This is a genomic window from Amycolatopsis sp. NPDC102389, from assembly GCF_044765885.1.
GTDB lineage: Bacteria > Actinomycetota > Actinomycetes > Mycobacteriales > Pseudonocardiaceae > Amycolatopsis.
The window spans coordinates 104,423-162,093 of sequence record NZ_JBIWKX010000005.1; the positions used below are offsets into that span (position 1 = coordinate 104,423).

Here is a 57,671-nt window from a genome sequence, read left to right on the forward strand (position 1 = left end):
GTTGTTTTGGGGTTGTTTTGTTTGTTGGTTTCTAAAAACACCCCCCCCCCCCCCCCCCACCCCCGCGCGAAGATGCGCAAAGTTCCCGAACCGGACGCTTTCAGCTCGAAACGTGTCCCATGTGGACACTCGCAGCCCGATCGACCCTCGTCGGTCGGCGCGGACCCGGCCACAAAGGGTTCGCGGCACGCCATATTTGACTTACCCCTCAAATAGATCTGGACCTTGAGTTCCGTCCTTGAGGGACTCTGGGTCCCTCAAGGAGTCCTTCACGGCACCTCGCTTTCGCCTCGCCACTGTAGGTACCTGAACGTAAATGGCATCATCACCCTTCAGTGGCATTTGTTCAGATTGATTGTCGCTTAAAATTACGAACACATGTTCGGCTGGATTGCGGTATTATTGAGGGGTGTCCGAGACCTTCCTTCCCGAGTTGCCGCAGGAGTTGTGGCGCGCTGGCAAGCTGGAGCTTGCGCAGGGTGTGCAGCAGTCGTTGCAGGTGATCAGGATGGCGACTGCTGCTTTGGGGCAGTTTCTGGCGGAGATCGAGTGTCGGGGCTCGAAAGACTTGTACGGGTATGGCCGGACGGCTGCCTGGTTCGCCGATATAGCGGGGTTGTCGGCCGGTGAGGCGGGTGCGGTGGTGAAGCGGGCCCTTGCCCTGAATCCGACGCGTGCGTTGGACGGCACCGAAGTGCCGCCTGTTGCTCCCGCGACCGCTGCGGTGGCGGCGGAGGGGTTGGTCGGGGATGAGCGGATCGATCAGATCCTGGAGATCTTGAAGAGACTTCCGGCCGACACCTCTGCCGAGGATTGGGAGAGTGCGGAGAAGATCCTCGCGAACCTGGCCCCAAATGCCGGTCCCCGTCAGCTCGCTGACGCTGAGATGAGCCTGCTGGGCTGGCTGGACCCGGACGGCAAGGAGCCCAAGGATCCCGAGCCGAAGGAGCCGCGCCGGGAGATCACGCTGGAGCGCCGTAAGGACGGGTTCTGGAAACTCACCGGCCTGCTCGATGATGAGACCGGTGCCCGCACCGCGGCCGTCCTCGATGCGTACGCCCAGCCTCGTCCGGTGGACGAGTTCGGGCAGGCGGATCTGCGGATGAAGTGCGAGCGCATGGGGGACGCGTGGGTCGACGTTCTCGATCTGGCGATCGCGTGCCCGGATCAGCCGGGGACCAGCGGCTACCGCACCCTCGTGCACGTCACGATCGGGCTTGAGGAGCTGAAATCTGGTCTCGGGACAGCGTGTCTTGACTTCGTGGGGACGATGACCGCCCGGGAAGCGCGGCTCGCGGCTTGCGATTGCCTGATGTTGCCGGTCGTGATGAGCGCCGCCGGGGAACCCCTCGACGTGGGGCGGATCAGACGGTTCGTCACCCCCGGCCAGCGGCGGGCGTTGAACATCCGCGACGGGGGCTGCGCGTTCCCCGGGTGTCATCGGAAGCCGAAGAATTGCCACGCCCATCACATTCATCACTGGGTGGATGGCGGGCCCACGGATCTGCGGAATCTGGTGCTGCTGTGCGCTTTTCATCACCGGCTGATTCATCACGGCGATTGGGAAGTGCGGATGGCGGCCGATGGGTTACCGGAGTTCATTCCACCTCAATACCGGGATCCGCTGCGACAACCCCGGCGCAACACCCTGCATCACGTCTGAACCCCGAGGAGCCCGCCAGCCACGCCGGCGACGGGCTCCTCGGCATGCCCGCGGACGGCTACCGGAAATCGCCGCTTGGACCGAGGTCATGCAAGGGAGCCGGATGCCGCTCTGGACGGTACGGGCAGTGGCGTGGTCGCGGGCCGACTCGATACTGGCGTGATCAACGTTTTCGGATCCACACGGCCTCCTCGACGTCGCTACGACTGGCCAGACCGCTACGGCCGTCCAGCCTTCCTCGATGGCACGGGCCGACATGATCGAACGTCAACCCGACCGCGTCGGCGACTACATCGAGGCCCGTTTCCGCCTCTGACCGGACTACGAAACCGAGATCACCGACCGCCGGCAAAACTGAGCAATCCCTGACCGCTGAACCCCAATCGACGGCATGGGAAGAGCCGCCACCCGACCGTACGTTCGGCGCCATGCCTGAAATCGAACCCTTCACCATCCACGTGCCCGATCGTGAACTGGCCGACCTTCACGCTCGTCTGGCCCGGGTACGCCTTCCCGAACCCGAGACGGTCCCAGACGCGACCCAGGGAATCGAGTTGAACCGGCTGACGGCGTTGCTTGAGGCGTGGCGGGAACACGACTGGCGGGCAAGGGAAATCCGATGGAACACGATTCCCCACTACCGGGCCCGGCTCGATCCTCGAGTTCGAGAAGGTGATCAGGCCGCTTACCGATCCGGTGTCCCACGGGGGTTCCGCGAGCGACGCCTTCCATGTGGTCGTGCCTTCGTTGCCGGGCTTCGGTTTCAGCGAACGGCCTCGTGAGAGAGGCTGGCATCCGGGACGGACCGCGCAGGCGTGGGCCGGGCTGATGACCGTGCTCGGCCACGAGCGTTTCGGGGCCCACGGAGGTGACTGGGGTGCCGTCGTCAGCACGGAACTGGCGCGCCTCGTTCCCGAACGCGTCGCGGGTCTGCATTTGACGATGCCCTCGGCGTCGCCGCTGCCGGAGGACCGGACTGCGCCGAGCGCGGACGAACAGCGCATGCTCGGCCGTCGCGACCTGCACCTGGCCGACGGATACGGCTTCGGGATGCTCATGAGCACGCGCCCGCAGACCCTCGGTTACTCGCTGCTCGATTCCCCGGCGGGGCTCGCCGCCTGGCTCGGCGAGAAGTTCGCCGCCTACGCCGACGATCGGCCGGAAGCCGGCGGCGGGGTGAGTGTGGCGGACCAGGTCGACGACATCGCGCTGTACTGGCTGACCGGTACCGGTGCTTCGAGCGCTCGCTGGTATTGGGAAGCGATGCGATGGGTGCCGCGCAGCGCGGAGGAGGAGAACGCCCGGCCGGTGACCGTGCCCACCGCTGTCTCGCTGTTCCCCGCCGATCCCTGGCCCACCGCGCGACGCTGGGCGGAGCGGCGCTACCGCGACCTGCGCCGGTGGAACGAACTGGACCGCGGCGGCCACTTCCCGGGACTGGAGCAGCCGGATCTGCTGGTCTCCGAGATCAGGGACGCGTTCCGGGGTCTCCGACAAAACGGTTAAAAGCATCAGACCTTCGGAGGGATACGACGAGAACGGGTGCTCCTATCGTCGGATGGCGAACCGGAACCCCCTGTGAGGAGCTCCTGATGAAGATCGTGCGCACGATCGGACTGGCCGTGGTGACGGCCTCCGCGTTGGTGCTGTCGATGACCGCGGCCTCCGCGCACGATCCGGAGACGGCGGAGGGACAGGCGGCGGCCCGGACCTTCATGGCCGACCACGTCCCGGCCGAACGGCACGCCGTCACCGGCACCGCGGCGGGTGTTCCCTGCGTCAACGGCAAGGCCGACAAGTACCCGTGCAAGAACGTCGACCTGCTCAGCGTGCTTCCGTTGTCCGGCCTCGGCGGCGGGAACGGCAACGACATCTGGGGCTGGACCGATCCTTCGTCCGGCAAGGAATACGCCATCGTCGGGCGGACCAACGGCACGGCGTTCGTCGACCTGAGCGTCCCGACCTCGCCGAAGTTCCTCGGCAACCTGCCCTCCAACGGCGGCAGCAGCTCGTGGCGGGACATGAAGGTGTACAAGGACCACGCGTTCATCGTGGCCGACTTCATCACCGGGCACGGGATGCAGGTGTTCGACCTGACCAGGCTGCGCACGGTCACCACACCGCAGACCTTCACCGCCGACGCGCTGTACAAGGGATTCGGTCCCGCGCACAACATCGCGATCAACGAGGAGACCGGTTTCGCCTACGCGATCGGCTCCAACACGTGCAGCGGCGGACCGCATGTCGTCGACATCCGGAACCCGAAGGCCCCGGCCAAGGCGGGCTGTGTCTCGCAGGACGGCTACACCCACGACACGCAGTGCGTCGTCTACCGCGGACCGGACACGGCCTACAGCGGCAAGGAAATCTGCTTCAACGCCAACGAGGACACGCTGACCATCGTCGACGTCACCGACAAGGCCAGGCCGGTCCAGATCTCGCGCAAGGGCTACTCGGGCGCGCAGTATTCGCACCAGGGCTGGCTGACCGGCGACCAGCGCTACTTCCTGCTCGACGACGAGCTGGACGAGTCGCGCGGCACCGACAAGCGCACCAAGACCTACGTCTGGGACCTGGCCAAACTGTCCGCTCCCGTGCACACCGGCGTCTACAGTTCGCCCGCCACCGCGATCGACCACAACCAGTACATCAAGGGCCAGTACTCGTACCAGGCGAACTACCAGGCCGGCCTGCGGATCCTGGACGTCAGCGGGGTCGCTTCGGCGAAGTTGTCCGAGGTCGGCTACTTCGACATCTACCCGTCGGGCGACTCGGCGAACTTCAACGGGGCGTGGAGCAACTACCCGTACTTCTCCAGCGGCATCGTCATCGTCAACGGCATCGAACAGGGCCTGGTCGTGGTGAAGCCGAACCTCGGCGGCAAGTGACCGGGGGCTGGGCGTGCGCAAACCCCGGCTCACGGATTGGTTGTTCCTCGCGCTGGCCTTGGTGATCGGCACGGCCGCGGTGTTCGTCGCCCTCAAACCGACACCCGGCTCCGCGCATTCGGCTCACCAGCAGCCCGTCGTGACGGCGGATCTGCTGCCGGCCGCGCACAGCGACGGGCTGTCGGAGGCGGAAAGCGGCTACCGGTTCGAGCGGGTCACCACACCCGCCGTCCGCGGCGCCGAGGTGCCGGTCGCGTTCCGGATCCTCGGCCCCGACGGACGGCCGGTGACCCGGTTCCTGGACAACCAGACCAAACAGATGCACTTCTTCGCCGTGCGCGACGACATGAACGTCTTCCAGCACGTGCATCCGAGGCTGGACGGCGACATCTGGCACACGAACCTCGCACTGACCGACGGTGGCGCCTATCGGATGTTCGCCGAGTTCGTCCCACTCGACACCAAGGATCCGAAGCATCCGGTGGTGCTCGGTGTCCCGTTCACCGTGCCCGGTGACACGACCTTCGTGCCGGTGCCCGCTCCGGCGGGCGACACCGTGACGGCCACGGGATACCGGGTGGCGCGCGTGGACGGCGCGGCCCGGATCCCGTCGATGCGGGCGCAGGTCCTCCGGTTCGCCCTCCGCGGCCCGGACGGCGCGCCCGTCACCGCGGTCGACCCGCATCTGGGTGCCAACGGCCACCTGACCGGATTCCACACCATGCTGCTGTCGGCCACGCATCTGCATCCGGCGCAGCCGCTCGGCGCGGCGCTGGTCGACGGTGAGCTGACCTTCCACGCCTTGTTCTCCGAACGCGGGGAGTACCGGCTGTTCCTGGAGTTCTCACACGGCGGGCGGGTGCACACGGCCGCCATCACGGTCGCGGTGGGCTGACCGGGACGACCTCCGCGATCTTCGGTGCCGCGCCTCCCGGCGACCAGAGGAGCCGGACCTTGTCGGTGACGGCACCCTCGGCGGGCAGTTCCGTGTAGCCGCCCGACATCCTGCCGATCGTGTGCCAGCCACCCGAGGCGTCCGCGAGCTGGACGTCCGCGCCCGCACCGGCGTCCGCCGCCAGGACGACGACCTTGGCCAGTGGCTTCGGCGTGACGGCCGCGACGACGAGCGCGTCGCCGTCCGTCGGCGCCGATGCCGCCGTGTACAGCGAATCGGCGTTGTTGTCCGCCGCCGCGGCCAGGTTCGATCCCATCGGAGTGCCGGTGACGGTGTACTTAGGACTGTCCGGTGTGGACACGGCGAATTCCCGGACCACGACCCAGAAGGTCTGAGCGCCGGTCGTGCGCAAGCGGACGAATCTGGCTTCGGCGCCGTCGGGGAGATCGGCCGAGATCACCGGCTCGGTGACGGTCTTCACCGTCGTCCATTGGGTACCGTCGGCGGAGTATTCGAGGACACCGTTGTGGACATAGTCGTCCGGGCTGGTCGGCTTTCCCATCAGTATGTCCACATGGGACACCCGCTGCGCGGTACCGAGGTCGACCCCGATGGTGGCGCCGATCCGCGGCGCCCAGTCGCTCCAGTAGTAGGTCTCGGGGTCGCCGTCGACCATCCGGGCGGGGACGTTGTCGGTGTAGGTTCCCAGCGACGTCGTCGGCCGCGGCCGGATCCCCGGCAGGCCGAACCAGCGGTCGGCCGTGGCCAGCGCGCTGTCGAGGAACGGCACACAGACCGCCGTGCAGGTGCTCGGATTACGCGGTCCCCGCGAGGTCGGGACGCGGATCGCCTGCGCCTGCTTGAGCGCGGCGACGAGTTCGCCGCGTTCGGCCCAGGCCTTCGCGCCGTCGCCGTCGAGCTGGGCGAGCAGCATCCGCACCGCGTGCTTGCCCGCTTGACCGTAGAGCCCGACCTGGTCGAGCCAGGGTCCGACCTCGGCGAGGAACTTCGGGTTCGACGCCATGCCGCGTCGCAGATCTTCGGGATCGGACGCCATCGAGGTCAGGTAGCGATCCAGTTTCGCGGCCGCGTCCCACGGGTCCTTCTTCTCCAGCGCGGTCCAGAAGGCGGCCAGCAGTGGCCGCAGCACCGGTGAATCCAGATCCGGCTTCCCGGTTTCGAGACGGACGAGCAGACTCGAATAGTTGTTCTCCGCGAACACCTTCAGCGCGGGCGCGGTGGGCCCGCCGAGGTCCGCGATGGCGGCGAGCCAGGACTTGTCGGGGTCGTACCGGTCCGGGTTCCACAGGAAGTCACCGGAGGTGAACTCGGCGATCTTGGACGCCTCTGCCTGCACCATCGGGTTCGCGGTGATGCCGGACAGGTACTTCGCGACCCCGGGTTCACGGCCGATGTACGGGCCGAGCAGCAGACGTTCGGTGATGTAGTCGTTGACCGGGTAGTTGTCCCAGATCAGGATGTCGTGCCCGAACACCTCTTTCGCCTGCCGCGCCTGCTTCTCGGTGATCTGCCCGGCGATCACGCCGACGCCGGTCCACTCGACGATCACGGCCTTGTCGAGCTGGGTGCGCAGCGCGGTCTTGTACGGGGAGTCGGCGAGGTCGTAGTACTCGGTCGGGACGGTCTGCAGCCGCTCGACACCGGGATGCGGCGCGATGAAGTCCTGCTGAACACGGTTGAGCAGGAACGACTGCGCCGCGCCCGCGGCCGCGCCACCGGTGCCGAACTTCGCGGCGTCGGCGTCGCAGTTCCAGCGGGTGTAGGAGATGTCGTCGAGCGGGATCGCGAACGAGCGGACCCCGATGTCCCACAGCGACTGGAACTTCGTGACCAGCGCGGCCTTGTCGGCGTCGGAGGAGTAGCACACGGAAAGGCCGGGGGAGAGGGCGTAGGTGAACTCGACGTGGTTCGCGGCGGCGCGGCTCACCAGTTGCGAGAGCAGCGCGAGCTGTTCGGGCGGGTACTGGTCGCGCCAGCGGGCGCGCAGGAACGGGTCGTCCTTGGGGGAGTAGACGTACATGTTCTGCTTGGTGCGGCCGTAGAAGTCCAGCTGTGCCAGCCGATCGGCGTGTGACCACGGCGCGCCGTAGAAGCCTTCGATCACGCCGCGCAGCGGTGCCGCCGGCCAGTCGCGGATACCGAACGCGCGGCTCTTGCCGGACGCGAACAGCTGCCGGAACGACTGCGCGGCGTAGAACGTCCCCGCGGTGTCCACACCGGACAGTGCGAGCACTCCGCGGTTGGCGGCGAGGACGTATCCGCCGGGGGACAGGCCTTCGGGGCCGTCGATGCGGAGGGCGGCGAGCGCGAGGGCGGTCGCCCTGCTTTCGGTGGGCCCGCCGACGAAGACGACCAGGCCGCCGTTGCCGCGTTCCCGGTCGACGGCGGCCTGATCGTTGTCGCTGATTTTGACGATCGTGCTCGCGCCCGCCGAGCGGAGGACCTGGTCCACGACGGCGAGCGCGGACGGATCGGTGCCCGCGCCGACGACTTCGACGACGGTGCGCGGGATGGTCACCTGCCCCGATCGCGGCGTCACCTGCTGCGGTGTCGGCCAAACCTGCGCCAGGGGTGGAGCGGGGGCCGCGCTCGCCGGCGCGGGGACGGCCACCGCCACCGCGGTCACGAGCAGCGTCACCGGAATGAGTCGGAATACCCATCGGAAGGACATCGGTGGCCCCCAAATCGTCGATCAACGACGTTCTGTGAGCAAGCAAACACCCGATGCGATGACCTGGGCTAGGTCGGTCTGGGTGATTTTCCGACTGGACGGCCGGCTACTCGGCCAAGGCGGCAGCGGTCAGAGTGAGATGCTGGGTCAGTGCTTCGGCCGCCGCGTCGGCCTCGCGCGCGAGTGCCGTTTCCTCCAGTAGGCGATGCTCGGCGAGATGATCGCGGCCGGGAGCGCGGTGCGCCGCCCAGCGGCGGGCCAGTTCGCTCGCGGTCCACATCCGGTCGAAGGTCTCCAGCAGGACGGGGTTCCCGCAGCCGTCCAGCAAGGTCCGATGGAAGACGCGGTGGGCTTCGGACCACGCGTCGCTGATGTATTCGCCTTCTTCGGGAACGAACGGCGGCGTCCGGCTGAGCCGGTGATGGGCGGCGCGGACGCGGGCTTCCCAATCGAGGTCACCGCGCTCGACGGAGAGCCGCAGCACGTGCGGTTCGATGGTCCGGCGGGCTTCGGTGATCTCCTGCCAGCGGCGGTCGGAGAAGGCGGGGACGGCGAAGCCGCGGTTGGGGAGCCTGTCGGCTAGGCCGTCACCGACCACGCGGACGAGCGCCTCCCGGACGACCGCCAGGCTCACGCCGTGTTCCCTGGCGAGGTCTTGCGGTTTGAGCGCGGCGCCGGGGGCGTGGTCGCCGCGCATGATCGCGTCCCGCAGGCGTGTGTACACCTGCTCGGAGAGCATCTGCTTGTCCGATGAGGCCATCGGCGAAGTATAGACGAACCGGCTGATAATCGATTATTCGTGTTATGGTCGATTTATGAACGATCCCTTCGCGAGACTCCCCGAGGTGGCTTCCTTCACCGTCACCAGTACTTCCGTCGCCGACGGTGCCGCCTGGTCGCCTGATCAGTGGGCCGGAAAGGACGTCTCGCCGCAGCTGAGCTGGAGCGGCGCCCCGCGTGGCACCAAGAGTTACGCCGTCACCGTCTACGATCCCGACGCGCCGACCGGTTCCGGTTTCTGGCACTGGGAGGTCGCCGACATCCCCGCCGCCGTCACGGAGCTGCCCGAAGGCGCCGGAGACGACACCGGCTCCGCGCTGCCCGAAGGCGCCTTCCAGGTGCCCAACGACGCCCGCCTCGCCCGCTTTCTCGGTGCGGCGCCGCCCGCCGGGCACGGCGTGCACCGCTACTTCGTCGTGGTGCACGCCCTCGATGTCGAGTCGCTCGGCGTCCCGGCCGACTGCACGCCCGCCTTTCTAGGCTTCACCATGGCCCCGCACGTTCTCGCTCGCGCGGTCCTGACCGCCACGGCGGAAACCCCTGGCCCCGAACGCATCGAGGTCTCCCGGCTCATCCCCGCGTCCGCCGACGCGATCTTCGCGGTCTTGAGCGATCCGAAGGGGCATGTCGACATCGACGCGTCGGGGATGCTCCTCGACGCGGAAGGGGACCCGGTCGAGCAGGCGGGCGACCGGTTCGTGGTCCACATGGACCGGGAAGCGCTCGGGGACGTGCCCTTGGGCAAATACGACGTCGAGGTCGTCATCACCACGCTCACTCCGGGCGAGGAGATCGCTTGGACCGTCGAAGGCCGGATCCGGCCGCATGCCCGGCACATCTACGGCTATCGGCTGGAGCCTGCCGACGGCGGCACGCTGGTCACGTCGTACTACGACTGGTCGGAGGTGGGCGAGGAGTGGAAGGACCGCATCACCTTCCCCGTGGTCCCCGAGTCCGCGCTCAAGGCCACGCTCGGGATTCTCGAGCGGACGGTGCGGCGTCGAAGCGTTTCGCCCACGCTCGGACACTGAACACGACAGAATGTCCCGGTGCGGAAAATCCTCGTAGCGGTCGCCCTCGTCCTGCTCGGTGTCACTGGTTGCCAGGGCGGGGTTTCCGGCCAAGCCGAGCCCGAAGGCGACAGTTTCGCGATCAAGGACGGGGCGCGGCTGCGATTCCGTCCGGTCCTGGCGGAGCTGCCGCCGGGCCAGGCGACGGGCGCGGCGACCGACCGGCAGAGCACGGATCCCGCCGGACAGCAGGCCGCCGCGGCGGCGCTGGACTGCTCGGCGGGATCGGATCCGCTCGACGGCCGCGACGACCCGGCGCTCCCTTTGGTCAGCTGTGACCGTGTGCAGGGTACGAAATACCTGCTCGGCCCGGCCTTCCTCACCGGGGCCGACCTCAGCCGGGCGAGCGCCCAGCTCGATACGCGGTCGGGAGGCCCGCTCATCGGGCTCAGTTTCACCGACGCGGGCGCGCGGACGTGGGCCGACTGGACCGCGGCGAACGTCGGCAAGCAGGTCGCGATGGTGTTGAAGAGCCGGGTGCTGACCGCGCCGATGATCCAGTCGGCCATCACCGGCGGGCAAACCCAGATCACCGGCAAGTTCACCATGGACGACGCCCGTCAGCTGGCGCGCGACATCGCCGGCGCCTGAACCCGCCACCTCCCCGACCGGCGCGGAATACGATCACCGCACCCGACGTTTGAGCGTTCAACTACTTGAGGAGTTGGACATGGGTTACGAGATCCTGGGCACCCGGCAAGCGCCGACCTTCGGCCTGGACACGTTCGGCGACGTCGAGAACGCCGCGGACGGCCAGCCGGTGAGCCAGGCCGAAGCCATTCGCCAGGTCGTGGCCGAGGGCGTCCTCGCCGACCAGGTGGGCGTGGACTACTTCGGTGTCGGCGAACATCACCGCGCGGAGATGGCGGTGTCCTCGCCGGACGTCGTGCTGGCCGCGATCGCGGGACAGACCGAACGGCTCCGGCTGGGCACGGCGGTCACGGTACTCAGCTCGGACGACCCGGTGCGGGTGTACGAGCGGTTCGCCACGCTGGACGCGGTTTCCCGGGGACGCGCGGAGGTCACGCTCGGCCGGGGTTCGTTCACCGAGTCGTTCCCGCTGTTCGGCTACTCGCTGGAAGACTACGAAGTGCTGTTCGCGGAGAAGCTCGACCTGTTCACGCATCTGCAAGGCGAGAAACCGGTCGACTGGTCCGGGACCGTCCGCCCGGCCCTCGAAGGCGCGCAGGCCTTCCCGGTCACCGAATCGGGCAGCCTGCCCGCCTGGGTCGGGGTCGGCGGCACCCCGCAGTCGGTCGTCCGCGCGGCGGCGTACGGCTTGCCGCTGGTGATGGCGGTGATCGGCGGGTCGCCGGAGCGGTTCACCCCGCTCGCCGACCTGTACCGGCGCGCGCTGAAGGAGGCGGGCCACCAAGAGCTGCCGATCTCGATGCACAGCCCGGGCCACGTCGCGGAGACCGACGAGCTGGCCGTCGCCCAGCACTTTTCGCATCACCAGGCCGCTTTCGCCAAGATCGGCGCCGAACGAGGCTGGGGCCCGATGTCCCGCGCCGACTACGACGTCATGGCGGGCCCGCGCGGCGCGCTGTTCGTCGGCTCGCCGGAGACCGTCGCGCGGAAGATCGCCTGGGCGGTGCAAACCCTGGGCCTGTCGCGATTCCAGCTCAAGTACAGCGTCGGCGCGCTTCCGCACGAGCAGCGTCTGAACTCCATCCGCCTTTACGGCGAGCAGGTCATCCCGCGCGTGAAGGAACTGCTCGGCTAGCCTCGAAGCCGTGGTGTTCGATTCCGAGCGATTCGACCTTCAGCCCTACACCGGTTTCGACATGTCCCGCTATGTCCGGCGGACCTATTGCAGCTGGGAGGATTCCGGCTGGGAGTCGCTGCTCGTCCAGCGGTTCGAGCACGTTCCCGTCGCGGAGGACCTGCGGCTGCCCGCCGTCGCGGATCTGCATCTGGTCCTGCCGCTGGCGGGGCGGGCGCTGATGGAGACCTGCGGCGAAGGCCGGTGGAGCCGGCACGAGTGGGCGCCGGGACGGCTCGAACTCGCTGTTCCCGGCAGGCCGCTGCTGCGCCGTTATCGCGGGGACGAGTCGATGCGCAGCCTGCAGGTGCACATCCCGGGCACCACGGTGGAGTCGGTCGCCGCGCGGCTGGGCGGCCGCGCGGTGGACCACGAGGCGATGGTGGCGTCCGTGGCCGGGGGAGATCCGCTGCTCGACGAGCTCGTCCGGGCGGTCGGGAACGCGCGCGAGAATGACGACCTCTACGCCGAATCCGCGGCCGCCTTCCTCACCGTGCACCTGCTCACCCGCCACGCGCGGAAGCCGGGCCCACCGAGCGCGGGCCGGGAGGACGAGCGTGTCCGCGCGGCCATCGCGATGATGCGTGACCGGCTGGCCGATCCGCTCAGCGTCGCCGAAATCGCCGGCGAAGTACATCTGAGCGTCTACCACTTCATCCGGGTCTTCAAGGAGAAGACCGGCCGGACACCACACCGTTTCCTCGGCGGGCTCCGGATCGAGGAGGCGCGAAGGCTGTTGCGGGGCACCGATCTCCCGATCGCCCGGATCGCGGGACGATGCGGATTCGCCACTCCCGGCGCCTTGTCGGCCGCTTTCCTGAAACACACCGGATCGCGCCCCTCGGAGTACCGCAATTCCTGATCACCGCGCCGCAACCCGGCACATGGTGACTCCGCCCGCCCGTTCCTAGGGTGAGTCGGGTGAGTAGTTCTGGAATGCAGTCGTACGACGTCACCGCGGAATCGACGGCGCCGCCCGCCGCGGTGTGGGCACTGTTGGTGGACGCCCGCAGCTGGCCGGTCTGGTCGCGGGTGGGTTCCTTGGAAGTCGCCGCGTCACAAGGACTTTCCGTCGACGGCCAAGACGAGGTCGGCGCGGTCCGGGCGTTCCGTACCGGCAAGACGGTCACCAAGGAACGGATCACCGCCCTCGATCCCGGACGCCGGTTCGCCTACGAGGGGGTGGACGTGCCGGTGATGGTCGACTACCAGGCCGCCGTCGACCTGTGCGAAACACCCGGCGGTGGCACCCGGATCCGTTGGCACGGAACGTATCGCGTGGGCAAGGGGAGCGCGTTGATCTTCCGGTGGTACCTCCGCCGCTTCATGCGGGACATGGCGACCGGGCTCGCCGGTCACGCCGGCGGCCCGGTCCGGAGGCCATGACGGGGAATCAGTGCCGGGCGGCGCCTTCGCGATGGAAGCCCGCGATCATCGCTTCGGTGCTGGGCGGGTTGAAGGGCTGCCCGAGGGTGCGCATGAGCGAGTTCACGCTGGGGCGGTACATCCCGGTCTTGCAGTAGCGGGATCCTTCGAAGACGCCGACCGTGCCGCCGTCGGGGGAGGGCTTGCCGAGCCAGGTGTACCACTTGGCCCGGCGGTCCTTCATCTGCTGGGCCGTGAGAGCGGAAGCGTTGGGCTCACGGGGTTCCCGGGTGTCGCACGTGCCGTAGTCGTACTCGTCGGCGAGCCCGCCGATGGAATGCCCGAGCTCGTGGGCGACGATCTGGCTGGCCTGGATGTTGCCGCCGGACGAGGTCGCGACCCCGCCGCCCGCGCCGCCGTACTTCGTGGTGTTCGCCAGCATGATCACCTGATCGACGTCCGGCGCGGCCGCGGCGTACTGGTTCGCCTTGGTTTCGTTGACGCACAACAGCCGTTCGATGCCGCCGCACCAGAAGTACGAGCCGAGCGCGGTGGTGCGCCGCACGCCCTGGGTCGGGTCGTTGGTGATGCCGGACTGCGGGGACACGACGTCGACCTGCCAGAGGTTGAACTGCTTGCGGTAGCTCTTGTACGGCTCGATGGCGAACAGCGCCGCGATACTGGAGCGGACATGCTGCGAGTACGTGCCCAGCTGCGTGGAGGTGTAGCCGTCGCCGACGAAGACCAGGTCGAAGGTGGTCTCGCTGGGGCCGTTGGTCTCGATCGGGGTCACCGCGGCGGTGGTGATCCGCTGCGGCGCGGCCGCCCGGTCCGAAGCGGGCCGGGTGACGTCCACCCGGGTGATGGTTCCTCCGGGTTCGAAGGCCTCCATCGACGTCGTGAATCGGGGAGCCGCCGACGCCGTCGCGGGAACGAACCCGGTGACGAGGGTGGCGGTGAGCGCGACCATGAGACAGGCACGTCGCATGCGTACTCCTTGCAGGGGAAGGGAGGAGAGGAGTACGAAAAACGATCCCGACTTTCGACGGCTTCCGGCACATCCCAAGTGGCCATAAGGTCCGCGTGATGGACGTCGAGTTGCGTCACCTGCGAGTGGTGTGCGCCGTCGCCGACGCGGGCAGCATCACGCGCGCGGCGATCGGGCTCGGCAGCACCCAGCCCGCGCTGACCGCCGCCGTACAACGGATCGAGCGCGCGTTCGGGGGAACCTTGTTCGTCCGAGGGCGGGACGGGGTCTTCCCGACGGCGTTCGGTGAATGCGTACTCGTCCGCGCCCGCGCCGTCCTCGCCGCGGCGGACACGATGCACCGGGACGCGGTGCGTTTCCTGTCAGACGGCGAGAAACGTCCTGTCGCGCTGGGTGGGATCGGCGGTTCCATGGTCGTCGAGCTGGCGGACCGGCTCGGCGATTCCGGCCGGGGACAAGCGGTTTCGGTGACCACCGAGTTCTCGCCCTTGAGGCTGCTGGATCTCGTGGCCGGCGGGCAACTCGACGCCGCGGTCGTCGCCGACTATCCCGGCCACCTCCTGCCGTCGGCCCCGGGGGTGGCGTCGCGGCCGTTGGCCACGCAACCGGTGTTCGTGGCGATCGCCGCCGGCCATCCGGCCGCCCGCCGCGGCGAGATCGACCTCGCCGACCTCGCCGGGGAACGGTGGGTGCTCGGACCACCCGACGGCGCCGGGTGGCCGGAGTGCTTCGAGGAAGCCTGTGCCCGTGCGGGATTCCGGCCGCAGGTCGCGCACCGGAGCACGGAATTGCGCCCCCTGCAACGCCTGATCGCGGCGGGCCGGGCGATTTCCCCGTGCCAGGTCACCTTTCCCTCGTCGCCCGGGATCGCGATCCTGCCGCTCGCGGGGGACCCGCTGTGGATGCGGTATCTGATCGCCTGGAGCGCGGAAGGTGCCTTCGGTGGGGACTCGGAAGCCTTGATCGCGGCGGCCGAGGCGGCCTACCGGTCCGACACCGAAACCAGCCTTCCCTACCGCCACTGGCTCGCCCGTCGCGCTGGGCCGATCGAGGGCAGGCGTGCCATCGGGTGACACCTGGTCGGGGAATTCCCCTTGTCGGGCAGGGGGTCTTAGCCTCGGACACCTCATCGACGAAGGGTAAGAAATTGCGTCTGCGCGCCCTGCTGGCCGCTGCTGTCCTGACCATCACCACCGCTCCGGCCGCGCTCGCCGCGCCGGACGTCGCCCACGGCACCGATGTCCCACCGGGGCGGTTCGGGTTCGTCGCGAAGATCGCGATGACGAAGATCCCACGCCCCGACGGTTCGACCTACAGCAGCTACTGCACGGGCGCGCTGATCGCGCCGGGCTGGGTCGTCACCACCGGGCACTGCTTCCACGACGCGCACCGCAAGCGGGTCGCGGGCAAGGTGCCGTATCCGACGACGGTGACGTTGGGCCTGGTCGACGAGGCGATCGAATCAGGCGTGGCCCGTAAGGCGACCGAAGTGCTGCAGGCGAAGGAAAACGACGTCGCCCTCATCAAGCTGGACACCCCGGTGACGACGGTGACCCCACTGACGGTGAACCGGGTGCTCCCGAAGGTCGGCCAGCAGCTGACCCTGGCGGGCTGGGGCAGCCTGACCGCCAAGAATCCCGCTCCGGCCACCCGGATGCAGCAAGGCACCGTGCAGGTGGCGACGGTGGCCCCGACGACGGTCGGAGTCCGCGGCGCCGCGCCGTCGATCACGACCAGTGCCTGCACCTACGACTCGGGCGCGCCGTACTTCGTCCCCGGAGGCGACAGCGGTGCCTTGGTCTCGCTGGAGGCCGCCGGGCCGGACTGCCCGCACGCCGGGGTCGAGACGACCTCCCGCGCGGACGTCATCGCGGACTGGATCGCCACCCATACGGGCTAACGGACCGTTTCGGCCGATGGTGCATCGGGTAGTGGCGTGAGCAGGAGGTAGTGCGATGACGAGTCCTCGAACGACCGCTCCTCCGGCGCCGCCGGACCCCATGCCACCGGATCCCGGGGTCCCCGATCCCGGGATCCCCGAGCCGGTGCCGGACCCGGGCAGGCCGGAGCCGGTCCCGGACCCCGGGGTGCCCGAACGGGTCCCCGATCCGGGACCGGACCGCCCCGTGCCGGAACCCGAGAGCCCGCCCGAATCCCAGCCGGGACCGGCCGGTCTCAGAGGGTGAACGCGAGCCAGAGCGCGAGCCAGGCGCAGGCCGCGATCGCGACGACGACCGCGAACACCCGCAGGCCGGTGGTGGCGATCCGGAGCGACGCGGTGCCGGTGTGGTGTCGGTGATTCCCCATGATGACGCCCTCCTTCCAAGATCACCTTCCGCTGTCCGCGCGCTCGCCGCAGCGGGGATGATCGTTCCGGGTGACCCCATCCGGGTGAGGGCTACCCGCATTCAGAGGACTGAACGCGGGGTCGTCAGAGCCAGTTGTTGTGCGTCGCGAAGACTCCCAGCTGGAACCGGCTGGAGACGCCCGCGCGGTCCATCAGGGCTTCGAGGTAGCGGAACAGGGTGCGTCTGCTGACGCCGAGTTCGGCGGCGATCTCGTCGTCTTTGCGCCCGGCGGCGAGCAGGATCAGCAACTCCCGCTCGACCGGCCGGATCGGTTGTCCGGACGTCCGTCCCCGCCGGTCGATCGGGAGCGCCGCCGCCCAGGACGTTTCGAACAGCCCTTCCAGTGCGGAGAAAAGACTGCAGGGGCGCACGATGACGATCGACTGGTTGCGGTCGGCCTCGCGGATGGTCAGCGCGATGGTGGCCGCGCGGTCGTCGAAAAGCGTCAGTTTCACCGGGAGTTCGGGCAGCAGGCGGGCCTGCTCACCGGCTCGCAGGCACGGCAGGATGTTGGCGGCCAGGTAGCCGGGATCGCCGAACGACGCTCCACTGTAGACACAGCGGTAGCCGATCCCGCGCCGCAGCTGCTCCTCCTCCAGGAGATTCCGGCGCCCGCCGGTGAAGTAGGGCGGGGAATCGAGACGGCGCACCTGATGCCGCACCGTGGTCGCGAGATGCTGCAGCCGGGGGATGATGGCGTCGCCGGTGACCACTTCGAGCAGGTCCTGCGCGTTCGGCATCTCCGAATGGGCGCGCCGGAAGGCGCGGTACGCGGTCTGGACCGCGAGCCGCGCGTCGTGCAGTTCCGCCTGTCTTCGCGTGGTCAGCGCGGTGAGTGCCTCACTCGGGTTCGCCGGGAGGTACTCGTCTCCGTCCACTCCGGACGACACCGCGAGGCCGGCGTCGGTCAGTTCTTTCAGCGCCAGCAGGACGGCCTCCGGTGCGTCCTCCCGCCAGGCCAGGTCCTCGGCGGTGACGGGCGCGCTTTCGAGCATCCGCCGGTAGATCCGGGCGGCGATCTCGCCGAGGCCCAGCCTGCTCAGCTGCGAGCCGAGGCCGTCCGGAGGAGTCGTCGATGCCACTTCCCACCTGCCTCTCAGCGGCCTAGACGCCCGAGGTGTTCCGGATCCAGGTGCGGTTCGCCGAGATGCCGGTGTGCGTCGAGCTGTCCACCTTGTTGCCGGCGATGTGCACGCCGACCTGCTTGCCGCCGACGAAGACCGGCCCGCCCGAGTCGCCGCCGTTGGTCAGCCCGTTGCCCCGGCGGGCCTTGATCAGTCCACTCCCGACACTGGTCACCGTCATCCGGGCGACCTTGAGATAGCGCTGCAGATCGCCGTCTTCGTTGTAGCCCCAGCCATAAACGTATTCGGTGTCGCCGACCGCGACGGAGTTACCGAGGGAGGCGTACGTCGTGCTCACCGAGCGGTCCAGTTTCAACAGTGCGATGTCGGCACCGCTGGACGGCGTGTAGATGCCGGCCACCACGGCGTACGTTCCGGCCCGATGGTCGACGTCGCCCACCCGGACGGAGTATTCGGCGCCGGGTTCGTCGATGCAGTGCTGGGCGGTCAGCACCCAGCGGGCGCTGATGATCGAACCGGAGCACCACTGCTCGCCGTTCTGTTCGATCATGGCCGCCCACGGGCCGGACTGGGCGTATTCGCCGTCGATGATGGGGGCCGCGACGGCGGCGGGCGCGACCGTCGTGAGCCCGGCCGCGCACAGCAGGGCGGTGAGGAGACCTCGGATGCGCATGGATGCCTTCCAATGCAGGGGAAATGGGAGATCGACGGGTCGCCCGTCTACAGCCACGGCGGATCGCCGGGGATCTCCCGGCCGGATCCGATACCGGTTTTCCCATGCTAGGCAAGCGGATACGGCGGTTGATAGCGACTAAAGACGGGAGAAGGCCGCGCCGTGCGGCACGAGACCCGGGCTTTCGGCACTCGAGTGCCGATGGCACCGATATGCCACGGACTAACGACGGCGGCGTTTCCCGGACGGCCGCGGATCGAGCAGTTCCTCGGCGAGGAGGATGGCCCGGTCCGACAACGTGGCGGACAACCGCTCCACCGACTCGCCGATCCGGCCCGCTTCCCGGCGCACGCCCTCGCCCACGGGCTCGCTGTGCCGGTCGGCGAGTCCCGCGAGCCTGCTCCCCGAGACCAGGATCAGATCGGCGAGCCGTTCGCCCAGTTCGGTGAGCCGGTTCGCCGTCCGGCCGGCGCGGCGCGCCACGAGGTCTTCGGTCTCCCGTCGCAGCTCCCGGACCGCGGACCTCGACTCGGTCGTCGTCCCGGTGAGCGCGGACCTCAGGGTTTTCGTCACGTCCATCAGGGATCGACCTCCACGCGGCTAGCCTACGTTGAGTGTACAACTGTGCACCGTATTCGTGGAATGCATGGATGCGCCTTCCGTTGCCGCAAGGAAAAGCAGTCAAGTCTGTCCGCATTCGGAGAACGCGCGTACGTCGGCAGCGAAGCAAGTTGAGGGCCAGTCCGAGGGAAGTCGCAAAATTTCTTAAACATGTCGGCTTCTTGCATTTTGTCACCGGGTTGTTGCATGCTCGTACGGCTCTGGCTCCCTCCCCGCCGTCTCAAAGAAGAGAAGACGCCATGACACGTATGCGCCTGTCCCGGATCGTCGCCGGTCTCCTGGTCACGGGGCTTTCCGTCGCCGGACTCTCCTTCGCCTCCGCCGCGAGCGGGCCACCCCCGGACCCCGCGGCCCCACCTGGTCCGGCGGCTCTCGCCGAGGTGCCGTTGACCCGCACGGTGTCGGCGAGCAGCGCGTTGCCCGGCTATCCCGTCGCGAACGCCGTCGACGGAAACCAGGAGAGTTACTGGGAATCCGCCAACAACGCGTTCCCGCAATGGATCCAGGCCGACCTCGGGACCGCCAAATCCCTGTCGCGGGTCGTGCTGAAACTGCCTTCGGGCTGGGAATCCCGCACCCAGACGCTGGCCGTGCGCGGCAGCACCGACGGCACGGCCTTCACCGACCTCGCCGCGCCGACCGGCTACGCGTTCGCGCCCGGCACGAACACCGTCACGATTCCTATGACCGCGTCGGCCCGCTACGTGCGGCTGCAGGTCACCGCGAACACGCGGTGGCCCGCCGCGCAGCTGGCCGAGTTCGAGCTGTACGGGCCGGACACCGGCGACACCGAGGCACCGAGCGCGCCCGCGAACCTCGTGCTGACCGAGCCCGCCACCGGACAGATCCGGCTGACCTGGTCGGCCTCGGCGGACAACGTCGGTGTCTCGGGCTACACCGTCTACCGTGACGGCACCCCGGTCACGACGATCACCGGCACCACGTTCACCGAATCCCGGCCCACGGGGACCCGCGTCGAGTACTTCGTGCGTGCCAAGGACGCGGCGGGCAACGAATCCGGCGACAGTAACCACGTCGTTCGCTCCGGCACGAGCGCGGGCGCGAACCTGGCGGCGGGCAAACCGATCGAGGCCACTTCGGCGGTCCACTCGTTCGTACCCGCCAACGCCAACGACAACAACACGGCCACCTACTGGGAGTCCGCCGCGGGTTATCCGAACTCGCTGACGGTGAAGCTCGGGGTCGACGCGGAGGTCGACTCGGTCGTGGTGAAGCTCAACCCGGACGCGATCTGGGGCGCGCGGACGCAGAACTTCGAGATCCTCGGCCGCGCGCAGGGCGCCACCGCGTTCACCTCTCTTTCAGCGCGTGCCGACCATCGGTTCGACCCGGCCACCAACCAGAACTCGGTGGTCGTCCCGGTCAGCGGACGCGCTTCGGACGTACGCCTGCAGTTCTTCGCGAACTCCGGCGCCCCCGGCGGTCAGGTCGCGGAATTCCAGGTGATCGGCACTCCCGCGCCGAACCCGGACCTCGTCGTCACCGGCACGACCTGGACACCGTCGAGTCCGACGGAGACCAACAAGCTCGCCGTATCGGCGACGGTGAAGAACACCGGCACCGCGAACGCGGCCGCCACCACCGTGAACGTCAGCCTCGGCGGCACCGTCGTCGGTGAGGCGGCGGTCGGGGCACTCGCCGCCGGCGCGTCCACGACGGTGACCGTCGACGCGGGAACGCGTCCGCAGGGCACGTACGCCGTGTCGGCCACCGTGGATCCGGCGGGGAAGGTGGCCGAGCAGAACGAAACCGACAACACCTACACCTCGCCGACCCCGTTGGTCGTCGCGCAGGCGCCGGGGCCGGACCTCGAGGTCACCGGCATCACGTCGACCCCGCCCAATCCGGCGGCCGGTTCGGCGGTGTCCTTCACCGTCGCGGTGCACAACCGCGGCACGAGTGGCGCGGACGCTTCGGTGACGCGGCTGGCCGTCGGCGGCACCACGCTGACCGGCACCACCGGCCCGATCGAAGCGGGTGCCACCGCGAACGTCGCGATCTCGGGCACTTGGACCGCCGCCGACGGCGGCGCGACCCTGACCGCGACGGCCGACGCGACCGGCACGGTCACGGAGACCAACGAGTCCAACAACAGCCTGTCGAGGGCGATGGTCGTGGGCCGCGGCGCGGCCGTCCCGTACGTCGAGTACGAGGCGGAAGCCGCGCGGTACCAAGGACAACTGCTGGAAGCGGACCCGCTGCGCACCTTCGGCCACACGAACTTCGCGACCGAATCCTCCGGTCGCAAATCCGTGCGGCTGGCGGATCAGGGGCAGTACGTGGAGTTCACGTCGGCGAACCAGGCGAACTCGATCGTCGTGCGCAACTCCATCCCCGACGCCCCCGGCGGTGGCGGGCAGGACGCGACCCTCAGCCTCTACGTCGACGGGACGTTCGCGCAGAAGCTGACGTTGTCGTCGAAGCACAGCTGGCTCTACGGCAGCACCGACGACCCCGAAGGCCTGACCAATACCCCGCAGGCCAACGCGCGGCGCCTGTTCGACGAGTCGCACGCGCTGCTGTCCCGGTCGTACCCGCCGGGCACGAAGTTCAAGCTGCAGCGGGACAGTGGTGACAACGCGGCGTTCTACGTCGTCGATCTCATCGATCTGGAGCAGGTCGCCCCGGCGTCGGAGAAGCCCGCGAACTGCGTGTCGATCACGGAGTACGGCGCCGTGCCGAACGACGGGAACGACGACTCCGCGGCGATCCAGCGCGCGGTGACCGACGACCAGAACGGTGCGATCGGCTGTGTCTGGATCCCGGCGGGGCAGTGGCGCCAGGAGAAGAAGATCCTGACCGACGACCCGAACGTGCCCAACGGCGGCGGCCAGTACAACCAGGTCGGCATCTCCAACGTGACGATCCGGGGCGCCGGCATGTGGCATTCGCAGCTGTACTCGCTGATCGAGCCGCAGAACGCGGGCGGCATCAACCATCCGCACGAGGGCAACTTCGGGTTCGACATCGACAAGAACACGCAGATCTCCGACATCGCCATCTTCGGTTCCGGCCGGATCCGCGGCGGGGACGGCGGCGCGGAGGGCGGCGTCGGTCTCAACGGCCGGTTCGGCACCGGCACGAAGATCACGAACGTGTGGATCGAGCACGCCAACGTCGGCGTGTGGGTCGGCCGGGACTACAGCAACGTCCCGGCGCTCTGGGGCCCGGGTGACGGCCTCGAGTTCAGCGGTATGCGGATCCGGAACACCTATGCCGACGGCATCAACTTCACCAACGGCACGCGGAACTCGAAGGTGGTCGACTCGTCGTTCCGCACCACCGGTGACGACTCGCTCGCGGTGTGGGCGAACCAGTACGTGAAGGACCCTTCACAGGACATCGCGCACGACAACGTGTTCGCCAACAACACGATCCAGCTTCCGTGGCGTGCCAACGGGATCGCCGTCTACGGCGGCTACGGCAACAAGATCGAGAACAACATCGTCCACGACACGATGAACTACCCGGGCATCATGCTGGCGACGGATCACGATCCGCTGCCGTTCTCCGGGGAGACGCTCATCGCGAACAACGCCCTGTACCGCTGCGGCGGCGTGTTCTGGGGCGAGCAGCAGGAGTTCGGCGCGATCACGTTCTTCGCGCAGGGCAAGGACATCCCCGGGGTCGTCCTGCGGGACACGGAAATCCACGACTCGACCTACGACGGTGTCCAGTTCAAGACCGGCGGCGGCGTGGTGACCGCGGCGCTGACGAACGTCAAGATCGACAAGTCGAACAACGGTGCGGGCATCCTCGCGATGAGCGGCGCCCGTGGCAGCGCGACCTTGACGAACGTGACGATCACCGGCTCCGCGAAAGGCGACGTCGTCCGTGAGCCGGGGTCGCAGTTCGTGATCAACGGCGGGCCGGTGCCGGCGGTGGTCTCGTCGGGCCGCCGCGGCACACGGTAGGCGGAATCCGTGCCGGGGCCGGAGTGGGCGACCACTCCGGCCCCTTTCACGTCCGGGGGCTCAACCCCGCCACCGCCAGCCGGAACAGCCGGTCCGCCTGGGCGGCCGGATCCGGATGGTGCTCGGTGGCCAGGACGATGCCGACGATCAGCGTGATCAGCTCCGCGACGGTGACGTCCGGCGGCACCGCGCCGTCTCGCACGGCCCGCCGCAGGAGCGGTTCCCCGGCTTCCTCGATGGCGGTGGAACAGGAGTTCTCGGTCGCGGGGCCGTCGTATGAGAGCGCGGCCGCCAGGCCACGGGCGGAGACGCAGTAGACGACGACCTCGTCGAGCCAGGTCAGGAGCGCCTTCCGGCTGTCGTCTTCGCCGGTCAAGGCGACGGCGCGGGCGCACAGCGCCGCGATCCGGTTCGCCGAGACCGCCTCCAGCAGCGCCCGGCGGGTGGGGAAGTGGCGGCGCACGGTCGCGGAACCGACGTTGGCGGTGCGGGCGATCTGCTCCAGTGAGGCCCCGGAGCCATGGGTCGCGACTTCTTCCTCGGCCACCGCGAGGATGCGCGCATAGTTCCGCCGTGCGTCGGCGCGCCGACCGTCGGACATGGTTTCACCTCGGTGTTTGCGTAAGTGGCGGGGCCCGCCATATTGTAGCGGACGATAAGTGGCGGGCCCCGCCACTTAGTTGCGCGAAGGAGCGAACATGTCCGCAGCACCCGTTTTGGTCACCGGCGCCACCGGCAGGCAAGGTGGCGCGACCGCCCGTGCCCTGATCAAGGCCGGCGTTCCCGTCCGCGCGCTGGTCCGCGACCCGGCCAGGGCGAAGGCCGTCGAAGCGCTCGGTGCCGAGCTCGTCGTCGGCGATCTTCACGACGTCGACTCCGTGATCCGTGCGGCCAAGGGGGCCCGCGCCGTTTTCTCGGTGCAGATGCCTGGAGTGAACGAGGACGGATTCGACTTCGCGGGCGAGGTGACTCAAGGCGTCAACCTCATCGAGGGCGCGAAGGCGGCAGGTGTGCCGCAGTTCGTGCACACTTCCGTTTCGGGAGCAGGCAAGCACGTCGAGGCGGACGGATGGGCCGAGGGCCGCTGGACCTCGATGGAGCCCACGCTGGGGGCCAAAGCGGCGATCCAGGACCACCTCCGCGAGGCGGGCTTTCCACAGTGGACACTGCTCAAGCCGGGCTTCTTCATGGAGAACTTCCTGCCCGACATGAAGTTCCTGTTCCCATGCGGGGTGGAGGGCGGCCTGGTGAGCGTCATCAAGCCGTCGACGTCCTTGTCGCTGGCCGCCGTCGACGACATCGGCACCGCCGCCGCCGCGGCCATTGCCGAACCTGAGCGGTTCACCGGCATCGAACTCGAGCTCGCGAGCGACTTCCTGACGATGACCGAGATCGCCGAGATCCTGTCCGATGTGCTGGGTACGAGGCTGGCGGCCCCGGACATGACCGTCGAGCAGGCGGTCGCCGCCGGGATGCCGCCGATGGGCGCCTCGCACGAGTGGCTGAACGTGATCGGCCAGCCGGGGCGTCCGGAGTACGCGCGGGACCTGAGCCTCCCGCTCACCGGCTTCGCCGACTGGGCGCGGAAATACCTTGCGTAATGCGGAGGTGGCCTCTCTCGCGAGCCGAGCGAGGGACGTTTGACAAAGCGGAACACTGCTCCGTATGTTTGTGGAACAGTGTTCCGCTTAATGCGGGCCGTCTCACGAGGGAAGAGTCACCATGAGCACGCCAGTAATCTCGATCGCCCCGGTGGAGCTGCCGTCCCCGGATCGTGCCGTTGACCTGCGTCTGCGGATCTCGGCTCCGACGACCGGAAGCGAGCTGCCGATCATCCTGCTGTCGCACGGCCAGGGCTATTCGAATCATCTCTCCTCCCTGAACGGCTATGCCCCGCTCGTGAACTACTGGGCGGCGCACGGATTCGTCGTTCTCCAGCCCACCCATCTGAGTTCCAGGACGCTGGATCTGGGGTCCGGTCACCCTGAAGCGCCGCTGTACCAACGATCCCGGGCCGAGGACATGATCAGCGTTCTCGACCGGCTCGACGAGGTCGAGGCCGCGGTGCCGGGTCTGCGTGGACGACTGGATCGCGACAAGGTCGCCGTGGCCGGGCATTCGATGGGCGGGCACACCGCGAGCCTGCTGCTGGGCGCGCGATACACCGATCCGCTCAGCGGTGAGGAAGTGAACCTCGCCGAGCCCCGGATCTCGGCCGGCGTCCTGCTCGCCGCGCCCGGCCGCGGCGGCGACGCGGTCACCGAGTTCGTGGCGGAGAACTATCCCTTCTTCGTGAGTACCGATTTCTCCGCGATGACGACGCCCGCGCTCGTGGTCGCCGGCGACAAGGACTCCTCGACGCACCTGACGGTCCGGGGCCCGGAATGGCACACCGATCCGTACTTCCTCTCGCCGGGGCGCAAGACCTTGCTCACCCTGTTCGACGCGGAACACGGTCTGGGTGGGATTTCCGGCTACGACGTCGCCGAGACCACGGACGAGAACCCGGAACGAGTGGCCGCGCTGCAGCGGCTCACGGCGGCCTATCTCCGCAGCGAGCTCTACCCGGGCGATTCCGCCTGGCAGGAGGCGGCCGACGCGCTGGCCGCCGAGTCCGCTCCGCTCGGACGGATCGAAGCGAAGTAGCTCTGGTGTCAGGGCACCGGGATCTCCGCCCACACCGTTTTGCATCCCGCTCCGGCGTCCACACCCCACTGAGCGCTGATCGCGTCGACCAGGGCCAGGCCTCGTCCGCGCGGGCTCGCCGGATCCCGGTTCTTCACGCGGCGGGGCTGCAGGTGGGGGCGGAAGTCGTCCACTTCGACGCGGACGACGTGCCGGCCGGAGGGGACGGAAACCCTCAGCTCGGCGACGCCGTCCGCGTGTTCGTGCGCGTTGGTCACCAGTTCCGTGGTCAGCAGCTCGGTGTCCGCGATCGTGGCGCGGCCGACCTCGCTCAGCTGCTCTCGCAACCAGGCCCGGATCTCTCCCAGCGGTGGGGCGATCCCGGTGCGGAATTCGTAAGCCTGTCGTGTTCTCGTGATACCCACGCGTTCTCCTTAGCGGGTTTCCCAGCTGGCCAAGAGCATGGGCGTGCTTAAGGGAGTACCCCGGGAGCGCGGGATTCACACAGGAGAACTCCCGGCGATCGCGGTGACCCTGATCTCGGCCCGGATCCCGCTGACGGCCGGTACACCCTCGCCGTGCTCACCGACGACGGCTACGAAGTGGTCATCGCGGCCGCGCCCACGCACGTCCGTTCGGTGCGGGAGCTCGTCCTCGACCCCTTGACCGCGGAGGATCAGCGGGCGCTGGCCCGGATCGCCGCCAAGCTGCGGACGCGGCCCGTCGATCTCGCCTGAGTACTTCGAGGCAGGCGATTGTGCGCGCGAAGGTACCTTGTGTCCGCGTCGCGGACTCTGGTCATCTGGCAGGGTTCATTTCGCGCGAAGAGGGGGAACTCTCGTGTTCAGGAAAACAGCCGCCGTCCTTTCGGCGCTTTCGATGGCGCTCCTGGGGCTCGCGGGAACGGCGCACGCCGGGATCGTGCAATGGTCCGACGGTTACGAATCGAACCCCTATGGAGTATGGGAGCTGGGAATCCAGGGCGGTGACGGGCATTCCTGGTTCGACATCGGCATGGGAGTGGCGCGGACCGGCAACAACAACGGCTGGCTCTTCGCCGACAACGGCTGGTCGGCGATGAGGACCGCGAAGTCGCTCGGAAGTTTCCCGTCGAATCGATCGAATTGCGCCGCCGCGATCTACGCGGACCCGGTCGGCGGGGGAGCGAACATCGGCCTCGAGATCTGGGACCCCAATGGCTGGCGGAAAATCTCCCACACGGTGAAGTGGATCGACGACGGCGCGGGCTACCAGCTCATCACACTGCCCAATCTCAATCTGAACGGCGTGGGTACCGTCTATCTCCAGCCGATCTACGGAAACAATGGCGGACCGGCGAAGTACGTCCGCTTGGACGACGCGATCATCCAGTGCGTTTACTGACCGGTCGGCCCGATGTCTCGCCACGGTATCGATCGGCGGGCGACGTTACGACATTCGGTGACTGTTCGCCGATGCGCACCGGCTGAATTCGGGTTTCCGGCCGGTGGGGTGATCACGGAAAACGTCGAAATCTTCGATCCCTCTCACGCTGAAGAGTGAGAGGGATCGAAGTCCCTTCGGCTGGACGGCGCAATGCGGACCTGGTCCGCGTAGCCCCGATTCGCGGAAACAGCCCGTTGGGTGCCTTGACACAGGGCGCTCTGGGTGAAGCCCCGCCCTCGCGCTAACGAAAGGCGAAATATTCCGTCTTTCTCAGGCAGCCCACAGAATTCCGGCTCCGGCCGGGTCTCGAAAGGGAAGTCCATGTCTCGAAGACCACTGTTCGTCGTCCTGACCGCCGTCACGGCGATGCTCGCGTCCACCGCGGTTGCCGCCGCGGCTCCGCCGGGAGTGGACCCGGCGACGGTCGACCTCACCCTGAACGCGGGGCAGAGCACGACCGTGACCAAGAACGTGACGACCTCGGCCGTCCCGCCGAATCCCGATCTCGTCCTGCTCGCGGACACCACGGGCAGCATGGGCGGGCCGATCGGGAACGTGCGGTCGAACGCCGGCGCCATCACCGGTGACGTGCTCGCCGCACAGCCGACCGCGCAGTTCGGTGTCGCCGAGTACAAGGACTTCACCGACTCGGTGCCGTTCAAGGTCAATCAAGGCATCACCGGTGACACGGCCGCCGTCCAAGCGGGGATCAACCAGTGGTCGGCCACGGGTGGCGGGGACACGCCGGAGGCCAACCTGAACGCGCTTTACCAGCTCGCCACCGGCGCGGTCGCGTTCCGGCCGGACGGCACCCGCATCATCGCGTGGTTCGGCGACGCGCCGTCGCACGATCCGAGCGGCGGGCACACGCTGGCCCAGACCATCGCGGCGTTGCAGGCGGCGAAGATCCGCGTGGTCGCCGTCAACGTCGGCGCGCTCGACGCCACGGGGCAGGCTTCCGCCATCACCTCGGCCACGGGCGGCGTGCTGCTGAACAACGTCCCGGCAGGCCAGGTCTCCCAGGCCATTTTGGACGGCATCAAGTCCATCGAGGTCACGGTGACCCCGAAGGTGACCAGCTGCGACCCGCAGCTTACGGTCACCAACGACCCGGGCAGTGTCAAGGTGACCAGCGGTGAGATCGCCTCGTTCACCGAGACGATCAAGGCGGCGGCCGACGCCGCGCCCGGCACCTACCAGTGCGTCGTCGACTACCAGGTCGACGGGGTTTCGCGGGGGTACATCGAGACCACGACCGTGCGCGTGCTCGGCTTGAGCATCGACGACGTGACGGTCGGCGAGGGCTCAGGGGGCGCGCAAGTGCCGGCGACGTTCACGGTGTCGCTGCTCGGCGGCCCCAGCCCGAATCCGGTGACGGTCCAGTACACGACCGCCAACGGCACCGCGACCGCGCCCGCCGACTACGCGGCGGCGAGCGGGACGGTCACGTTCGCCCCTGGGCAGACGGCCAAACCGGTGACCGTCCTGGTCAATCCGGACACCGTCGACGAGCCGAACGAGACCTTCACCGTGAACCTGTCGGCCCCGTCGGGTGCCGGTCTCCTCGACGCGACCGGTGTCGGCACGATCGTCGACGACGACCGTGACGGCGTCTTCTCGTGCACGGGCACCGCGGCGAACGTCCTCGGGGTGACCGCGGCGCGGGCCAACCCGGCGAACCTGCCGTGTGCCGACGACAGCAGCACCGTCGCCGCCGCGACGCTCAACGCCGGCCTGATCAAGGTCGACACCAAGGTGCTCACCGCGTCGACGGATCTCACGCCGGACGACCAGTCGGCGGCTCCGGCCGCGGGCGATCGCGCGCTGGCGTCGGCCAAGATCGACAAGACGGTGATCAGCACGCTCGGGCTGACCGTCGAGCTCGGCGTGATCCAGTCGCAGGCCACCGCGACCTGCCAGCCGACGCCTGGCGGGCTCGCTCCGATGCTGGCCGGCAGTTCGAACGTCGCCTCACTGAAGATCAACGGTGAGTCGATCACGGTGGGCTCGGCGCCGCTGACCATCCCGCTGGTCATCGGTTCGCTGAAGCTGAACGGCCAGACCGTGGCGAACGGCGTCGTGAAGCAGCAGGCCGTCGCGCTGGACACCGCGCTCGCGAAGATCGTGCTCGCGGAGTCCCAGGCCGACGTGCACGGAACCTCGGCGCATCCGGCGGGCAACCCCTGCCGTCGCTGAGCCACTGAGTCCCGCCGGGACGGACGGATTCCCGTCCGTCCCGGCGGGATGGTTCAGGGGAGGGCCTTCACCGCGGCCGCGGTGGCCTCGGCGAGGAGCTTGTTGTCGATCTTCGCGTCCTTGTCCGGCCGGTCGGTGAGCACCGAGACGACGATCGGCGCCCGGTTCGGCGGCCACACGACCCCTATGTCGTTGCGCGTGCCGTAAGCCGCCGTGCCGGTCTTGTCGGCGACCGGCCAGCCGGGCACCCCGGCGCGGATGTTCTGGTCGCCGGTGGTGCTGGCGCGCATCATGTCGACGAGGATCTTGCGCTTGTCCTCGGGGAGGGCGTCGCCGAGCGCGAAGGCGCGCAGGCTCACGGCGAGGGCACGGGGCGTGCTGGTGTCCCTGCTGTCACCGGGCGTCGTGTCGTTCAGTTCGGGTTCGATCCGGTCGGCGTGGCTTGTGGTGTCGCCGACCCCGCGGAACACCGCGTTGAGTCCTTCGGGGCCGCCGAGCTCGCGGAAGAGCAGGTTCCCGCCGGTGTTGTCGCTGTACCGGAGGGTCGCGTCCATGACGGCGCGCAGCGGCAGGCCCGTCGCCACATGCTTCTCCGTGACCGGCGAATTGGTGACCAGATCCTTCTGCCCGTAGGTCACCGTGCGGTCCAGTTCGGCGACCGGCGTCCGCTGCAGGACACCGCCGGCGCTGAACACCTTGTGCGTCGAGGCGTAGGCGAACCGTTCGTCGGCGCGGAAAGCGACCTCGCGGCCGGTCGCGGTGTCCACCGCGTACACCCCGAGCCGGGCACCGAAGGCGCGTTCGAGCTGTTCGAAGTCCGCGCGTCCGGTCGACGCGATCGAGGTGGTGGCCGCGGGCGGCTGTGCCGGAGCGGGCGTGGAACACGCGGCGAGTGACACGACCGAGAACGCCAGCAAAGCGGCCCACCGGCGAGAAGTGACGGACACGATGATTCCTTTCAAGATCGTTCGATGTCCGCAGTCTGTCCAGCGCTGGTCATGCTGTCCAAGACACGAATGACGTCTTTCATGCCAAATCCGCATAGTATGTGGTCGTGGACCTGATCGGGAGTTGCCGGGCGTTCGTGAGCGTGAGCGAGGCCGGGACCTTCACCGCCGGAGCCGCGCTCGCGCGAATCCCGCAACCGGTGGCGAGCCGCCGGATCGCCGCGCTGGAACGGCATTTCGGCGAGCGGCTGTTCGACCGCTCCACCCGGCGCGCCACGCTCACCCCGTTCGGACGGGACATGTTGCCGTCGGCGAAACGGCTGGTGGCCTTGGCCGACACCATGGAGCACGACGCGCGGCGTGCCAGGCTGCGGCCGATGCGGCTGGCGATGCCGGAAACCTGCACCGTCCGCGCGCTGGCCGAACTCGACGCGGCGGCGCGGGCGCTGGACGTCTTCCTGGAGTTCCGGCAGGCCCCGCCGCGGGAACGGGCGGAACTCGTGCGCACGCAGGAGGTCCGCGCGGCGCTCACCGCCGTCCCCGGTGAAGAGGGCACCTGGAAGGTGTCGCTCGGGCTGGCGGGCGGAGGCAGGTCGCGAGCGGGCGTCCTCCATCTGGAAACGCTGCGGGTGGGCCGGTCCGGCCGGTCGCCTCGCCGGGTCTGGATCCAGCCCGAGGACGACGTCCCGCATCTGCGCGATCGCCTCTTCCGGATCCGTGATTCGGTGGGGCTGCGGCCCGCGCAGGTGTCCGTCGCCGATTCGCTCACCGCGGCCGCCGCGGCCGTGTTCGGTTCTGATGATCTGCTGCTGTGCTCGGCGGCCCAGGCCACCGAGCTCGGTCTGACCTGGCGGCGAGTCGGCGAGATCGAGCTCGTGCGCGGTTTCGAGATCACGGCAGGGCCCGGCGAGGACGCGCAGCGGCTCCGGGCACGATTGTGGCCGGACATCGCCCGGTGTCTCGGCGCGGAGGAGACGACGTGAACACGGAAACGCTGCTCATGCGGCTGCGCGCCGAATTGGCCTACGGCGGCCTGCGGGGTTCGTTCCTCGTGCGTGATCTGCGGACCGGATACGAGATCGGCATCGACCCCGACCTCGAGTTCCCGAGCGCCTCGCTGGTGAAGATCCCGCTCGCCGCGGCGACCCTGGAGCGGATCCGCCGGGGCGAACTGGACGGCTCGGCGCCGGTCGACGTCGAGCCGGGGCGGGCCACCGCGCCGGGGCCGACCGGGCTGACGCGGTTCCGGCATCCGGCCAGGGTGGCGATCGACGACCTCCTCTACCTGACCATGGCCATCAGCGACGAGACCGCCGCGGACACGCTCTTCGCGCTGACACCTCCCGCCGAGGTCACCAGGATGACGCGCGAATGGGGCATCACCGGGATCACCGCGCGGCATCCGGCCGCGGATCTCAGCGACACTCCCGCCGAACGCTTCGACCCCGCCGACGTCCACCTCGCGCACGCGCTCGCGATCAACGCGGGCACCGCCGGGCAAGGGCATCCCGTTCCGCAGCTGGACGTGACACGCGCGAGCTCCGGTTCGGCTCGCGCGTTCGTGAACCTGCTCGAAGCGCTGTGGAAGCCGTCCAAAGTGGACGAACAGGTGGCAGCACGGGTGCGCGAGCTCATGGGACTCAACCTGCTGCGTCAACGGCTGAGCCCCGATTTCGTCTCCGACGCCACGAAATGGTCGTCGAAGACGGGCACCGTGCTGAACCTGCGGCACGAGGTCGGGGTGGTCGAACACGCCGACGGCGGGATGTTCGCGATCGCCGCGCTGACCGGATCCCGGGTGCCCGCGGCGATCCAGCCGGAGGCCGAAGTGCTGATGGCCCGCGTGGCGCGGGCGCTGCGGGATCACCTGCGCGAAGGGTGACGTCACGTTCTTCACCGCTGCCCGGTTCTTAGGGGAAAGGACCGGCGAAGTGGAGGATCGGTATGAAGGTCGTCATCGTGTGCGTTTCGGTGTCCCATGGCAACACGGAGAGGGTCGCCGAGGTCATGGCGGACGTGCTCGGCGCCCGCGTCGTCAGCCCCGAGGAAGTCGGGCCGGCCGACCTCGATTCCTGTGACCTCGTGGGATTCGGTTCGGGGATCTTCGGCATGGACTTCCATCCGCGCCTGCGCCGGTTCATCGAGGAGTTGCCGTCGAAGCGGCGGCGGAAGGCGTTCGTGTTCAGCACGAGCGGGCTGCCCGAACCGCGGTTCCGGCGCTACATCCGCCGTCTGGCGCGGCTCCTCGGGCAGAAGGGATTCGACGTGGTGGACACCTTCTCGTGCCGGGGTTTCGACACTTGGCTCCCGTTCAAACTCGTCGGTGGCATCAGCAAGAACCGGCCCGGCACGGCGGATCTCGACGCGGCGCGACGGTTCGCCGAAGGCTTGCTCGGCTGATCGCGCGCGGTGTCGAGATCCTGCCATGTCGGGTATCCGCCAGCTCGCGGCCGTGTAGGAAAGCTGATCACCCGTCTTTACTTCACGTACGGACGTCGGGGGCTCCTGTCGAAAGGGATCATGGTGATCAGTAGTACGAGAAAGACGCGGAGAGGCACGGTGGCCGTGGTCGCCGGTGCGTTCCTGGCCTCGGGCCTGGTGCTGGCTCCCGCCGCGGGGGCGGCACCCGCGGTCAAGGCCGAGCCGGACACCGCGGCGCTCGCCGGCGCGCTGACCAAGCAGGCCGTGGCCTGGGGCGAGTGTTCGTTCCCGTCCGTCGCACCGGCGACGGAAGCCGAACTGAAGAAGGTCAAGGGCCTGGCCTGCGCCACCGTCCAGGTGCCGCGTGACTGGCACAACCCGCAGGACGGCAACACCATCGGCGTCCGCGTCTCCAAGACCGCGACCGCCTACCCCGGCACCGGCAGGCAGGGCATCGCGCTGGTCAACCCCGGCGGACCCGGCGGCGAAGGGCTCCCGTGGGGCGCCGCGATGGCGATGCGCAGCCCCGTGCTGGCCTCGCAGTACGACTTCGTCGGTTTCGACCCGCGCGGTGTCGGCCAGAGCACCCCGCTGACCTGCAGCTACACCGTTCCGGACAGCACGGATCAGAACGTGATCAGCCGGGCGAAGGTCGAGGGCTGCCTGAAGAACCCGCTGACGAAGTTCATCACCACCGAGCAGACCGCGTACGACATGGACTTCATCCGGGTACTGCTCGGGGAGAAGAAGACTAGCTACATCGGCTACTCGTACGGCACGTGGCTCGGCACCTGGTACGCCACCACGTTCCCGGGCAAGGCGCACCGGTTCCTGCTCGACTCCTCCACCGACGCGAGCCGCTCGACCCTGGAGAAGACCTGGGACCTGCAGCCGCGCAGCCGTGACCGCCAGTTCCAGGAGGCGCTGCTGCCGTACGTCGCGCGCAACGACGCGAAGTACAAGGCGGGCACCGACCCGCTCGAGATCCGCCGCAACTGGGAGAAGGCGGGCGGCACGCGGGAGTTCGCGGGCATGCTCTACGCCGCGTGGTTCATCATCCCGGCGATGTACGACACCACCCAGTACCCGTCGGCGGCCTCCATGGTGGCCGCGCTGGCGAAGGGGCCCGCGCCCACCGGGACCGACGCGGAGAAGCTGGAGCAGGTCGTCGCGAAGGCGCTCGCCACTCCCGGCCTGACCGACGCGAACAAGGCGTTCCTGGCCAAGGGCAAGAAGAACGCGCTCGAGGCCATCGCGAAGAAGGACTCGGTCGAGCGCAAGGCGTCCTACCAGGGCGGTGCCGAGGTCGAGACCTGGGACGCCGCGTTCGAGGCGATCCGTTGCCAGGACGGTCAGTGGAACCAGAACCTGCACTACTGGACCTACTGGCAGGCCGACCTGACCGTGAACGCGCCGTTCATCGCGCCGATCATGGCCCTCTCCGGCGCGCCGCTGTGCGCGTTCTGGCCGACCACCAACGCCAAGCCGGCGCCGGACGCCAAGACGTTCCCGAAGCTGCTGATCGCGCAGACCGAGCTCGACGCGGCCACGCCGTACGAGGGTGCGCTCGCCACCGCGAACGGCCTGCCGGGCGCCAAGATGATCAGTGTCGACAACGAAGGCAGCCACGGGATCTTCCCGTACAACACCGACTGCGTCGACGACCCGATCGTCGCCTACTTCCAGACCGGCCTCACGCCGAAGAAGAAGTTCACCGGCTGTCAGGGCCTGCCCTTGCCCGGTGAGGACAAGACGGTCGAGGTCGGCGGCAACCTCGGGCACGACGGGAAGATCAAGATCAAGATGATCACGCCCCAGGTGCGCAAGGCGAACGAGATCGTCCGTGAGCTGCTCGAAGGCACCGCCACGCCGGAAGCGGACGAGAAGGGCCTGCCGGCCAACGCCTGATCCCCGGCAGCGTCGAACGAAGGCCCTCGCGAGCCGATCCGGCTCGCGAGGGCCTCTTCGGCATGATCCGTGACGATTTCGTTATCGGTCCAGCCGCACGATCCGGCCGCTTTCCCCCTCAAGACCAGTGAGCGGACACCGTGGTTCCGCATCGCGTGACATCGATGTCACGCAGACCGATCCTGGGGTGGGGGAGGAGTAGCGTCATGCTCGCCGAGTCGCGAGGCCTGTCGATGGAGGCCGAGCAGCTGTACCGGGCCCTGCTGGAAGGGCGCCCGGGTGCACCCGGTGCCGAACTGGCGGAGCTGGAGCGGTTCGGCCTGATCCGCGCCGGCGCGTCCGGGATCGAGGTGTGCCCGCCGCGTGCGGCGCTGTCGGCGTTCGCGGCGCAGCACGAGGCCGCGGCCGTCCGCGCGCGGGAAGCGGCCGAGGTACTCGGCGCCGCCTACGCCCTGCGGACCGGCCGGGACGCGGACTTCGTCGAGGTGCTGCGCAGCCGGGACGAGGTGATCGCCACCTTCGAGGCCATGCAGACGCAGGCGGGCGTGGACATCGTCGCGCTGGACCCGGGGTCGTACATGAGCCCGAAGGCCGAAGTGAGCACGGTCCAGCCGGGTTCGATGGCGCGCGGCATCGCGTACCGCGTCGTCTACGACTCGTCCGTGCTGCGGACCGACGACGGATTCGCCCAGGTGCAGTCGAGTATCGCGCTCGGGGAGCAGGCCAGGGTATTCCCCAGGCTGCCGCTGAAGCTGGTGATCGCCGACAGCAACCGCGCGCTGATCGCCGTCCCGAACTCCGACGCCGGTGACGTGCTCGCCCTGCTGATCCATCCGTCGATGCTGCTGAGCGCGCTGATCGAGCTGTTCGAATCGTTCTGGCGGATGGGCGTACCGGTGCGGGCGGGTGGTCCGGACGACGCGGAAGCGACGCAGGAACCGACCGTCGCCACACGCCGCCTGCTCGCGTTGTTGAGCGGAGGCCTGACCGACGAGGCGATCGCGCGCGAGCTCGGTATCAGCGAGCGCACGGTCCTCCGGCGGATCAGCCGCCTGCAGCAATTGCTGGGCGCGCAGACCCGGTTCCAGCTGGGAGCGCAGGCTTCGCGGCAGGGATGGCTTTAGTCCTAGCGCGGTTGGAACCGACCGCGTCTCAGATATGTACTTGCCGGTGCGCGGATGGCGGTTTCGCGTGTCTGGATGGACGACACACGTGATCAGATGGACGACTCACGGCAGAACTCGGCCAAGCGCTCCGGCTCCTGAATCCTCGAAGTTCGTCCCGAAGTGACAAGCGGGGTGCCCCCTTTCTCACTTCCCGGTGAGCACGTCCGCATCGCCGCCGGCGTTCCATCATCCTTTCATTGACACCGTTCCCGCGACATCCATACAGTTCCGGGCAGATAAAGAACGGTCTCCGGAATGGAATCCGCTTTCGGCAACGGCGCCGTTCCGAATTCACCCGCTCCTGCTCACGTCGTCAAACGAGGGGCCATGGAAACCATTTCGGAAACGGTCGTCGCCGCCCGCGGCACGGACGACGCACCCGGTGGGGAGTCGTTCGCGACCCTCCTGAGGTACTGGGCGTGGCGGCTCGGCGACGAGGTCGCGGTGACCTATCTCGACCATCGCGCCGGAGCGGACGGCCGGGCGATCACCCTGTCCTGGCGCGAACTCGACGATCGGGTCGATCTCCTCGCCACCCGGCTGACCTCCTTCACCGGCCCGGGGGACAGGGCCGCGATCCTGGCACCGCAGTCCGTCGACTACGTCGTCGCGTTCCTCGGCGCGATCCGTGCCGGGCTGGTCGCGGTCCCGCTGTTCTCCCCGGACCTCCCCGGGCACGCGGGCAGGCTGGCCGCCGTGCTCGCCGACTGCGCGCCGAGGGTCGTGCTCACGACCACCGACGGGCTCGACGCCACCGCCGGTTTCCTCGACACGACGGCTGTCGAGCGCCCCGCCGTGCTCGCCGTCGACACCACTGCTCCGGTCGCGGCCGGTGACCGCTCCTGGCCGCGACCGGAACCGGACGGACTGGCGTACCTCCAGTACACGTCCGGTTCCACGAGAACACCGGCGGGCGTGATGCTGACCCATCGCAACGCGCTCACCAACGCCCGTCAGGCGTGCGACGCCTACGCGATCGAAACCGGGACGACGTCCACCGTCAGCTGGCTGCCGCTCTTCCACGACATGGGCCTGATCCTCGGGATCGGCGCGCCGATGGCGGCGGGCGCGGCGTCGGTCCTGATGGATCCGCTCGCCTTCCTCGAACGTCCGTCACGCTGGCTGCGCGCGCTCTCGGCCAGCCCCGGCGCGATCAGCGCGGCACCCAATTTCGCATACGCCTACAGCGCTTCCCGCGTCACCGAGGCCGAGAAGAGCTACCTCGAACTGAGCCGGGTCGTGTCGCTGATCAACGGCAGCGAGCCGGTCCTCCCGTCGACCATCGCGAAGTTCCACGGCGCTTTCGAAGAGTGCGGGCTGCGCCCGGAAGTGCACCGGTCGTCCTACGGGCTGGCCGAGGCCACCGTGCTCGTGTCCGTCACCGAGGCGGGCAAGGCGCCGCGAGAGGTCGCCTTCGACCGCGAACAGCTCGCCGCCGGGCTGGCGGCGCCCGCGCTCCCCGGGGCGGTGTCGACCACGCTCGTCTCGTGCGGATTCCCGGCGGGGCAACGGGTCCGCATCGCCGATCCGATCACCGGCGCGCTGGTCGAACCGGGCAGGGTGGGGGAGATCCAGGTCAACGGCCCGAACGTCGGAGTGGGGTACTGGGGGCGGCCCGCCGCGTCCGACGGTGTCTTCGGCCTGCCGCCGATCGACCCGGAGTCCGGCGCGGGCTGGCTCGCGACCGGGGATCTCGGCGTGCGGTACGACGGCGAGCTGTTCATGACCGGCAGGCTCAAGGATCTCGTCATCGTCGACGGCCGCAACCACTATCCGCAGGACATCGAACAGACCGTGGAGACCCACCCCGCGGTCCGGCCGCATTCCGCCGCGGTTTTCGCGATCGAACACGCAGACGGCGAAGCGGCGATCGTGCTGGCGGAGCGCGCCAAGGGGGCCGAGGCCGACCTCGCCGCGGCGACCGCCGGGATCCGGAGGGCGGTCTCGGCCGCGCACGGTCTGCGGCCGCACGACATCGTCTTCCTCGCCCCGGGAGAGGTTCCGCGCACCTCCAGCGGCAAGATCAGCCGGGCCCGGTGCCGGAAGTCCTATCTGGACGGTTCGCTGACCGCCCGGCGGCTCGGGTGACCGCGGAGATCCGCGCCTGGCTCATCGCGCGGGTGGCCGAACGGACCGGGTCGCCCGCAGACCAGGTCGACCCCGACCGGCCGCTGCACGAGAGCGGGCTTTCCTCGCGGGAGTCCATGGAACTGGCGGCGGAGCTCGGCCGGTACCTCGGCCGCCCGCTGCCGCCGACGCTGGTGTGGCAGTACCCGACGATCACCGCTCTCGCCACCCGTCTGTCCACAGTGGAGGACGCCGCGGTGGTGAGTAGCGAGGATCGCGAAGAGGAACCGATCGCGATCATCGGTGTCGGCTGCCGTCTGCCGGGAGGCGCGGACTCCCCGGAGCGGTACTGGCGGCTCCTGGACGCCGGACGCGACGGCATCCGCGACGTCCCGGAAGACCGCTGGGAGACCCCCGCCCGTGGCGGTTTCCTCGGCGACATCGCCGGTTTCGACGCCGAGTTCTTCGGCATCACACCCGGCGAGGCCGAAACGATGGACCCCCAGCAGCGGATCTTGCTCGAAGTCGCGTGGGCGGCGCTGGAGCACGCCGGGATCCCGCCGTCCACGCTGCGCGGAAGCCGGACCGGGGTGTTCGTCGGGCTCTCGGCCGGCGAGTACGGCCACCTGACGATGGCTGATCCCGCGGCCGCCGACGTCTGGTCCGCCACCGGCGCCGCGACGAGCATCGCCGCGAACCGGTTGTCGTACCTGTTCGACCTGCGCGGGCCGAGCCTCACTCTCGACACCGCGTGCTCGTCTTCGCTGGTCGCGGTGCACCAGGCGGTGCAGAGCCTCCGCCACGGCGAATGCGGGACGGCGCTCGTCGCCGGGGTGAACCTGCTGATCTCACCCGCGGTCACCGTGTCCTTCGAGCGGGCCGGGGTGCTGGCCCCGGACGGGCACTGCAAACCGTTCGACGCGGCCGCCGACGGCATCGCGCGCGGCGAGGGCTGCGGGGTGATCGTGCTGAGACCGCTGAAGGCCGCTCGCCGCGCGGGCGACCGGGTGCTCGCGGTGATCCGCGGCAGCGCGGTCAATTCCGACGGCCGGTCGAACGGCCTCGTCGCACCCAGTCCCGGCGCGCAGGCGGACCTGTTGCGGGACGCGTACGCGGCGGCGGGCGTCGAACCGTCCTCTGTGGACTACGTCGAGGCGCACGGGACCGGGACCGAGGTGGGCGACCCGATCGAGGCCGGCGCGCTCGGCGAGGTGCTCGGAGCCGGCCGCGAACCCGGCCGTCCGCTGCTGATCGGCTCGGTGAAGGGGAACCTGGGCCATCTGGAAGGCGCGGCGGGGATGGCCGGGCTGATCAAGGTCGTCCTCGCGATGGTCCACCGGCGGTTGCCGCCGACCCCGCATCATCACGAACCCAGCCCGCTTATCGATTTCGCCGGACTCCGCCTTCGCGTGGTGGAAACGGGGACGGACTGGCCGCGCTACTCCGACGTCGTGCGGGCCGGGGTCTCCGCGTTCGGTTTCGGTGGTACCAACGCCCACGTCGTCCTCGAAGAGTGGCCCGCCGCGTCGTTCGCCGCTCGGGGAAAGGAAACGGTGAGCTCGCGGGTGTTCGCGCTGTCCGCTCGCTCGACCGAGGTGCTCCGGGCGCGGGCCGCCGATCTGGCGGACTGGCTCGAAGACCCCGCCCACCGTTCGGTCTCGCTGGACACTGTCGCCGCGACACTGGCGCGGAGCCGGGATCACCTCCGGATCCGTGGTGCGGTCATCGCGGAGGGACGTGACCGGGTGGCCGCCGCCCTGCGGGAAATGGCCGCGGGACGCGAGAGCAGCGACGTCGTCCTCGGCGAAGCCGCGCCCGTGTCCGATGTCGTGTTCGTCTTCTCCGGCTACGGCTCCCAGTGGCCCGGGATGGGCCGCGTCCTGCTGTCCACCGAGCCCGCGTTCCGGGCCGAGGTGGAGGCGCTCGATCCGGTGTTCCGCGCAGAAGCGGGCTTCTCCCTGCGCGCGGTGTTCGCCGGTGAGTACGACCTGCCGGACCTCGGCGCGACGCAACTCGCGTTGTTCGGCATGCAGCTCGCGCTCGCCGCGCTCTGGCGTGCGCACGGTGTCGTCCCGGCGGCGGTGCTCGGGCATTCGATGGGCGAGGTCGCGGCCGCTGTCGTCGCGGGCGCGCTGGACGTCGCCGACGGTCTGCGCGTGATGGCCACCCGCGCCCGGCTGCTGGCCGAGGTCGACGCGTCCGGCGACGGCGCGATGGCGGTGGCCGAGCTGTCCCCGGCCGAACTCGCCGACCTCGAAGCGGACTTCCCCGGTATCACGGTCGCCGTCTACGCCTCGCCGGTCCAGTGCACGGTCAGCGGCGGAGCCGAACAGGTCGAGGCGCTGGTTTCGCACGTGGAGAGCCTCGGCAGGCTGGCGAAGCGGCTGCCGGTCGGGGGAGCGGGGCATTCGGAAGCCGTCGACGCCGTCCTCGGCCGCTTCCGTGCCGAGCTCGACGGGCTTTCCCCTAGGCCGGTGGAGATTCCCTGCTACAGCAGCGTTCTCGACGATCCACAGTGGATGCCGGTATTCGACGTCGAGTACTGGGCGGCGAATCTGCGCCGTCCGGTGCGGTTCAGCCAGGCACTGGCGGCGGCGTCCGCCGACGGGTACGGCGTGTTCGTCGAGATCGCGCCGCATCCGGTCGCGCTGGCCGCGATCGAACAGAGCACCGGAGCGCTCGCGTTGCCGTCGGCGAGCCGCAAGGCCGACGAGCGACTGGCGTTCCTGACCACACTCGCCCGGCTCCACACCCTCGGATTGCCCGTCGTGCTCGACGACGGCGGCCCCCGTCCGCTTCCGGTCGAGCTGCCCGCCCCCCGCTGGCGGCACCGGCGGTTCTGGCCGCGGCGTCCGGCGAACCGGGCCACGGGCGAGCATCCGTTGCTGGGTGTCCACATCGAACAACCGACCGGCGGGCACCTGTGGCGGGCCGACGTCGGGACCGAGACGGTGCCGTGGCTGGCCGATCACGCGGCGATGGGCGTTCCGCTGTTCCCCGCCACCGGTTTCCTGGAACTCGCGCTCGCGGCGGCGAAAGCGGCCCTGCGGCCCGGCGGGCAACTGCGCGTCGGCGGTCTCGAACTGCACCGGGTCCTGCCGCTCGCCTCGCACACCGAGGTGACGACCAGCCTGAGCATCGGACCGTCCGAAGTGGACATCTACGCGCGGTCGGCGGGCGGCGGCTGGGTGCGGCACGCGACCGCCCGCGTCCGCGACGGGAACACCGCGGTGGTGCCGTTCGGCGCGGTCGCCGCCGACGCGCGGCCGGTCGACCTCTACCAGGTGCTGGCGGGGATGGGGCAGAGCTACGGTCCCGCTTTCCGTGGCTTGCGCGAAGTCCTGGCGGCGCCCGGCCGGGCCTCGGCGTCGATCACCCTGCCCGCCGACGATCCGGCGTACGTCCTGCATCCGGTGATCGCCGACGCCTGCCTGCACGCGCTGGCCGCGGCCGCCGGGGACATGCTGCGTGAAGCCGATGGTGTCTTTCTGCCGCTGACCTTGGGCGAGGTCGTCGTCGCCGGTGATCCACGCCGCGGTGTCCGGGTCGACGCCGTGCTCGACTCGCTCGATCCGGCCGGCGACGGCCTGGTCGGCGGTGTCCAGCTGGTCGACGCCGACGACGTCGTCCTGGTGGAGTTCCGCGAGGTCTACTGCCGCCGGTTCCAGCGTTCGGCGCTGCCGGTGCCGATGGCGGACCTGCTGTTCGAGACGGTCTGGCGGGAGGCCGAGCTGCCGTCGGCCGCGCCAGGCCCGCGCCGCTGGGTCGTCCTGGACGAGGACGCGCCGTGGCTGACGGCGTTGCGTGACCGGCTCACCGAAGCCGGGGACGAACTGGTGACCGTTCCGCTCGGGGATCGGGCGGAGCTGGCACGGGTTCTGGGAATCCGCGAGGTGACGGGAGTCCTGGCCTGCGTCGGGACGGGTGGGCCCGACCCGATGCGGGACGCACGGATGGTCGCGACGCTGTCCGGCGTCGTCGCCGAACTGGTCGAAGACGCGCCGCGGTTGTGGCTCGTCAGCGCGGGGGCGTCGGCCGTCGAACCCGGCGAGCGCGGAGACCCCGGCCAAGCCTGGCTGCGCGGACTGGTGCGGGTCCTCGCCTTCGAACATCCCGAACTGCGGGCGAGCCAGCTCGACTTCGACGCCGAGCCGGATCCGGCCCAGCTTTGGGTCGGCAGGCTGGTGGAGGAGATCCGCGCGGACGCGCCGGACGACGAGATCGCCTGGCGCGAGGGTGTCCGGTACACCCGGGTGCTGGCGCGGCCGGAACTCGGCGGACCCGGCCGCGAAACCGTTGTGCGCGATGGCGCTTACGTCATCACCGGTGGGCTCGGCGGCCTCGGCCTGGTCGCGGCGGAGTGGCTGGCGGGACGCGGCGCGACCAGGCTCGTCCTCTCCGGTCGGCGCGGTGCGAATCCCGCTGTCGAACCGCTGCTGGTGGACCTGCGCGAGCGGGGCGTCGACGTCCGCGTGGTGACGGGGGACATCGCGGAGCCGGGGACGGCCGAAGCGCTGGTCGCGGCCGCGACCGACGGCGGTCTGCCGATGCGTGGCGTGCTGCACGCGGCCGGTGTGCTGTCCGACGGTGCCGCCGCCGGTCTCGACCACGACGCCGTCGAGGCCGTCTGGCGCGCGAAAGCGCTGGGGGCGTGGCGTTTGCACGAAGCGACGGCCGGACACGAACTCGACTGGTGGCTGACGTACTCGTCGGCGGCCGCGTTGTTCGGATCGCCGGGTCAGGCCGCCTACGCCACCGCGAACGCGTGGGTGGACGCGCTCGTCGCGTGGCGCCGGGCCGCCGGATTGCCGGCGGCGACCATCGGCTGGGGAGCCTGGGGCGAAGCCGGCGGGGCCGTCGGCAGCAGCAACCCCGTGCTCGAACCGCTCGGCACGGAAGAGGCGCTGGCGGCGATGGACGCCGTGTTGCGCCGTGGTCGCGCGTCGACCGGGATCGCCCGTGTCGACGCCGGGACGGTACTGGCCCTGTTCCCGCGGCTGGCCGGGCGACCGTTCTTCGAAATGCTGGTACCGAAGGACGAGCCGGACGCCGGAGCGTCCACTTGGGACGGACTGGACGCGCTGCGGGCCGTCCTGCCGGACGCCGCCCGCGAGATGCTGGCCGACTACCTGGCCGGGCTCGTCGCCGGGATGCTCGGCCTCGCCGCGGACGAGATCGACCGGAACGCGCCGCTCACCCGGCTCGGCCTGGACTCCCTCACCGCCATGCGCGCCAGGGGAGTCGTGGAGCGCGATTTCGGTCTGCCGCTGCCGATCCCGCTGCTGTTGCGCGGCGCGAGCCTCGGCGAACTCGCCGACCATCTAGCCGAACAGGCCGGGTTCGGCGACGCGGGCTCACGGCCCGCCGAGCCGAGTACGGCCGTCGGGCCCCGCGATCCGGCCGAACGCTGGATCGCCCGGCATTGGCAGGCCGAACTCGGCGGTACGGAACCCGGTGTCCACGACGACTTCTTCGCCCTCGGTGGCGACGCCGAAGCGGCCGAGCGGCTGCGCGTCGTTTTCGCCGGGCAGCTCGGCGCTGTCCCCGAAGGGCTGTTCGCCACGCCGACGATCGCCGCGATGGCCGATCTGCTGCGTGACGCGATCGAGGGACGCGGAGGCTGCCCTGTCCGGCCGCTGCGCGAGGGCGGCACGGATCCGGTGTTCCTGTTCCATCCGGCGGGCGGCCCGACGAGCGTCTACGAGGGACTCGTCCGGCTGCTGCCCGACGGCAGGCCCGTCTACGGGCTCGAACGAATCGACGACGAGGACACGGTCGAAGACAAGGCCGAGTGCTATCTCGAGCTGATCCGGGAGATTCAGCCGCGGGGTCCGTACCGGCTGGGTGGCTGGTCGTTCGGTGGCTGCCTCGCCTACGAGACCGCGCGGCGGCTGACGGCGGCGGGGGAGCGGGTCGACCTCGTGTTCATGATCGACAGCATCCTGCCGCTGCCCGCGCCGGGGAAGGCGGCGCACGAGATCCTGCTGGACCGGTTCGACCGCTTCGCCGAGCACGTCGAGCGGACCTACGGCGTCCCGCTGGACATCCCGCGTGAGGACCTCGTCCGGCTCGGCGACGACGAACAGATCCGGCTGGTGATCAGCGAGCTGGCCGCGCAGGTGCCCGGGATGGGGCACGGCGTGCTGCGGCACCAATACGAGTCCTATGTGGACGCACGAGTGGCCGAACGGTACGAGCCGGAACCCTATGCCGGGCCGGTGTTGCTGGTACGCGCGCAGGAACCGCATCCGTTGACCACCACCCTCGATCCGCGGTATCTGCGCACCGACGAAGCGCTCGGCTGGGACGCCTTCTGCGCGGATCTCGAGGTCGTGCGCGTGCCGGGCGACCACCTGTCGATGATCGACCCGCCGCACGTCGAGGTGGTCGCCGAGGCGCTCGCGACCCGGCTCGGGGCGCCCAAGGCGGCGCGACCATGAGTGACACGACGGCGTTCCGGATCGCCGATCTCGCCGCCCGCCAGGAAGATCTCCGGACCGCCGAGAAACGGGCGATCGACCGTCAGCACGCCAAGGGCAAGCTGACCGCGCGGGAACGCGTCGAGTTGTTGCTGGACCCGGGTTCCTTCGTCGAACTCGACCAGTTCGCCCGGCACCGGTGCACCGAATTCGGGATGGACGCGAACCGGCCGTATGGCGACGGCGTGGTGACCGGGCACGGAACCGTCGACGGCAGGCAGATCTGCGTCTTCTCCCAGGATTTCACCGTGTTCGGCGGCAGTATGGGCGAGGTCTTCGGCGAGAAGGTCCTCAAGGTGATGGACCTGGCGATGACGCTGGGCTGTCCCGTGGTCGGCATCAACGACTCCGGCGGCGCCCGGATCCAGGAAGGCGTCGTCTCGCTGGCCTACTACGCCGAGCTCGGCAGGCGCAACGCGCTGGCGTCCGGCGTCATCCCGCAGATCTCGCTGATCATGGGGCCCTGTGCGGGCGGGGCGGTCTACTCACCGGCGATCACCGACTTCACCGTGATGGTCGACGAGACCGCGCACATGTTCGTCACCGGCCCGGACGTCGTGCACGCCGTCAGCGGGGAACGGGTCACCGCCCAGCGGCTCGGCGGCGCCGCGGTGAACAGCGAGATCTCCGGGAACGCCCACCACCGGGCCGCCGACGAGCACGACGCCATCGACTGGGTGCAGACCTTGCTCGGGTACCTGCCGTCCAACAACCTCGACGCCGCACCGGAATACGCCGACGAGACCGATCCCGGACCGACCGCCGCCGATTTCGAACTCGACCGGGTGGTGCCCGACTCGCTGAACCAGGCCTACGACATGACCGAGGTGATCTCGCGGCTCGTCGACGACGGCGAGTTCACCGAGATCCACAGCGCCTTCGCACCGAACATGATCTGTGCGTTCGGCCGGATGCGGGGCCGCACGGTCGGCGTCGTGGCGAACCAGCCGCGTCATCAAGCGGGCGTGATCGACATCGACGCCTCGGAGAAGGCCGCGCGGTTCGTGCGGTTCTGCGACGCCTTCACCATCCCGATCCTCACGCTCGCCGACGTTCCCGGCTACCTGCCCGGCGAGGCGCAGGAACGGCAGGGAATCATCCGCCGCGGCGCCAAACTGATCTACGCCTACGCCGAGGCGACCGTGCCGAAGGTGACCGTGGTGATCCGCAAAGCCTATGGCGGCGGCTACGCGGTGATGGGGTCGAAACATCTCGGCGCCGACGTCAACCTGGCGTGGCCTACCGCCGAGATCGCGGTGATGGGCGCCGAGGGCGCGGTGCGGGTGCTGCACCGGCAGGAACTGGCCGCGCTGCCGGCGGAACAGCGGTCCGCCGAACAAAGGCGGCTCACCGAGGCATACCGCGAACGGCATTCGAACCCTTATGTGGCGGCGGAACGCGGCTACGTCGATCAGGTCATCGCGCCTTCGCAGACCCGCCTTCACGTGGCGCGGGCGCTGCACGCGCTGCGGACCAAACGGCAGACCCGACCGGCCAAGAAGCACGGAAACATCCCGTTGTGAGCAAGGAGAAGTGATGAAGCGAACCCGGCGGTGGGGTCTGCTGGCGCTGGCCATGGCCGCGCTGCTCGGAACCTCGATCCCCGCGAGCGCGGCGCCCGCACCGGTGTCCGCCGACAACGGCGCGAAAGTCGTCGAGGAGACCTGGCTGGACGCGCGCACGGTCGACCTCAAGATCAGCTCGCCCGCGCTCGGCACCACCGGCATGGTCCGCCTGCTGGTGCCGACCGGCTGGGCCGCGCAACCGGCGCGGACCTGGCCGACGCTGTACCTGCTGCACGGCTGCTGCGAACCGGTCGACTACCGCTCGTGGGACCAGTTCACCGACGTCAAGGCGTTCACCGCGGACAAGGACGCCCTCGTCGTCATGCCGACCGGCGGACCCGCCGGGATGTACACGAAGTGGTGGAACTTCGGGCTCAGGAGCACTCCCGACTGGGACACCTTCCACACCCTGGAGGTACGGCAGATCGTCGAACGCGGCTACCGGGCGGGCCCGCGCCGGGCGGTCGCCGGACTGTCCATCGGCGGATACGGCGCGCTCGCGTATTCGTACAAGCACAAGGGGATGTTCGCCGCGGCGGCGTCGTACAGCGGGGTGCCGAACACCCTCAACCAGGGCGCGCCGCTGTTCATCCAGGGGATCCTGGCTCGCGCGGGGATCTTCAACTACCTCGAACTCTGGGGCGACTCCTGGGGGATGCGGCCGCTCTGGACGGCGAACAACCCGTACGACAACGCGGACGGCCTGCGCGGCACGGCGCTCTACATCTCGTGCGGGAACGGGAAGACCGGCCCGCTCGATCCGCCGGGGCAGTCCGACATCTTCGAACCGCAGGCGCTGGCCTCCTCGGTGACCTTCACGGATCGTTTGAAGGCCAAGGGGATTCCGGCGACCGTCGACTACTACGGCGACGGTACGCACAGCTGGCCCTACTGGCAGCGGGCGCTGCGGAACTCCTGGCCGGTTTTGGCGGGCGGGCTCGGCCTGTGAACGCAAGTCCGTGAAGGCCTCCTTGAGGGACTCTGGGTCCCTCAAGGAGGCCTTCACGGACCGCCGCATTGAGAGGACGAAATGCGGAGAGGTCAGCCGGCGATCAGTTCGGCGAAGCGTTCCGGGCTGACGTTCCCGCCGCTGATGATCACCCCGACCCGGCCCGAGGCGGAGACCTGACCGCTGAGCAGCGCGGCCAGACCGGTCGCCCCGCTCGGCTCGATGACGAGCTTCAGCCGTTCGAACGCGAACCGCATCGCGTCCCGGACCTGGTCGTCGGTGACCAGCGCGATGTCGTCGATCAGCCGCTGGTTGATCGAGAACGTCAGTTCGCCGGGGATGGACGCGGCCTGGCCGTCGGCGATGGTCCGCGGCACCGGGATCGACACGCGTTCCCCGGCCTCGAGTGAGCGTTTGGTGTCGTCGCCGGCCGCGGGCTCGACGCCGACGACCCGGATGCCCGGCCGCAGGGCCTTCGCGGCGGTCGAACTGCCCGCGATCAGGCCACCGCCGCCGACCGGGACGACGAGGGTGTCCACGGAATCGGTGTCCTCCAGCAGTTCCAGCGCCGCGGTGCCCTGGCCGGCGATCACGTGCGGGTGCTCGTAGGGCGGGATGAGCGCGAGACCGCGGTCGGCCGCCAGCGCCTCGCCGATCGCGACACGGTCGCCGGTGTACCGGTCGTAGGTGACGATCTCGGCGCCGTAGCCCGCGGTGGCGTCCTTTTTGGACTGCGGGGTGTCCTCCGGGATCAGGATGACCGCGCTGCTCCCGAGTTCGCGCGCGGCGAGCGCGACGGCCTGGGCGTGGTTGCCCGACGAGTACGCGGCGATGCCCTTGGCCAGCTGTTCCGGCGAGAGCCGGGAGGCGGCGTTGTACGCGCCACGGAACTTGAAGGCCCCGACGCGCTGAAGGTTCTCGCACTTGATGTGGACCTCGGCGCCGACGAGGTCGTCGAGGGTGCGGGAACGCACGACCGGGGTCCGGTGCGCGACCCCGGCCAGGCGGGCGGCGGCGTCGCGGATGTCTTCGATGGTCACGGGGGCGGTCATGATGCTCCTTGATCACGGATTTCGGCGAGATAGTTGTAAGCGGAGGCGCGGGAGATCCCGATCCGGGCCGCGACCTGGGGCACGGCCCGGCGCACGGCGAAGACCCCACGCGCGTGCAGGCTGCGGAACAGGTCGAGACGTTCTTCGCGGCTGAGCGCGGTCCACGGTTTGTTCAGCCGGAGCTGATGTTCGTCGACGATCGCGTCCACCACCGCGTCGACGTCGTCGCCGAAAGTGGTGGTCGGCGTTTCGGCGGCGGTGCCGACATCGGCGAGTTCGCCGACCAGGGTCCGCAGCTGGCCGAGCGCGGTGACGTCGAGGTTCACGCACAGCGCGCCGAACACCGAGCCGCCGCTGTCGCGCAGCAGCATGGTCGAAGACTTGACGAGTTTCCCGGACGCCGTCCTGGTCACGTAGTTCAGCTGGTCTTCGGCGTCGTCACCGCGGGCGAGCAGGCCCATGCCGATCTCGCTCATCGACCCGCCGACGGTGCGGTCGGTGACCGATCCGGCGATCGCGACCACCGACTTCTCCGGACGGCGGAAGTCGTGCACCACGACTTCGCAGAACGAACCGAGCGTCGCCGCGATGCCGTCGGCGACCGGCGCGAGCGCGTCGAGGATCGCGTCCTGCTCAGACATCGCGTACTCGGGCGAGGGCCTCGACTTCGACGACGCCGCCGTAGGGCAGCGACGCGACCCCGACACAGGTACGGGCGGGCCGGGGCTCGGAGAAGAACTCTTCGTAGACCCGGTTGAGGCCGTCGCGGTCGGCGATGTCGGTCAGGTAGACGACGACCTTCACCACGTCCGCCCGGCTCGCGCCCACCGAACGCAGCGCGGCGTCGAGGTTGGCGAAGGCCCGCGGGCATTCGGCGTCGAATCCGCCGGGCACCAGTGCGCCGGTCTCGGTCACGCCGAGCCGCCCGGACACGGAAACCAGGTCGCCGCTGCGGAAGGCCGGGGGATACGGATGCTCGTTGGTCACGAGACCGACTGTATAAGCGTTGGACGGATTGTCCAACCGAATAAGAAGTGACCTACCGCTCACGCGCGACGACGGTGATTGATATACCGTATACAGGCAGGGAGGGATTCCGGATGACCACGAGTTCCGCCGACGCCGTGCAGGACGAGGACGGCCGGATCGTCGCGCCGCCGAGCATGGCCGAGCTGGCCACCCAGGCGCTGCGCGCGATGATACTTTCCGGCGAGCTCCCGCCCGGTACGCGTTTGGTCGAGGCCAAGCTCACCGAGCGGCTCGGCGTTTCCCGTCCGCCGCTGCGCGAGGCGTTGCAGGTCTTGGCCTTCGAGGGGCTCGTCGTGCCCCATCCTCGGCGTGGCGTCATCGTCCGCCCGCTGACCCGCCACGACGTCTACGAAATCGTCACCCTGCGCGAAGAGCTCGAAGCCTTCGCCGTCCGGATCGGGATCCCGGTCCGCTCGCCGGAGCGGTTGCAAGCCTGCCGGGACGCGCTCGCCGCTTTCGAGCAGGCGGGCCGTGACGGCGACGAAGGTGTGTTCACGCAACGGAAGTACGACTTCCATCAGTCGATCGTCGCGCTGGCCGGGCATGAGCGGGTCACCGAGGCGTACCGCGCGCTTTCCCTGCAGATGCAGTTGTGCATGGCCCTCAACCGCAGTGCCCGCCGCGGCGGTGAATCGTTGCTGCAGAACGTCGAGCGGCATCGCGAACTGCTCACGATCATCGAGGGCGGCGACCCCGAGGCGGTGTTGCAGGCGTTGGCCGATCACGGTCACGGGAGCTTCCTCGACGAGGTCGTGGACCAGCTCGACGGCGGTACCCCCGATTCGGAACGCTGGCTGGCCGAACGCCGGAGCCGCTGAGTGTCCGGTGGGGGGGGGGGGGGGGGGGGGGGGGGGGGGGGGGGGGGGGGGGGGGGGGGGGCGGGCGCCCGCCCCCGCCCCCGCCCCCCCCCCCCCCCCCCCCCCCCCCCCCCCCACTTGACCGACGCTCCCGCCGGCTCAGCCCCAGCCGGGCAGGATGAACAGCAGCCAGGTCGCGATCGGTGCGATCGCGCACATGCTGAATCCCCAGATCATCAAGCCCCGGAACACTTTGTCGTTCTGGCCGGCGGGCGCGTTGGCCACGACCAGCGCGCCGCTGGTGGAGAACGGCGACGAGTCGACGACCGACGACGAGATCGCCAGCGCGATGATCATGCTGACCGCGCCGACCTCGCCCGCCAGCAGGAACGGCACCGCGAGCGGGATGAGCGCGCCGAGGATCCCGGTCGTCGACGCGAACGCCGACACCACCGCGCCGATCGCGCAGATCAGGATCGCGGCCAGCAGCGGCGAACCGATCCGCGTCACCAGGTTGCCGAGCCAGTCGATCGTGCCGACCCGCTCCATCAGCGAGACGAAGGTGACGATCCCGCAGATCAACAGCACCGTCGGCCACGCCACCTCGCCGACGGCCGCCTTGGCGGATCCCGGCGAGACCAGTGACAGCACCGTCGCGACCGTGAGCGCGGTGAAGCCGACGTCGAGTTTGAACACGAGCGCGCCCACCGCGAGCGCCGCCAGCCCGATCAGCGTGAACACGTGGTCGCGAGTGAGCGGAAGGCGGTCCTCGGGCTCGTCGGTGCCGCCACTGGAAGGCGTGGGGTCGCCGGTCATCGTCGTCACCGTCGAGGAACCGCTGTGCGCGAGCGCGGCGACCTTGGGCTTGGCGCTCGAGGAGCGGCGGATCAGTTCACGGCCGCCGAAAAGCAAGAACACCACGACACTCAGCACCAGGTTGAAGACGAAGGAGGACACGAACAGCAATCCCGGATTGCTCGGCAGGTTGTCGCGGGCGACGACGCCGTTGACGATGCTGCCGAAGATGCTGATGGGGGAGAAGCCGCCCGCGCTGGCGCCGTTGATGATCAGCAGGCCCATCAGCATCGGGTTGATCGAGTAGCGGCGGGCGAACCCCATGCCGATCGGCGCGATGATCGCCACCGCCGCCGGCACCACCGCGCCGACCGCGGTCAAGGCCGCGGTGACCACGAACATCACCCAGGGGATCAGGGCGATCCGTCCGCCGACGGCGCGCACCACCAGGTGCACGAGCCGGTCGACGGTGCCGTTGCCTTTGGCTATCGCGAACAGCAGCGTCACCCCGACCAGGATGACGAAGAGATCGCCGGGAAAGCCCGAGACGATGTCGTCGGTGCTCTCCCCGGCGAAGGCCGTGCCGATCACGAAGGCGGCGACGAACGCCAGCGCTCCCATGTGGACGGGGAGCACGGTCGCGATCAGGAAGACCAGGGCGAGCGCCACGACTGTGACGAGTTGTATGGACATCGGAATCCTCTGCGGTCGGCGCTGACACATTCAGGGAATCGGGTCGAAGTTGTTCGGGGCACCCCCTCGACGGAGTTCGGTACACGGTATACCGTGCAAGCGGCGAGACCAAGGTTTCGCTCCGAAACTTTCGAAGCCGAGCGTGGAGGCGCACATGACATACGCGGCCGGACGGCACTTCCTGCAGATCCCGGGCCCGACGAACGTCCCCGACGTGGTGCTCCGGGCGATGTCGGCGGCGACCATCGACCACCGCGGACCGGAGTTCCAGGAGCTGGCGACACAGCTGCTGCGCGACATCAAGCCCGTCTTCGGCACCACGAACCCGGTCGTCATCTACCCCGCCACCGGGACGGGGGCGTGGGAAGCCGCGCTCACCAACACCCTCAGCCCCGGCGACACGGTCCTGGCTTTCGAGACCGGCCATTTCGCCACGCTGTGGCAGGAAATGGCGCGGGGGCTCGGCCTGCACACCGACTTCGTGCCGGGCGACTGGCGGCGCGGCGCCGACCCCGAGGTGGTCGCCGAAAAGCTCGCCGCCGACACCGCGCACCGGATCAAGGCCGTCTGCGTGGTCCACAACGAGACCTCCACCGGCGTCACCAGCCGGATCCCGGAGATCCGCGCCGCGATCGACGCCGCCGGACATCCCGCGCTGCTGCTGGTCGACACCATCTCGTCGCTGGGCTCGATCGACTACCGGCACGACGAATGGGGTGTCGACGTCACCGTCGCGGGCTCGCAGAAGGGCCTCATGCTCCCGCCGGGCATGAGTTTCAACGCGATCAGCGACAAGGCCCTCGACGCCGCCAAGACCGCGTGCCTGCCGAAGATCTTCTGGGACTGGGGCCCGATGCTCGCCGCGAACGAACGCGGATTCTTCCCGTACACCCCCAACACCAACCTCATGTACGGCCTGCGGGAAGCCTTGCGGCTGCTCTACGAAGAGGGGCTCGAGAACGTCTTCGCGCGCCACGCCCGGCACGCGGCCGCCACACGCGCCGCCGTACGCGGATGGGGCCTGGAGGTCCTGTGCCAGGACGAGCGCGAGCATTCCGGTGCGCTGACCGCGGTCCTGATGCCCGAGGGGATCGACGCCGACAAGGTCCGCGCGATCATCCTCGACCGGTTCGACATGTCCTTGGGTGCGGGACTGGGCAAACTCGCCGGGAAGATCTTCCGGATCGGGCATCTCGGCGCGTACAACGATCTCACCCTGGCCGGCACTCTCGCGGGAGTCCAAATGGGACTGACGCTCGCCGGTGCCCCCGCCGATCCACGCGGGCTGCAGGACGCCCTCGAACTGCTGCAGAACGACTGAGGGCGCGCCGATGACCAGCCTTCTCGAAGACGCGTTGAACGCACGGATCAAAGGTGAAGTCGCCTTCGACGACTACACGCGCCACCTGTTCTCCCGCGACGCGAGCATGTATTCGATCATGCCGCGCCGGGTCGTGTTCCCCGTCGATCACGAGGACGTCGCCGCGGCCGTCGCCACCGCGGCGGAGTTCGGCGTGCCCGTCGTCCCGCGCGGGGCGGGGACCAGCCTGGCCGGGCAGACCGTCGGCCCCGGTCTGGTGCTCGACCTGTCACGGCAGATGAACCGGATCATCGCGCTCGATCCCGTCGCGCGGACCGCCGTCGTCGAACCCGGCGTCGTCCAGGACCAGCTCAACAAGGCGGCGGCCGCGCACGGGCTGATGTTCGGGCCCGACACCTCCACCAGCAACCGCGCCACGATCGGCGGCATGGTCGGCAACAACTCGGCGGGCTCCGGGTCGCTGACCTTCGGCATGACCATCGACCACGTCCGCGCGCTGGACGTCGTCCTCGCCGACGGCTCCACCGCCCGCCTGGAGCCGGTGAGCGAAACCGAGCGTGCGCGGCGCGCTGAAGCGGACACGCTCGAAGGCCGCATCTACCGCGAACTCCCCGAACTCGTCACCGCGCACGAAGACGCCATCGCCAAGGGCATGCCGGTGTTCTGGCGGCGCGCGTGCGGCTACCGGCTCGACCGGCTCTCCGGATACGGCGACGACAATCCGTTCGACCTGGCCAAATTCGTCGTCGGGGCGGAGGGCACGCTCGTGCTGGCCACCCGGATCGAGGTCGATCTGGTGCCCAAGCCGCAGAAGACCGTCTACGCGGTCGGGCATTTCGAGACGACGCACGGCGCGATTTCGGCGACGCTCGACGCGCTCCGCTGCGGTCCGCATCAGGTCGAGATGATGGACAAGACGATCCTCGATCTGTCGCGGCGGAAGATCGAGTACGCCGATCTGGGCAACCATCTCGTCGGCGACCCGGCGGCGCTGCTGTTCGTGTCGTTTTCCGGCGACGACGAGACCGTGCTGGCGGCCAAACTCGACGAGGTCGCCGCGCTCTGGGCGCGCAACGGACACGGCTATCACACGCTCAAGCTCGTCACGGCCGCCGAACAGGCGGCGCTGCTCAAGGTCCGCAAATCCAGCCTCGGGCTGCTGATGGCGGCCGGCGAGGGGACCAAGCGGCCGCTGGCGTTCATCGAGGACACCGCCGTCGCCCCCGAGCATCTCGCGGAGTACACCGCGCGGTTCAAGGAAATCCTCGACGAGCATCGCCTCGAAGCCGGGTTCTACGGCCATTGTTCGGTCGGCTGCCTGCACATCCGGCCGTTCGTCGACCTCACCGATCCCGCCCAGGTCGACACGATGCGCGTGGTCGCCGAGAAGATCAAGGATCTCGTGGCCGAATTCGGCGGCGTGAACTCGTCCGAACACGGCGATGGCCTGGCCCGCTCGGAGTTCAACCGCGAGATCTTCGGCGACGAACTCTACGAAGCCATGCGCCGGGTCAAGAAGCTGTTCGATCCCGCGGGCACGATGAACCCCGGCAAGATCGTCGACGCGCCCTCGATGACCGAGAATCTCCGCGACCGCGACGCCCTGCCGCCGGCGCCGCCGCTGCGGACGATGCTGTCGTTCGAAGTGGTCGGCGGGATGCGCGACGCCGCCGATCGCTGCATGAACATCGGGCTGTGCCGCAAGACCACCGGCGGCGTGATGTGCCCGTCGTATCAGGTCACCCTGCAGGAGGAGCATTCCACGCGCGGCCGGGCCAACGCCTTGGTCAAGGCCCTTTCCGAGCCGGACCCGAAGGCGGCGCTTGGCGGGGAACGCCTGCACGAGATCCTCGACCTGTGCCTGATGTGCAAGGCGTGCAAGAGCGAATGCCCGATGAGCGTCGACATGGCCTCGCTCAAGGCCGAAACCCTGCACCAGCACCACGAAGAGCACGGCACGCCGCTGCGGTCACGGATCTTCGGCTCGATCCGGTTCCTCAACCGGCTCGGCTCGGCCACCGCGCCACTGTCCAATGTGCCCGGACGGATCGGGCCGCTGCGCAAGCTCATGGAACGGGCCGTCGGCATCAAGGCCGAACGGCCCCTGCCGAAATTCGCGCGGGACAACCTCGTGCGCTGGAACCGCCGCCGGGTGACGGCGCCGGGAACGGCGGGCAGGGTGAACTGGCTCGCGGATTCCTTCACCACCTTCACCGAACCGCGGATCGGCAAGGCGGCCATCGAGCTGCTCGAAAGCGCGGGCTGGGCGGTGGAACTCGCGTCCGGTGGCTGCTGCGGCCGGTCGAGCCTGTCCAAAGGCCTGCTGGACGACGCCAAGAAGAAGGCCACCGGGCTGGTCACCTCCTTGGCCCGCGACACCGAACCGGGATCGCCGATCGTCGGCTGCGAGCCGTCGTGCGTGTTCACCCTGCGGGACGAGACCCTGGCGCTGTTGCCGGAGCTGCCCGAAGCGCGGCAGGTCAAGGAACGCGTCCGCCAGGTCGAGGAGCTGCTCGTCGAGGCGATCGACGACGGCAGGCTGAAGCTGCCGGAGCGATCGTGGCTCAGCGGGCGGCGCGTGGTCTTTCATGGCCACTGCCACCAGAAGGCGGAGGTCGGCACCGCCGCCACCATGGCGCTCCTGCGCCGGATCCCGGGGCTGGAGGTCGCCGAGATCGACTCCGGATGTTGCGGGATGGCGGGCTCGTTCGGCTTCGAAGCCGAACACTACGAGACCTCGATGGCCGTCGGCCGTGACCGGCTTTTCCCGGCGCTGGACCAGGAACCGGACGGAACATTGGTCGCCGCCACCGGGGTTTCGTGCCGTCAGCAGATCTTCCACGGCGCGGGCCGGACGGCGTGGCATCCACTCGAACTGGTCCGTGAAGCGCTCGGTGGTCCGGCATGAGGCTGATCCGTTTCGGCTCGGAGGATGCCGCCCGCACGGGTTGTGTCGAGGGTGACGTCGTCCGCGCGTATGACCCGGACACCGGCCCCGGCGAGGTCGTCGGCCCGCTGTCCGGGGTCCGGCTGCTCGCGCCGTGCGAGCCGCGCACGATCGTCTGCGTCGGCAGCAACTATCCCTGCCAGCTCAAGGAAAAGGGCCGTCCGTGGCCGGAACGGCCCGCCCTGTTCCTCAAGGCACCGAACGCCGTCACCGGTCCCGGACAGCCGATCCTGCATCCACCCGAGGTCGAACGCCTGGAGTACGAGGGCGAACTGGCCGTCGTCATCGGCAGGACCGCGCGGAAGCTGACCGTCGACGACGCCGGCGAGCACATCCTCGGCTACACCTGCGCCAACGACGTCACCGCGCACGACTGGCGGGCCGACGGCCAATGGGCCCGGGCCAAGAGCGCCGACACGTTCCTGCCACTCGGGCCCTGGATCACCACCGGCATCGGGAACGGAGACCTCGAAGTGACCACACGGATCAATGATCGGCTCGTCCAGCGGTCCACCACCCGGGAGATGATCTTCGGTGTGCCCGAAATCCTGGCGTGGGTGACCCGCTGGTTCACCCTGCGTCCCGGCGACGTCGTGCTCACCGGCAGCCCGGCCGGGGTCGGGCCGATGAAGCCGGGGGACGAGGTCACCGTCGCGATCGAGGGCGTCGGGGAATTGAGCAATCCCGTCCGGCTTTAGACCACCTCGAAGTTCGCCATCATCGCCATGTCCTCGTGTTCGGCGTTGTGGCAATGGAAGACGTAACGGCCGCGGTAGCCGTCGAAGCGGGCGATGACCTCGACAGACTCGCCCGGGGCCAGGTCCACGGTGTCCTTGATGCCGCCGTCGAACGGCCCCGGTGGCCGCCCGCCACGCGAAAGGACCCGGAATCCCACCAGATGCAGATGCACGGGATGGTGGATGTCGGCGACGAACCGCCAGATCTCGGTGTCGCCGAGGCGCGGGCTCGCCGACATCAGGTCCGGTGAGAAGGGTTCCCCGCCGATCACCCAGCCCTCGCGGCCGTGGACGGTGCCCGCGCGGAACGAGAACTCCCGGGTGACCGTGGCCTGCTCGCGGGGGAGCGGCGGGATTTCGCTCAGTTTCGCGGGAACCCGGCTGTCGTCCGGGACGCGGCGCGCGACGACGAACCGCATGACCTGGGCGGTCGAGCCGGTGCCGAGCCGGTTCACGAGGGTGACCTCGGTGCCGACCGGATACCGGCCGAAGTCGACGACCAGGTCGTACCGTTCCGCCGGCGCGATCGGGAGATGGTCGTGTTCGCGCGGGACGTCGAGGAGGCCTTGGTCGGCGCCGATCTGCACGAAACCGCCGCCGCCGGGCGGCGGCGGGTCCAGCGCCAGGTCGTAACGCCGGGCGTTGGAGCCGTTGAGGACACGCAGCCGGTAGCGCGCGGCCGCCACCTCGTGCACCGGCCACGGCGCGCCGTTGACCAGGATCACGTCACCGAAAACGCCTTCCACGTAAGCACTTTCGACCCCCGGCGTGGTCCGCAGCGACCGGTCGAGGGAGGGATAGGCGAACTCGCCGTGCTCGTCGAAGGAACGGTCGGCGATCATCAGCGGCAGCTCACGGTCCCCGGACGGGAGCCCCAGCGCGTCTTCCTCGTCGTCGCGGATCAGGTGGAAACCGGCCAGGCCCCGGTACACGGCCGGACCGGTGAAATCCATGCGGTGGTCGTGGTACCACAGGGTCGCGGCCCGTTGCCGCAGCGGGAAGACGTAGTCGCGCTCCCCGTTCGAGATCCGGGCACGGGCGTCGGCCATGCCGTGCCCGCCGTGCGCGGTGGTCCAGCCGGACCGCGGCAGGACGAGATCGGTCGGATAGCCGTCGGATTCGGCGGGCGTGTGCCCGCCGTGCAGGTGGACCACGGTCGGCACGGGAAGTTCGTTGCGGTGGTGCGCCACCACCGTCCGGTTCCGTCGCGATTCGATCGTCGGCCCGGGGAAGATCCCGTCGTAGCCCCAGATCGGCGTCCGGACACCGGGCAGGATCTCGGCCGTCGCCGCCCGCTGGGTGATCGTGTAGTGATCGGCGTCGGCGGTCCTTTGCGGACGCAAGACCGGCGGGACCGGCAGCGGCACCCGGAAGGGTTCCGGCAAGGGAAGCCCGCTGCGCAGCAACTCACCGGTCCCCGGGGCGCCCTGCGCGAGCAAGCGGGGAGCCGCGACCCCGGCGGCGACGAGGACGCCGGCCCCACCGGCGAGCCCGAGGAAGGTCCTGCGGGGAAGACGGCGGCTCATCGGCCCGTCCGCCAATTCTGCGGCCGCCAGACGGCGATGGTCGTCAGCACCACTCCGGTGACCAGCGCGACGCCGAGGGGGATGTGCAGATCGAGCGCGCCCGCCAACCCGGCGAGGTACTGCGCGGTCTCGCCCGACGCGAGCAGCAGGCTGATCCAGAACAGCCAGCGCGGCCCGCGGACCAGCCAAAGGGCCAAGGCCGCCAGGATCTGCGCGTACGCCAGGTACGACACCGCGTCGGCGCCCCAGCGGTGCAGC

General features: G+C 69.4%; 48 protein-coding genes (1 of these 48 cut by a window edge). 32 read left to right on the plus strand and 16 right to left on the minus strand.

Annotated elements, in window-relative coordinates; translation table 11 throughout:
* Nucleotides 1-409: 409 nt before the first annotated feature.
* The 5 genes from ACIRGA_RS07010 (at nucleotide 410) to ACIRGA_RS07030 (ending at nucleotide 5,446) form a co-directional block, all read left to right on the plus strand.
* Nucleotides 410-1,663, plus strand: coding sequence for a DUF222 domain-containing protein (locus ACIRGA_RS07010; RefSeq protein ID WP_400937521.1), 1,254 nt, complete (start codon nucleotides 410-412; stop codon nucleotides 1,661-1,663).
* 428 nt (nucleotides 1,664-2,091) lie between these two features.
* Nucleotides 2,092-2,445 (plus strand): epoxide hydrolase N-terminal domain-containing protein, encoded by a 354-nt coding sequence (locus ACIRGA_RS07015; protein WP_400937524.1) that lies wholly within the window; start codon nucleotides 2,092-2,094, stop codon nucleotides 2,443-2,445.
* The gene (locus ACIRGA_RS07020; protein ID WP_400937752.1) at nucleotides 2,360-3,169 is read left to right on the plus strand and encodes an alpha/beta fold hydrolase; all 810 of its coding nucleotides are present in this window, start codon (nucleotides 2,360-2,362) and stop codon (nucleotides 3,167-3,169) included. Before ACIRGA_RS07015 ends, ACIRGA_RS07020 begins: the two co-directional genes overlap by 86 nt.
* 86 nt (nucleotides 3,170-3,255) lie before the next feature.
* The gene (locus tag ACIRGA_RS07025) at nucleotides 3,256-4,551 is read left to right on the plus strand and encodes a choice-of-anchor B family protein (protein WP_400937527.1); all 1,296 of its coding nucleotides are present in this window, start codon (nucleotides 3,256-3,258) and stop codon (nucleotides 4,549-4,551) included.
* A 13-nt stretch (nucleotides 4,552-4,564) separates the two neighbouring features.
* Nucleotides 4,565-5,446 carry a hypothetical protein gene (locus ACIRGA_RS07030; protein WP_400937530.1) on the plus strand — a complete coding sequence of 294 codons (882 nt, stop codon included), beginning with the start codon at nucleotides 4,565-4,567 and terminating at the stop codon, nucleotides 5,444-5,446.
* On the opposite strand, the gene ACIRGA_RS07035 is transcribed toward ACIRGA_RS07030, so the two are convergent.
* Together ACIRGA_RS07035 and ACIRGA_RS07040 are read right to left on the minus strand one after the other, a co-directional pair.
* A complete protein-coding gene (locus ACIRGA_RS07035; protein ID WP_400937532.1) occupies nucleotides 5,427-8,105 on the minus strand; it encodes a beta-N-acetylglucosaminidase domain-containing protein in 2,679 nt (892 codons plus the stop codon). The two genes, ACIRGA_RS07030 and ACIRGA_RS07035, sit on opposite strands and share 20 nt — an antisense overlap.
* A 139-nt stretch (nucleotides 8,106-8,244) precedes the next feature.
* Complete coding sequence (locus ACIRGA_RS07040) at nucleotides 8,245-8,877, minus strand: GntR family transcriptional regulator (RefSeq protein ID WP_400937754.1); 633 nt, start codon at nucleotides 8,875-8,877, stop codon at nucleotides 8,245-8,247.
* Nucleotides 8,878-8,953: 76 nt separating this feature from the next.
* Between ACIRGA_RS07040 and ACIRGA_RS07045 the strand changes: the two genes are divergently transcribed.
* From ACIRGA_RS07045 to ACIRGA_RS07065, 5 genes are all read left to right on the plus strand, one after another.
* Complete coding sequence (locus ACIRGA_RS07045) at nucleotides 8,954-9,949, plus strand: YbhB/YbcL family Raf kinase inhibitor-like protein (RefSeq protein ID WP_400937535.1); 996 nt, start codon at nucleotides 8,954-8,956, stop codon at nucleotides 9,947-9,949.
* 18 nt (nucleotides 9,950-9,967) lie between these two features.
* On the plus strand, nucleotides 9,968-10,579 hold the full coding sequence (locus ACIRGA_RS07050; RefSeq protein WP_400937538.1) for a SecDF P1 head subdomain-containing protein: 612 nt from the start codon (nucleotides 9,968-9,970) through the stop codon (nucleotides 10,577-10,579).
* 79 nt (nucleotides 10,580-10,658) lie between these two features.
* Nucleotides 10,659-11,714, plus strand: a complete 1,056-nt coding sequence (locus ACIRGA_RS07055; RefSeq protein ID WP_400937541.1) for an LLM class flavin-dependent oxidoreductase — start codon at nucleotides 10,659-10,661, stop codon at nucleotides 11,712-11,714.
* Between the two features lie 10 nt (nucleotides 11,715-11,724).
* On the plus strand, nucleotides 11,725-12,615 hold the full coding sequence (locus ACIRGA_RS07060; protein ID WP_400937543.1) for a helix-turn-helix domain-containing protein: 891 nt from the start codon (nucleotides 11,725-11,727) through the stop codon (nucleotides 12,613-12,615).
* 74 nt (nucleotides 12,616-12,689) lie between these two features.
* On the plus strand, nucleotides 12,690-13,139 hold the full coding sequence (locus tag ACIRGA_RS07065) for an SRPBCC family protein (protein WP_400937756.1): 450 nt from the start codon (nucleotides 12,690-12,692) through the stop codon (nucleotides 13,137-13,139).
* A gap of 7 nt (nucleotides 13,140-13,146) precedes the next feature.
* On the opposite strand, the gene ACIRGA_RS07070 is transcribed toward ACIRGA_RS07065, so the two are convergent.
* Nucleotides 13,147-14,106 (minus strand): M64 family metallopeptidase, encoded by a 960-nt coding sequence (locus ACIRGA_RS07070; RefSeq protein WP_400937546.1) that lies wholly within the window; start codon nucleotides 14,104-14,106, stop codon nucleotides 13,147-13,149.
* 98 nt (nucleotides 14,107-14,204) lie between these two features.
* Here ACIRGA_RS07070 and ACIRGA_RS07075 point away from each other — a divergent pair, with 98 nt between their 5' ends.
* The 3 genes from ACIRGA_RS07075 (at nucleotide 14,205) to ACIRGA_RS07085 (ending at nucleotide 16,292) form a co-directional block, all read left to right on the plus strand.
* Nucleotides 14,205-15,179: a LysR family transcriptional regulator gene (locus ACIRGA_RS07075; RefSeq protein WP_400937548.1), complete on the plus strand. Its 975-nt coding sequence runs from the start codon at nucleotides 14,205-14,207 to the stop codon at nucleotides 15,177-15,179.
* A gap of 74 nt (nucleotides 15,180-15,253) precedes the next feature.
* Nucleotides 15,254-16,006 (plus strand): trypsin-like serine protease, encoded by a 753-nt coding sequence (locus ACIRGA_RS07080; protein WP_400937551.1) that lies wholly within the window; start codon nucleotides 15,254-15,256, stop codon nucleotides 16,004-16,006.
* 55 nt (nucleotides 16,007-16,061) lie between these two features.
* On the plus strand, nucleotides 16,062-16,292 hold the full coding sequence (locus ACIRGA_RS07085; RefSeq protein WP_400937553.1) for a hypothetical protein: 231 nt from the start codon (nucleotides 16,062-16,064) through the stop codon (nucleotides 16,290-16,292).
* Here ACIRGA_RS07085 and ACIRGA_RS07090 read toward each other — a convergent pair.
* The 4 genes from ACIRGA_RS07090 to ACIRGA_RS07105 form a co-directional block, all read right to left on the minus strand.
* Entirely contained in the window at nucleotides 16,282-16,413 is a 132-nt protein-coding gene (locus ACIRGA_RS07090) for a hypothetical protein (protein ID WP_400937555.1), read from the minus strand. The two genes, ACIRGA_RS07085 and ACIRGA_RS07090, sit on opposite strands and share 11 nt — an antisense overlap.
* 124 nt (nucleotides 16,414-16,537) lie before the next feature.
* Nucleotides 16,538-17,536 carry a LuxR C-terminal-related transcriptional regulator gene (locus ACIRGA_RS07095; RefSeq protein ID WP_400937557.1) on the minus strand — a complete coding sequence of 333 codons (999 nt, stop codon included), beginning with the start codon at nucleotides 17,534-17,536 and terminating at the stop codon, nucleotides 16,538-16,540.
* A gap of 22 nt (nucleotides 17,537-17,558) precedes the next feature.
* Nucleotides 17,559-18,212 (minus strand): S1 family peptidase, encoded by a 654-nt coding sequence (locus ACIRGA_RS07100; protein ID WP_400937559.1) that lies wholly within the window; start codon nucleotides 18,210-18,212, stop codon nucleotides 17,559-17,561.
* A gap of 222 nt (nucleotides 18,213-18,434) precedes the next feature.
* A complete protein-coding gene (locus ACIRGA_RS07105) occupies nucleotides 18,435-18,791 on the minus strand; it encodes a hypothetical protein (protein WP_400937561.1) in 357 nt (118 codons plus the stop codon).
* A gap of 281 nt (nucleotides 18,792-19,072) precedes the next feature.
* Here ACIRGA_RS07105 and ACIRGA_RS07110 point away from each other — a divergent pair, with 281 nt between their 5' ends.
* On the plus strand, nucleotides 19,073-22,768 hold the full coding sequence (locus tag ACIRGA_RS07110) for a CARDB domain-containing protein (RefSeq protein ID WP_400937562.1): 3,696 nt from the start codon (nucleotides 19,073-19,075) through the stop codon (nucleotides 22,766-22,768).
* A 46-nt stretch (nucleotides 22,769-22,814) separates the two neighbouring features.
* On the opposite strand, the gene ACIRGA_RS07115 is transcribed toward ACIRGA_RS07110, so the two are convergent.
* Entirely contained in the window at nucleotides 22,815-23,369 is a 555-nt protein-coding gene (locus ACIRGA_RS07115) for a TetR/AcrR family transcriptional regulator (protein WP_400937564.1), read from the minus strand.
* 97 nt (nucleotides 23,370-23,466) lie between these two features.
* Here ACIRGA_RS07115 and ACIRGA_RS07120 point away from each other — a divergent pair, with 97 nt between their 5' ends.
* Together ACIRGA_RS07120 and ACIRGA_RS07125 are read left to right on the plus strand one after the other, a co-directional pair.
* Entirely contained in the window at nucleotides 23,467-24,369 is a 903-nt protein-coding gene (locus ACIRGA_RS07120; RefSeq protein WP_400937567.1) for an NmrA family NAD(P)-binding protein, read from the plus strand.
* A 121-nt stretch (nucleotides 24,370-24,490) separates the two neighbouring features.
* Entirely contained in the window at nucleotides 24,491-25,414 is a 924-nt protein-coding gene (locus tag ACIRGA_RS07125; protein WP_400937571.1) for an alpha/beta hydrolase family protein, read from the plus strand.
* An 8-nt stretch (nucleotides 25,415-25,422) separates the two neighbouring features.
* Here ACIRGA_RS07125 and ACIRGA_RS07130 read toward each other — a convergent pair whose 3' ends face one another.
* Entirely contained in the window at nucleotides 25,423-25,818 is a 396-nt protein-coding gene (locus tag ACIRGA_RS07130) for an ATP-binding protein (RefSeq protein ID WP_400937573.1), read from the minus strand.
* Between the two features lie 153 nt (nucleotides 25,819-25,971).
* On the opposite strand from ACIRGA_RS07130, the gene ACIRGA_RS07135 reads away from it, so the two are divergent.
* The 3 genes from ACIRGA_RS07135 to ACIRGA_RS07145 all read left to right on the plus strand — a co-directional run bounded on the left by ACIRGA_RS07135 (nucleotide 25,972) and on the right by ACIRGA_RS07145 (nucleotide 29,014).
* Complete coding sequence (locus ACIRGA_RS07135; protein ID WP_400937576.1) at nucleotides 25,972-26,130, plus strand: hypothetical protein; 159 nt, start codon at nucleotides 25,972-25,974, stop codon at nucleotides 26,128-26,130.
* Nucleotides 26,131-26,233: 103 nt separating this feature from the next.
* Complete coding sequence (locus tag ACIRGA_RS07140; RefSeq protein ID WP_400937578.1) at nucleotides 26,234-26,776, plus strand: hypothetical protein; 543 nt, start codon at nucleotides 26,234-26,236, stop codon at nucleotides 26,774-26,776.
* Between the two features lie 363 nt (nucleotides 26,777-27,139).
* A complete protein-coding gene (locus ACIRGA_RS07145) occupies nucleotides 27,140-29,014 on the plus strand; it encodes a Calx-beta domain-containing protein (protein ID WP_400937580.1) in 1,875 nt (624 codons plus the stop codon).
* Between the two features lie 53 nt (nucleotides 29,015-29,067).
* Here ACIRGA_RS07145 and bla read toward each other — a convergent pair whose 3' ends face one another.
* A complete protein-coding gene (gene bla, locus ACIRGA_RS07150; protein ID WP_400937583.1) occupies nucleotides 29,068-29,961 on the minus strand; it encodes a class A beta-lactamase in 894 nt (297 codons plus the stop codon).
* A 101-nt stretch (nucleotides 29,962-30,062) separates the two neighbouring features.
* Between bla and ACIRGA_RS07155 the strand changes: the two genes are divergently transcribed.
* From ACIRGA_RS07155 to ACIRGA_RS07195, 9 genes are all read left to right on the plus strand, one after another.
* Complete coding sequence (locus ACIRGA_RS07155) at nucleotides 30,063-30,944, plus strand: LysR family transcriptional regulator (protein ID WP_400937586.1); 882 nt, start codon at nucleotides 30,063-30,065, stop codon at nucleotides 30,942-30,944.
* Entirely contained in the window at nucleotides 30,941-31,843 is a 903-nt protein-coding gene (locus tag ACIRGA_RS07160) for a serine hydrolase (protein ID WP_400937588.1), read from the plus strand. The genes ACIRGA_RS07155 and ACIRGA_RS07160 overlap by 4 nt, the downstream gene beginning before the upstream one ends.
* Before the next feature lie 62 nt (nucleotides 31,844-31,905).
* Nucleotides 31,906-32,361 carry a flavodoxin family protein gene (locus ACIRGA_RS07165; RefSeq protein WP_400937591.1) on the plus strand — a complete coding sequence of 152 codons (456 nt, stop codon included), beginning with the start codon at nucleotides 31,906-31,908 and terminating at the stop codon, nucleotides 32,359-32,361.
* Between the two features lie 159 nt (nucleotides 32,362-32,520).
* Complete coding sequence (locus ACIRGA_RS07170; protein ID WP_400937593.1) at nucleotides 32,521-34,290, plus strand: alpha/beta hydrolase; 1,770 nt, start codon at nucleotides 32,521-32,523, stop codon at nucleotides 34,288-34,290.
* Nucleotides 34,291-34,496: 206 nt separating this feature from the next.
* Complete coding sequence (locus ACIRGA_RS07175) at nucleotides 34,497-35,414, plus strand: helix-turn-helix domain-containing protein (protein ID WP_400937595.1); 918 nt, start codon at nucleotides 34,497-34,499, stop codon at nucleotides 35,412-35,414.
* Between the two features lie 369 nt (nucleotides 35,415-35,783).
* Entirely contained in the window at nucleotides 35,784-37,544 is a 1,761-nt protein-coding gene (locus ACIRGA_RS07180) for a fatty acyl-AMP ligase (protein ID WP_400937598.1), read from the plus strand.
* Nucleotides 37,541-43,963 (plus strand): SDR family NAD(P)-dependent oxidoreductase, encoded by a 6,423-nt coding sequence (locus ACIRGA_RS07185; RefSeq protein WP_400937600.1) that lies wholly within the window; start codon nucleotides 37,541-37,543, stop codon nucleotides 43,961-43,963. Before ACIRGA_RS07180 ends, ACIRGA_RS07185 begins: the two co-directional genes overlap by 4 nt.
* Nucleotides 43,960-45,525, plus strand: a complete 1,566-nt coding sequence (locus ACIRGA_RS07190; RefSeq protein ID WP_400937602.1) for an acyl-CoA carboxylase subunit beta — start codon at nucleotides 43,960-43,962, stop codon at nucleotides 45,523-45,525. The genes ACIRGA_RS07185 and ACIRGA_RS07190 overlap by 4 nt, the downstream gene beginning before the upstream one ends.
* 13 nt (nucleotides 45,526-45,538) lie before the next feature.
* A complete protein-coding gene (locus ACIRGA_RS07195; protein ID WP_400937605.1) occupies nucleotides 45,539-46,516 on the plus strand; it encodes an alpha/beta hydrolase in 978 nt (325 codons plus the stop codon).
* A 92-nt stretch (nucleotides 46,517-46,608) separates the two neighbouring features.
* Here ACIRGA_RS07195 and ACIRGA_RS07200 read toward each other — a convergent pair whose 3' ends face one another.
* The 3 genes from ACIRGA_RS07200 to ACIRGA_RS07210 are packed head-to-tail and all read right to left on the minus strand — an operon-like array spanning nucleotide 46,609 to nucleotide 48,555.
* Nucleotides 46,609-47,568, minus strand: a complete 960-nt coding sequence (locus ACIRGA_RS07200; RefSeq protein WP_400937607.1) for a pyridoxal-phosphate dependent enzyme — start codon at nucleotides 47,566-47,568, stop codon at nucleotides 46,609-46,611.
* A complete protein-coding gene (locus ACIRGA_RS07205) occupies nucleotides 47,565-48,209 on the minus strand; it encodes a PAS domain-containing protein (protein WP_340682426.1) in 645 nt (214 codons plus the stop codon). Before ACIRGA_RS07205 ends, ACIRGA_RS07200 begins: the two co-directional genes overlap by 4 nt.
* Nucleotides 48,202-48,555, minus strand: a complete 354-nt coding sequence (locus ACIRGA_RS07210) for a RidA family protein (protein ID WP_400937610.1) — start codon at nucleotides 48,553-48,555, stop codon at nucleotides 48,202-48,204. Before ACIRGA_RS07210 ends, ACIRGA_RS07205 begins: the two co-directional genes overlap by 8 nt.
* A 113-nt stretch (nucleotides 48,556-48,668) precedes the next feature.
* On the opposite strand from ACIRGA_RS07210, the gene ACIRGA_RS07215 reads away from it, so the two are divergent.
* Nucleotides 48,669-49,415 (plus strand): GntR family transcriptional regulator, encoded by a 747-nt coding sequence (locus tag ACIRGA_RS07215; RefSeq protein WP_400937612.1) that lies wholly within the window; start codon nucleotides 48,669-48,671, stop codon nucleotides 49,413-49,415.
* 138 nt (nucleotides 49,416-49,553) lie between these two features.
* On the opposite strand, the gene ACIRGA_RS07220 is transcribed toward ACIRGA_RS07215, so the two are convergent.
* Nucleotides 49,554-50,882 carry an SLC13 family permease gene (locus tag ACIRGA_RS07220; protein WP_400937614.1) on the minus strand — a complete coding sequence of 443 codons (1,329 nt, stop codon included), beginning with the start codon at nucleotides 50,880-50,882 and terminating at the stop codon, nucleotides 49,554-49,556.
* Nucleotides 50,883-51,036: 154 nt separating this feature from the next.
* Between ACIRGA_RS07220 and ACIRGA_RS07225 the strand changes: the two genes are divergently transcribed.
* The 3 genes from ACIRGA_RS07225 to ACIRGA_RS07235 are packed head-to-tail and all read left to right on the plus strand — an operon-like array spanning nucleotide 51,037 to nucleotide 55,848.
* Nucleotides 51,037-52,203, plus strand: coding sequence for a pyridoxal-phosphate-dependent aminotransferase family protein (locus ACIRGA_RS07225; RefSeq protein WP_400937616.1), 1,167 nt, complete (start codon nucleotides 51,037-51,039; stop codon nucleotides 52,201-52,203).
* Between the two features lie 10 nt (nucleotides 52,204-52,213).
* The gene (locus ACIRGA_RS07230; protein ID WP_400937618.1) at nucleotides 52,214-55,111 is read left to right on the plus strand and encodes an FAD-binding and (Fe-S)-binding domain-containing protein; all 2,898 of its coding nucleotides are present in this window, start codon (nucleotides 52,214-52,216) and stop codon (nucleotides 55,109-55,111) included.
* Entirely contained in the window at nucleotides 55,108-55,848 is a 741-nt protein-coding gene (locus ACIRGA_RS07235) for a fumarylacetoacetate hydrolase family protein (protein WP_400937621.1), read from the plus strand. The genes ACIRGA_RS07230 and ACIRGA_RS07235 overlap by 4 nt, the downstream gene beginning before the upstream one ends.
* Here ACIRGA_RS07235 and ACIRGA_RS07240 read toward each other — a convergent pair.
* Nucleotides 55,845-57,413, minus strand: a complete 1,569-nt coding sequence (locus tag ACIRGA_RS07240; protein WP_400937624.1) for a multicopper oxidase family protein — start codon at nucleotides 57,411-57,413, stop codon at nucleotides 55,845-55,847. The two genes, ACIRGA_RS07235 and ACIRGA_RS07240, sit on opposite strands and share 4 nt — an antisense overlap.
* A protein-coding gene (locus ACIRGA_RS07245) for a hypothetical protein (protein ID WP_400937626.1) crosses the window boundary here: on the minus strand, nucleotides 57,410-57,671 show its 3' portion. The gene runs 146 nt beyond the window's last position; the window shows 262 of its 408 coding nt (coding positions 147-408); its start codon lies beyond the right edge, outside the window; its stop codon occupies nucleotides 57,410-57,412. The genes ACIRGA_RS07240 and ACIRGA_RS07245 overlap by 4 nt, the downstream gene beginning before the upstream one ends.

Bases quoted from the DNA above. Each gene is read 5' to 3' on its own strand.
- ACIRGA_RS07015 (WP_400937524.1), top strand. From the start codon at position 2,092: ATGCCTGAAATCGAACCCTTCACCATCCACGTGCCCGATCGTGAACTG.
- ACIRGA_RS07025 (WP_400937527.1), top strand. From the start codon at position 3,256: ATGAAGATCGTGCGCACGATCGGACTGGCCGTGGTGACGGCCTCCGCG.
- ACIRGA_RS07040 (WP_400937754.1), bottom strand. From the start codon at position 8,877: ATGCTCTCCGAGCAGGTGTACACACGCCTGCGGGACGCGATCATGCGC.
- ACIRGA_RS07045 (WP_400937535.1), top strand. From the start codon at position 8,954: ATGAACGATCCCTTCGCGAGACTCCCCGAGGTGGCTTCCTTCACCGTC.
- ACIRGA_RS07055 (WP_400937541.1), top strand. From the start codon at position 10,659: ATGGGTTACGAGATCCTGGGCACCCGGCAAGCGCCGACCTTCGGCCTG.
- ACIRGA_RS07065 (WP_400937756.1), top strand. From the start codon at position 12,690: ATGCAGTCGTACGACGTCACCGCGGAATCGACGGCGCCGCCCGCCGCG.
- ACIRGA_RS07070 (WP_400937546.1), bottom strand. From the start codon at position 14,106: ATGCGACGTGCCTGTCTCATGGTCGCGCTCACCGCCACCCTCGTCACC.
- ACIRGA_RS07075 (WP_400937548.1), top strand. From the start codon at position 14,205: ATGGACGTCGAGTTGCGTCACCTGCGAGTGGTGTGCGCCGTCGCCGAC.
- ACIRGA_RS07085 (WP_400937553.1), top strand. From the start codon at position 16,062: ATGACGAGTCCTCGAACGACCGCTCCTCCGGCGCCGCCGGACCCCATG.
- ACIRGA_RS07090 (WP_400937555.1), bottom strand. From the start codon at position 16,413: ATGGGGAATCACCGACACCACACCGGCACCGCGTCGCTCCGGATCGCC.
- ACIRGA_RS07100 (WP_400937559.1), bottom strand. From the start codon at position 18,212: ATGCGCATCCGAGGTCTCCTCACCGCCCTGCTGTGCGCGGCCGGGCTC.
- ACIRGA_RS07105 (WP_400937561.1), bottom strand. From the start codon at position 18,791: ATGGACGTGACGAAAACCCTGAGGTCCGCGCTCACCGGGACGACGACC.
- ACIRGA_RS07110 (WP_400937562.1), top strand. From the start codon at position 19,073: ATGACACGTATGCGCCTGTCCCGGATCGTCGCCGGTCTCCTGGTCACG.
- ACIRGA_RS07115 (WP_400937564.1), bottom strand. From the start codon at position 23,369: ATGTCCGACGGTCGGCGCGCCGACGCACGGCGGAACTATGCGCGCATC.
- ACIRGA_RS07120 (WP_400937567.1), top strand. From the start codon at position 23,467: ATGTCCGCAGCACCCGTTTTGGTCACCGGCGCCACCGGCAGGCAAGGT.
- ACIRGA_RS07125 (WP_400937571.1), top strand. From the start codon at position 24,491: ATGAGCACGCCAGTAATCTCGATCGCCCCGGTGGAGCTGCCGTCCCCG.
- ACIRGA_RS07145 (WP_400937580.1), top strand. From the start codon at position 27,140: ATGTCTCGAAGACCACTGTTCGTCGTCCTGACCGCCGTCACGGCGATG.
- ACIRGA_RS07165 (WP_400937591.1), top strand. From the start codon at position 31,906: ATGAAGGTCGTCATCGTGTGCGTTTCGGTGTCCCATGGCAACACGGAG.
- ACIRGA_RS07175 (WP_400937595.1), top strand. From the start codon at position 34,497: ATGCTCGCCGAGTCGCGAGGCCTGTCGATGGAGGCCGAGCAGCTGTAC.
- ACIRGA_RS07180 (WP_400937598.1), top strand. From the start codon at position 35,784: ATGGAAACCATTTCGGAAACGGTCGTCGCCGCCCGCGGCACGGACGAC.
- ACIRGA_RS07190 (WP_400937602.1), top strand. From the start codon at position 43,960: ATGAGTGACACGACGGCGTTCCGGATCGCCGATCTCGCCGCCCGCCAG.
- ACIRGA_RS07195 (WP_400937605.1), top strand. From the start codon at position 45,539: ATGAAGCGAACCCGGCGGTGGGGTCTGCTGGCGCTGGCCATGGCCGCG.
- ACIRGA_RS07200 (WP_400937607.1), bottom strand. From the start codon at position 47,568: ATGACCGCCCCCGTGACCATCGAAGACATCCGCGACGCCGCCGCCCGC.
- ACIRGA_RS07205 (WP_340682426.1), bottom strand. From the start codon at position 48,209: ATGTCTGAGCAGGACGCGATCCTCGACGCGCTCGCGCCGGTCGCCGAC.
- ACIRGA_RS07215 (WP_400937612.1), top strand. From the start codon at position 48,669: ATGACCACGAGTTCCGCCGACGCCGTGCAGGACGAGGACGGCCGGATC.
- ACIRGA_RS07220 (WP_400937614.1), bottom strand. From the start codon at position 50,882: ATGTCCATACAACTCGTCACAGTCGTGGCGCTCGCCCTGGTCTTCCTG.
- ACIRGA_RS07225 (WP_400937616.1), top strand. From the start codon at position 51,037: ATGACATACGCGGCCGGACGGCACTTCCTGCAGATCCCGGGCCCGACG.
- ACIRGA_RS07230 (WP_400937618.1), top strand. From the start codon at position 52,214: ATGACCAGCCTTCTCGAAGACGCGTTGAACGCACGGATCAAAGGTGAA.
- ACIRGA_RS07235 (WP_400937621.1), top strand. From the start codon at position 55,108: ATGAGGCTGATCCGTTTCGGCTCGGAGGATGCCGCCCGCACGGGTTGT.
- ACIRGA_RS07240 (WP_400937624.1), bottom strand. From the start codon at position 57,413: ATGAGCCGCCGTCTTCCCCGCAGGACCTTCCTCGGGCTCGCCGGTGGG.